Below are 57,671 nucleotides of genomic sequence, written 5' to 3'. Positions count from 1 at the left end.
ACGCCGCCAGAAGTCGTCGGTCTCCTTGAGCATCGACTCCGCCGGGACGGACACCGATGCGGTCGGCGCGGGGCGGTGCGAGGGCGCCCACACCAGGGTGAGGGCGAGCCGCCGGCCCGGCGTGACGGTGAAGTCGAGGACCGTGGAGCCGTCCTTGCCGAGGGCGCGCACGGGGCCGTCCGCACCCAGCCACACGGAGTCCGGCCCGGCGACCGCGACCGTGCAGTCGTCGGTGACCCTGACCCAGGGCACCACGCGGCCCTGGTGGAAGCGCAGGCGCAGTTCGCTGCGTACGGGCACGGCACCCGACAGGCCCTCGATGACGCGGACGATGCACGGCAGTTGGGCGCGGGGCGGCATGAAGTCGGTGACCTTGACCGCTCCCTCCGCGGTCTCCCACCAGGTGTCCAGGACCAGCGTGTCGGGCCGGTAGGCGCGGCGGGTGCAGGTAGCGGGTGCGGCAACCGGGGCGACCCGCCAGAAGCCGTTGTCCTCCGTACCCAGCAGCGCGGCCAGGCAGGCCGGCGAGTCGAAACGGGGCAGACACAGCCAGTCGATGGAACCGTTCCGGCCGACCATGGCGGCGGTTTCCAGGTCGCTGAGGAGAGCGTAGTCCTCGATGTGTGCGCTCATGATCGATGTCTCCGACTGCACACCAGCGGGCGATCTCCGTGAGCCGCGTGGCCACGACGCACTCGTCGCGCCCCTGGTCGAGCAGCCACGGAAGGGCATCGGTGAACTCCGGCTCGCCGCGCTGAGACGGCTGTACGGCCTCGTGCACGACGGGGGTGACGAGGCAGACCCCGACCGGCGCCAGGTCGCTCGTCAGGTAGGCAGCGGACGCTGTCGCCCCGGCTCAGGAGCGCTTCGCACAGGTGCGACCCGAGGAAGCCGCTTCCGCCGGATGCTACGACACGCATGGGTTTCTCCTGCCGTTCAGCCGAGCCGCGGGCGGCCCGGCGCGCGCAGTGTCCAGCCCGCCGAGCGCCAGGCCACGGGATCGAGGGTGTTGCGCGCGTCGACGATGGCGGGGGTACGCACCACCGCGGCGAGCGCGGCGGGGTCGAGCTCGCGGTACTGAGGCCATTCGGTGAGGTGCAGGACGACATCGGCCTGCTCGCACGCCTTGGCCACGTCCAGGGCGAACTGCAGCGCGGGATAGGCGGCCCGGGCGTTGTCGACCGCTTCGGGGTCGTGGACGCGGACCTGTGCTCCCCGGCGCCGGACGGCGTCCGCCACCGCGAGCGCCGGCGAGTCCCGCACGTCGTCGCTGCAGGGTTTGAAGGCGGCCCCCAGGACCGCGACGCTGCGGTCCGCGAAGCTCCCGCCGACGAGTTCCTGCGCGAGGTCGACGGTGCGGCTGCGCTGCCGCGTGTTGATCTCGTCGACCTGGCGGAGGAAGGCCACCGACTCGCCCCGGCCGAGTTCCTCGGCGCGGGCCACGAAGGCCCGGATGTCCTTGGGCAGGCAGCTGCCGCCGAAGCCGAGGCCGGGGGCCAGGAAGCGGGGGCCGATGCGGGAGTCGGCGCCCATCGCCTCGGCCAGGGTGAGGACGTCGGCGCCGGTGGCGTCGCAGATCTCGGCCATGGCGTTGATGAAGGAGATCTTGGTGGCGAGGAAGGAATTGGATGCCAGCTTGACCAGTTCGGCGGTGGCCAGGTCGGTGCGGATGAACGGTGTGCCGGCGGCCAGCAGGGGCGCGTAGACCTCCCTCAGCCGGGCCTCGGCATGCTCCGAGCGGAAGCCCGCCACGATGCGCTCCGGCCGGAGGGTGTCCTGGACCGCGCAGCCCTCACGCAGGAATTCCGGATTCCAGGCGATCTCGGCATCCGGAGCAGCCGCGTGCAGCCGGTCGGTCAGCCGGTCCGCCGTGCCGACCGGCACCGTCGAAGTGCCGACGACCAGGACCCGCTCGTACTCGCTGTCGCGCAGATGGAACGCCAAGCCGTCCACGACTGCCTCGACGTAGCGCAGATCGGCGGCGCCCGAGCGAGGATCCTGCGGGGTGCCGACGCAGACGAAGTGCGTGTCGGCGAACCGGGCGGCCTCGGCCGGCGAGGTGGTGAAGCGCAGCCGCCCCGCCTCGACCGCCCCCTTGAGCATTGCGGACAGTCCCGGTTCGAAGAACGGGGGTCGGCCGGTGGCGAGCGCGGCGATCCGCTCGGCGTCGACGTCGACGCCGAGGACCTCGTGGCCGATGTCCGCCATGCAGGCGGCGTGGACCGCTCCGACGTATCCGGTGCCGATGACTGTGAGGCGCATGTCGATCTCCGTGGTCGGGGCGCGGACGAAGGTGTTCTCCGGCGGCGCACTCCGGTTCAGGGGCTTGGGGGCGTTACAGGTGCCTGGGTCTGTTGCGGAAGGCCCAGCAGGTCGCGGTAGCAGGCGTCCACAGCCGCGCACATGGCCTGCGGTGCGAAGCCCGCGCGTACCCGGCGCCTGCCCTGCCGGCCCAGCTCGGCGGCCTCCCGCGGGTGGTCGAGCAGCCAGCAGACCGCTCGCGCCGCGCCCTCCGGGTCGGCCGGTGCCACGAGCAGACCCGTGGCGCCGTGCTCCACCAGGTCGGGCACGCCGTTCACGGCCGTCGCCACCACCGGACGCCCGGCGGCCAGCGCCTCGGTGAGGGCCCGGCCGAGACCCTCGTACAGCGAAGTGATCACGAAGACGTCCAGGCCGGCGACCAGCCAGGCGGCGTCCTGCCGGTGGCCGGTGAAGGTGACCTCGACGTCCAGCTGCGCGGCGAGCCGCCGGACCTCGTCTTCCAGCGGTCCGTCGCCGATCATGGCGAAGGCGGTGCCGGGGTGCTCGGCACGGATCGCAGCCGCCATACGGATGAAGTCCAGGGGGGCCTTCTGGGTGTCGATCCGGCCGACAGTGCCGATGAGGGCCGTACCGCGGGGCGTGCCGAGCACGCGCCGGGCAAGGGGGTCGAACCTCTCGGGAATGTGCCCCAGAGCCACCGCAGAGGGCACCACCTGGATGAGGCCGGGCGGGGCGAGACGCTCCTCGACGGCCTGCTGCGCCACGCGCGGGGCGACGGCGAGGAACCGGTGGGTGAAGCGGCGCGTCGCCCGTTCCAGGCAGCGGTAGAGCGTGCGCCTGGTGCGGGACTGGTACGGATGGAAGCTGAGGCCGTGGAAGGTGTGCACCACCACCGGTGTGCGGCACAGCCGTGCGGCGAGCCGCCCCAGGAAGCCGCCCTTGCCCGAGTGTGTGTGCACGACGGTGAACCGTTCGCGCCGCACCAGCCGCACCAGCCGCACCAGCACCAGCAGGTCGGCGGGCGTCAGTGTGTGCCGGAACCCGCGTACCTCGACCGTGCGGACCCCGTCGGCGCGGGCCCGGTCCCAGAGGTCGCCGCCCGGCACTCCGGCGATCCAGACCTCGTACCGCTCCGGGTCCATGCCCGCCGCCGACAGCAGCGTGTTGCCGCCGGCTCCCGCCTCGAACCTGGTGATGACGTGCAGGATCTTGATACGGGGCAGGGTCGGCGGCGCCGGCAGCGCCGTCGGCGGCCCCACTTGCGGGAGCGACGCGGGCCAGCCGACGGCCGTGCCGCCCTGGTGCCCCGCGCCGGGGACGAATGTCCTGCTCCGCATCATGGATCACCACCACATGGAGTTCGTATATTTACAATGTAAACGTACACCATCATCCCTCTTCGGGCATCTCTGGTCAATCTGTCGCAAGATAGGCGTACGACCAACGCCCCGGGATGGAGCGCACATGGCCCTGGCCGAATCGAAATGGATCGAGCAGCTCTTGGTGTGTCCGCGCTGCCGGTCCGCCCTGGTGGCAAAGCCCGACGGATTCAACTGCAGCGCCCCCGCCTGCCCTTGCCACGAGCCCATGGCCTTCCCGATGGCCCGGCGGTGGCCGGTCCTCGTCGACTTCGAGCGCAGCGTCGTGGACCGCGAGGACGTGGTGGCGACGGCCGACCGTACGGACGCCGCGGGGCCACGGCCCGTCGGGGGCGCCGACACCCTTCCCGCCCCGCTCCGCCGCATCCTCAAGCCGCCCAACCGTGTCGCGGCCCGGAACATCGACCTGCTGCTGCGAAGTCTTGTCGGCCCCGCTCCGACACTGCTCGTCGTCGGCGGGGCCACGGTCGGCAACGGTGTGGACGCGATCTACCGCGACCCGCGCGTTCAGGTGATCGGATTCGACATCGTCGGCAGCCCGGTCACCCAGTTCATCGCGGATGCCCATCAGATTCCGCTTCCGTCGGCGAGCGTCGACGCGGTGCTGGTCCAGGCCGTGCTGGAGCACGTACTCGATCCGGATCTGGTCGTCGCCGAGATCCACCGGGTCCTGAAGCCCGACGGACTCGTCTACGCGGAGACCCCGTTCCTGCAGCAGGTGCACGCCGGCGCCCACGACTTCACGCGCTACACCGCCAGTGGCCACCGCTATCTCTTCCGGTGGTTCGAGGAGCTCGCCGCGGGCCCCGTCGCGGGTCCGGGCACCCAACTGCTGTGGAGCATCGACCACCTGGTCCGCGGGCTGACCCGCTCCCCGCTCGCGGGCCGCGCGGTGCGGGGGCTGCTGTTCTGGATGCGCTCCGTCGACCGCCTCGTCGCGCCGGACTACGCGACGGACGACGCTTCGGCCCTGTTCTTCCTGGGGCGCAGGAGCGAACGGCAGCTGACGGCTCAGGAGATCGTCGCGTACTACCACGGGGCGCAGGTCTCCACCTGACGGCGGAACGACGCGATGTCACCGTCGTCCCGCGACCGAATGGCCTTCGGGCCTGGTTGGACGGGACGCCCGCTCGGCCCGCACCATCGCAGCGAGTCCCGTACGGATGTCGGTGACGGGCCGGAAACCGAAGGCGTCCCGCGCCACGGTGATGTCGGCCGAGGTACGCCTGGCGTCGCCGGGCCGCGCAGGCCCCCGTACCACGTTCACCGGGGCAGCCAACTGCCCGAGCAGCGCGATGGCCTGATTCATCGTCACCTCGCTGCCTCCACCGAGGTTGGCGACACCGTTCCACGAGGAGAGCGCGGCCTCGCGCATGGCGGTCACCACGTCGCCGACGTAGGTGAAGTCCCGGCTCTGCCCGCCGTCCCCGTACAGCGGGAAGGGCCGCTGCGTGCAGGCCGCCGCGACCAGCCGCGAGAAAGCCATGTCGGGCCGCTGCCGGGGGCCGTACACACTGAACAGCCGCAGCGAGGCGGCCGGGACGCCGAAGGCGGTGCGATAGGTCTCGCACAACTGCTCCGCGGCCAGTTTGGTGACGCCGTACGGGGAAACGGGCCGGGGACACACCGCTTCCGGAGTCGGATACGCCTCCGCGTCCCCGTAGACCGACGAGCTGGACGCGAAGACCAGCCGGTGCAGTCCGGTGTCCCGCGCCACCTCGAGCACGCGCTGGGTGACCAGGACGTTGCGTTCGAGGTAGACGGTGAATTCAGCACCCCAGGAACCGCGGACGCCGGGCTGGCCCGCGAGGTGGTAGACGGCGTCGGCATCGGCGAACAGGGGTTCCAGGCGGAGGTCCAGCAGATCGCCCTGCCGGAACGTGAACCCGTCCCGGTCCAGCAGCCGGCCAAGGTTCTGCCGCTTGCGCCAGGGCTCGTAGAAGTCCGTCATGGCGTCGATGCCCACGACCTCGTCCCCGCAGGACATCAGGTGCTCGCACAGGTGCGAGCCGATGAATCCGGCCGCACCGGTCACCACGGCACGCATCACGACCCGCCCCCTCGGTCCCACAGGGCGGACAGCGTGTACAGGGCCGTCCGGCCGACGAACCGTACGACGTTCCACGCCGTGGCCCGGCTGAGGAACTCCGCGTCCAGCGCGGTGCGTTGGGGCACGAGCACCGTCAGGTAGTACTCCTCCGGGTCGGTGCGGCCGTCGAGCTGCGCGGCGTACGCGCGCGACCGGAGTTGGCAGGGGCCCGTGAGCCCGGGACGGTGCCGGAACACCCACCGGTGTTCAGGTGGGTAGCGGCGGGCGAGGTCCGGGACCTCGGGGCGGGGCCCGACCAGGGTCATGTCGCCGCGCAGCACGTTCCACAGCTGCGGCAGCTCGTCCAGGCTGAGTCGACGCAGGATCCGTCCGATCTGCGTCACCCTCGCGTCCGAGCCGCCGGTGACGCCGGGGCCCGTGCTGCCCGTCCGCATGCTGCGGAACTTGTACAGCGTGAACTCACGCCCGCCGGCGCCGATCCGCCGCTGCCGGAACAGCACCGGTATGCCGCACGTGGCCGCGACCAGCAGGGCCAGCAGCATCAGCAGCGGGGCGAGCACCAGCAACAGAGGCAGGACGACGGCGATGTCCAGAATCCGGCGCGCCGGGGTGAGCCGTACGACGCTCAGGGCCGGCAGGGCCTGTGGGGGAACACGGTCAACGGTGTGCATGGAGGGGGTCCTTGGTCGAGTCGGTCGTCCGGGCGGATACGGCAGGTGCGGCCGGACCGGGGGATGCTGTCGTCGCCTCGAGAAACCTGCGTTCGAACGCATGGGTGGCGATCATGCAGAGCCAGCTCAGATATCCCCCGTATCCGCTGAGGGTCGCCCGGCATTCGGACAGGCTTCTGCGGAGCAGGGCCCTGCCGACCCTGGCCGTCAGTTCGACCGTCAGGGTCAGGGCCATCAGCAGCCAGGCATGGGGCCGGGGCCAGTGCCGGAACGCGTACAGACTGCGGCTGCACAGGGAGTAGCGCAGCCGCCTGCCGCCCAGCTGGGCGGAGCTCACCTGGCCGATGTGATGGACGCGGGCCTCGTAGAGGTAGTACGAGCGCCGGTTTCGCCGTCGGGCCCGCAGCGCGAGATCCGTCTCCTCGAAGTAGAGGAAGTAGCGCTCGTCGAAGCCGCCCAGCTCCTCGAAGAGCGAGCGGCGCAGCAGGAAGAAGGCGCCGATGACCTGGTCGACGGGGCCCGACGCGGTGGTTTCCTCGGGCAGCAGGTGGTGCGGTGGGAAGATCGCCGGCGCCAACCGGTCGAGACCTGTCATCTTGCCGAAGAAGATGCGCAGGCTGGGGAAGCGTGAGCAGGAGATCGCCGGCTCTCCTCGCTCGTCCACCATGCGCCCGCCGCAGATGCCGACGCCCTCCGCGGCCCGGGTGCCGAGGAAGTCACCGACGGCGCGCAGAGTGTCCGGATACAGCTCCGTGTCCGGGTTGAGGAAGAGCACGAAGTCGCTGTCGCCCCGGGCAGCGCCCTGATTGCAGGCCGCGCCGAAGCCACGGTTTCCGGAATTGCGCACCACGTCGAGCGGGATGCCGGATGTGGTCAGACCGTGGAGGGAGCCGTCGGTGGAGGCGTTGTCGACGACGACGATCCGTGCCACCCGCAGGCGCGACCGGTCGGCCCGGACGATCGAGCGCAGGCACTCCCCCAGATGCCGGCCGGCGTTCCAGTTCACGATCACGATGTCGGCGGCCGGGACGGTCCGCGCTCCCGGCGTCATCGGGACACCGTCCCGAGTTCCAGGGCCGCCGACCACCGGGGCAGCCATGCGTCGTACGAGTACTTTTGGCCGGTGATCTCCCGGGCGCCCGCTCCGAGCCGTCCCCGGGTGGCTGCCGAGGAAGCGATCAGGCCGAGTATCGCGGTCGTCCAGTCGTCCTGGGTCTGTGCCGCGGGCATGCCGAACTCGGACAGCAGGTCGGCGTTGACGCCCAGCGGGGTGGCCACGGCGGGCAGTCCCGCCGCGGCGTACTGGAGCAGTTTGTAACCGCACTTGCCGAGGCTGTAGGAGGTCGCCGGGAGCGGCATGAGTCCGATGTCCATGGCGGCCAGCGCTGTCCGCTGGCTGTCCGGACTCCATGCGATCCGGTCGATGAAGGACTCCAGGACTCCGAGGGACGGCGTGGTCGTGCCGACGAGCGTCAGCCGCGCACCGGTCCGCCGGTGGACCTCGGTGAGCGCGACGGCGATCAGCTCCAGGCACGCCTCGTTGTGGGGCGAGCCGATCCAGCCGAGGCGCGGCGGGTCGTGCAGCGCGTACGAGGTCTTGCCCTCGTAGTCCTCCAGAGCCACGCAGCTCGGAATCACCACCACGTCCCGCTGGAACCGGGAGGCCCAGTCCGCCAGGACGGCGTTACCCGCGATCACCCGGTCCGCGTGGTGGACGGCCACCCGCGCCTTGCCCGCCTTGGGGGCCAGCCTGCGGGCGAGTCCGCCCTCGCCGCGGTCCCACTGCAGGGCGTCGTCGAAGTCGTACACGGCGAACTCCGCGCTTCTCAGCAGCCGTCGCTCCCACCAGCCACGGCTGAGCGGCGAGGCTTCCCGATGCAGCAGCAGCCTGCGGGGCCGGGCGCTCCCGATGGCCCTCAGCCGCAGTTCCGCCCGGGTCAGGGATACCGGGTGACGCACGAGCCGGGAGGCGGAGGCGTCGGGCAACGACAGGTAGCTGCCGACGGTGAAGTCCGTGCCGATGCGGTCCAGCCACTCGAAGACGCGGACGCGGGAGCTTCCTGCTCCCCGGCCGTAAGGGGTGACCGCGAAGAAGTCCGAGCTGTGATCCACAGATCCTCACCCCCAGGGATGCGACCGTAAATTTACGACGTATACGTACATTTTAGACACATCGGCGGGTGAGGGACAACCGCACGGGCGGGAGGAGCTGTCGGATCCGGTGACGGGGGTCTTGATCCCGTGATTCAGCCCGACTCCCACGCCACCGGCATCGTGAATGCCGTTCGCCGCAATGGCGACCGCACTGGTACTGGTTGAATCACCGCGCCGAGACCGCCCGTTGGCGGGCATGTCCGGGGTGTGCGTGTCGTGGTGCCGAAGCGCGTCGGCCAGCACTTCTCCGGGACGGTCAGGGAACGGGGCCGGCGTCCCGTCAGCTACGGCCGTTCCCCGGCCGCCGCACGGCATCCCACGGGCCCGGCGCCGGGGGCCGCAGTCCGCGCATGGGCGCGCGGGCCGGGTGGAAGGCGCGGCGGCCGTCCGGCTTCGCCAGTTCGGCGGCGACCGTGTCCGGGTCGACGCCCGCCCCCACAGCGTTGAAGTACCGGTCCTCGTCCGGGGAGTGCCAGGCGCGCCGGAATCCGGTCTCGGCCACCGGATGCCCCAGGAGCTGCGCGAACAGCGGATAGCGGAGCTCGTCGTTGCCGAGGTCCGGCGGGTCGGCGGCGGCGTAGTCGTGCAGGAAGGCCCGGGGGAAGCAGGGTCCGATGCCCAGGCAGCCGTACGGGGTCCCGTCATAGCCGAAGCCGGTGCGGGCGTAGGCCAGGAGTTCGTGCCACTCCCGCGCCTCGTCCCGCCCGGCGAGCCAGCGCCAGTCCTCACCGATGACACTCAGCGGCGTCAGGGCGGTGAGGCCGACGGCGTCCGCGGGCACCGTCGCGTAGAGCCGCTCCAAAGGCTCCGCCAGCAGCAGGTCCCACTCGACGAGATGGAGGACGTCGAAGGACAGCCGGTGGCCGGCCTCGCGGTACCAGTCCAGCAGCACCAGGTCGCCGTTCTTCCAGTTCCAGTGGCCGCTGCGACGGGAGGTGTACAGGGAGTCGAGCCCGAGTGCCCGCCTGCCGGCCAGTTGGAAGGAGGCGCCGCGCATACCGCCCGCGCCGCCGAAGATTCCGTGCACGGGCACACCGGGGTTGAGCCGGCGGAGGAGTCTGACACGGGCCCGGCTTACCAGGGGGTCGCGATGAAAGCGGTACGCGACGACCCGTTCGATAGGCACGATGCAATCCTAGGCATACAGGACAGTACGTGCATATCGCCCTAGAATAGGATCATGGCTGACTCCCCTGCGTCACTACCGGGCACCGCGTTCTACACAGTCGCCGACCGGCGGTTCTTCCCGGGGCTGGTGGCGCTGCTCAACTCGCTGCGGCTGACGGGCCACGACGAACCCCTGATCGTCGTGGACATCGGCCTGTCACCCGAGCAGCGGGACCTGCTCGCGGGCCACGTCACCCTCGTGGAACCGCCGTCACCCGACATGCCCGCGGTGTTCCTCGCCCCCTACGGTCCCCAGCAGCGCCCGGCGGACGTGATGGTCCTCATCGACTCGGACATCATCGTCACCCGGCCGCTGACGGAGATCACCGAGACGGTGCGGCGAGGGCAGATCGTGGCGTTCGTCGACTGCCTGCCCAACAGCGATCGCTTCCACCCCGAGTGGGAGACCACCCTCGGCCTCGGCCCCCTGCACCGCCAGCCCTATCTGAACGCGGGATTCGTCGCCTTCCCACACGCCCTGACCGACCGGCTGCTGCCACCGTGGACCAAGGGCCAGCGGACCATCGGCATCGCGCACAGCAGATACGGCAAGGCCACCCTGGACGACCCCTTCTACTTCGCCGACCAGGACGTGCTCAACGCGGTGCTCGCCGCCCGGTTCGAGCCCGGCGAACTGGTCGTCATGGACCACCGGTTGGCTCCCCATCCGCCGTTCCCGGGGCTGACACTGGCGGACCAACAGCGTCTGACCTGCCGTTACGCCGACGGAACCGAGCCGTTCCTGCTCCATCACGTGCTGGCCAAACCGTGGCTCAAAGCGACCCGGGACACCCTCTACTCCACGCTCATGACGCGGCTGCTGCTGGCGCCCGACGTCGCCCTCCGACTGGACCCGCGGACCTTGCCGCTCCGGCTGCGCGAGGGGCCGGCCGCCGCCCTCGACCGACGCCGGGCCGACGCGGTGACCTTCGTCCACGACCACGGCCGCCGCCAGCTCGGCCGGTTCGGCATCAGGACGCGGCTGGCCCGTTGGCGTTCACGGCAAGCCGCCCACTGAAGCCCGGCATGAATGCCGGGCAGACACACGGTGAGGACGAGGACCTCTCGGACAGTGAGCTGAAGCGGCGCGCCAAAGCGGGCGTCTTCGTCGTCAGCACCCGCGGCCTGGTGATCCTCCTGCTGGGGTTCGCCGGGAACGTGGTCGTAGCCCGGCTGCTGGACCCCCACGACTTCGGCTTGGTCGCCATCGGCATGTCGTTCGTGCTGTTCGCCGGGCTGGTCTCCGACGGCGGCCTCGGCGCCGGGCTCATCCGGCGCAAGGAGCCCCCGAGCGCCGACGAACTCGGCGCCTTGAGCGCGCTCCAGCTCGGCGGGACGCTGGCGATGACGGCGATCGCCGCGGCGGTGGCGGTCCCGCTCGGCCGGGTCGGCTGGGTGACCGCCGTCATGGTCGCCTCCATGCCGTTCGTCGCCCTCCAGTTCCCGGGCCGCATCCTGCTGGAGCGGGCCCTGCTCTACCGCCGGCTCGTGGCGGTGGAGATGTCCCAGGTGCTGTGCTTCCAGGGATGGGCCATCGGCACCGTGGTGGCCGGATTCGGCGTGTGGGGGCTCGCCACTGCGACCGTGGTCCGTGCCCTGACCGGGGCGGTGGTGATGGCGTTCGTATGTCCCGCCGGCCTGGTGCGGCCACTGCCGGCGTTCGGTCTCATCAAGCCGCTCATCGGATTCGGCCTGCGGTTCCAGGCAGTCAACGCGACCTGGCTGCTGCGCGACCAGACGCTCAATCTGTGCATCGCCGCAGTCGGCGGGGTCACGCAGCTCGGCCTGTGGGCTCTCGCCAAACGGCTGATGGAGATGCCGTACCTGATTCTCCAGTCGTTGTGGCGGGTCTCGTTCCCCACGATGTCCCGGCTGTCCGCCGACGAGACACACACGAGGCGACTGGTCCAAGAGGCCGTCGACATCACCTCGGTGGGCATGGGCTTCGTCCTGACCACGCTCGCCGGCTCCGCTCCGGGGCTGGTGCCCGGTCTCTTCGGCACCCAATGGCGGGACGCCGCCATGGTCGTCCCCGGGGCGTGTCTGGGGCTGGCTGTCGGCGGGGCGGTCTCGGTGGCCACCCAGGGATACCTCTACGCGATCGGCGACGTGCAGGCCGTGCTGCGGGCGAGCCTCCTACAGGCCGTGACCTGGTTCGCCGTCACCCTGCCGCTGCTCGCACCGCTCGGCGTGGCTTCCGTCGGCCTGGGCTGGTTCGCGTCCGCGGTCGTCGAGGCCACGGTGCTCGGCCGGGCGACCACCCGCCGGCTCCCGGTCAGCCTGTTCCGCCCGCTTCTCGCCCCCGTCCTCATCGGGGTGGGCTCGTCCGCCCTCGGCTGGGCGGTGGCCGCACGCGGCGGCGGCACCTTGTGGTCGGGCATCGCCGGCGGCGGCTGTTCCGCCGTGCTCTTCGCGGTCGGCATGACCGTGGCGAACCGGCGGCTGGTGCGGCAGACGTACGGTTTCGCCGCGGGCTCGGTACGTGCCGCACTGTCGCGCCCCCGGCGGGAGGGGGAGCAGTGAGCGGCGGCGGAGCCCCCGAGGCGTTGCACGAAGCGGGGCGCCCGACGCCGAGTTCGGTGTGCCGTATCACTGCGGGCGCCCGGGAGCTTCACGGCTTGACCGCGACCCGCCCCTCGTCCATCCGCAGCAACAGCAGCCGTTCCCCGGTCCGTTCCAGGAACTCGTCCACCGCCCTGCGTGACCCCTGCCAGGTGCCGTAGTCGTCGATGAGCAGGACGCCGCCGGAAGCCAGGCGCGGATACAGGTGCTCCAGTTCGTGCCGGGTGGAGGTGTACCAGTCCGTGTCCAGGCGCAGGATCGCGATCTGCTCGGGCGCGCGCTCGGGCACGGTCTCCTCGACCAGGCCCTGCACATAGTGGATCCGCTCCTTCGAGTACGGGATCGGCGCGAAGGCCGACTTGACGTCTTCGAGGCCCGCCACGGCCCGGATCAGACTGTCCCGGTCCGAGTCCGCGAGCAGGCGGGCGGCCGGCTCCCCGTCGTGTCTGCGGTCGTACTCGGTGGGCGGCGGCATGCCCTCGAAGGTGTCGAACAGGTACAGGTCGCGGTCGGCGGCGCCGAGCGAGAGAAGGGTGTGCGCCACGGCGTGCATGCTGCCGCCCCGCCAGACCCCGCACTCCACCACCGCGCCCGGGATGCGGTGGCGCACGACGTACCGGGTCGCCAGAATGAGCGCGTTGACCCGCTCGGGAGGCGTCATGGTGTACGGCCGGACGGCCGTGATCACCGCTTTCGCCTCTTCGTCGTAGTCGGCGGGGTAGTCGGGCGCGGCGGACCGGGACACCCGCCGGACCTCGAAGCCCGTGCGTCGCCGCAGTGCCGCGTTGGCCCTTCTTTTCCATGACATGACGTCAGACGTTATGCGCGGCGGGGTGACGGGAACGCCGGTGCGCCCTCGTGTCGCGGGTCCTTCCACCGGAGGGCGGCGCGGCCGGGCGCGCCGCCGCCGTGACGTCGTTGCGTAGAACTCCGTGGAAGGGGCACCGAGCGACACCGCCGCTCACATCCACGGGGTCGAAGAGTTGTGTGCTCACGGGCGGGCGCGGCGGTGAGCGTGGCTCGGCCGTCTTGTGTCAGCTGGATCAGCGAGGACCTCCGGTGTGCCGGGGTGGGCACGATCGCCTGCCCCGGACGCGCCGGCGACGCCGAGCCGCCCGTAGAGCCTGGACCGGGAACGCACCGCCAGGAGTACCGAGGTGAGGAACTCGCCGGAGACCCCGTAGATCACGGCCGCCCGGTTCACCGCTCCCACGTGGTCACGGGCGAGCCGCCACCTGCCACGGATCGTGCGACGGAGCGTCATCGCCGCGTCGTCGCGGTCGACCGGTGAGAGCCGGCGCTCCAGCCGGGCCGGGGGTGTCCAGACCAGCCGCGTCCGTTCCGCGACGCGCGCGGCGAAGTCCACGTCCTGCGCGGGTCCGACGCCACCGAGGCTCTCGTCGAAGCGCATCCCGCCGATGATCCGGCAGCGGTAGGACATCGAGCATCCGGACAACCAGTCCACCAGCCGTTCGCTGTCCCCGGTGGCACTCGGCGCGTTGACTCCGGAGCGCATGAGGACGCCCTGCCGACGGCTGTCGAGCAGGAAGAGGCACGGGTACCAGGCCGGGTCGGGCTCCGGCAGTCTCACGTCGCGTCCACCGACGCCACCGACGTCCGGCCGGGTCTCGAACACCGCCAGTATCTCGCGCAGACAACCTGGGTCGAGAACGGTGTCGTCGTCGAAGAAGTGCACCACGTCCGTCGACGCGGCGAGGTGGTCGAGCCCCACGTTGCGTTGCAGAGCGAGACCCGGGACGGTCCGGACGTACCGCACGGCAAGGCCCGTCCCGTCGGCGAAGGCCTCGGTCACGCGGCGCGTGGCGTCCGTGTCGCTGCTGTCCACGACGATCACACCGTCGGGCAGTCCGGACTGTGCGGCGACGGAATCCAGACACCGGCGGAAGTCGTCCACTCGGTTCCTGGTGCAGATCACGAGTTCGTGCCGCAGGGCGGATCTCCCGCGGGGATGGCTTCGTTCGCGGCTGAGCTCGCCGGTGAACCCACCTGCGAGGCCGGGTGCCACGCCACGGATCGGGTGTCCGATCGGCTCGGGCTGATGCGTCTTTGCCTGGCACGTCTCGGATGCGCGGACCACCGCGGTGGCAAGACCGATGGAGAGGTAGAACAGCACGCGAAGGACCGTGCCCTCGAAGCTCGACTCGACCGCGAAGACGAAGAGCTGGGCGATGAGCGTGAAGCCGACGACCCGGGCCACCCGGCTCGTGCGCCACCGGGAGAAGAAGAAGACGGCCGTCCCGATCAACGCGACTGAGAGGCAGACACCCAGCAGGACACCGAAGAACACCATCTGCTGGAGATACGTATTGTGGACATGCGCCAGATCCCAGAACCCATCGGGCGCCGTTCCCCCGCCATAACCGAGGAACGGCCGCGCAGCGATCTTTTCGATCGCCTCGACCGCGAATTGGGAACGGATGAAAACGTTGGTCAGGCTGAACCGGCTTCCGGAGAATTCACGGGTGTCCGGATTCAGCTGATACAGCAGCACCACGGCTACGGCGACCGACGCGACGGCAGCGACGATCTTTCCGGATATCCGACTTCCGAAGCGCCGCCTTCTGACGACGCTCCCCAGGCCCGCGAGCACCGCTGCCGTCAGAAGTCCGAGAATGACCCCGCGCGAAAAGGTGCAGACGACCGCGACGAGCGCGACGCATCCGGCCCGGGTGAACCGTCGATCGTGCCGCACATGGCCCCAGTACAGCAGGAGGGGGACGAAGAAGGCCAGCACAGTGGCGAGATTGTTGGACGGCCCCAGGGCGGGGTGAGAGAGCCTGGTGTAGTACGAAAGATACCGATCGGAATCGCGGAGGAGCCCGGCCTCCTCGGGACCGAAGCCGGGAACCTTCAGCAGGAGGAAAACGGCGGGAACGATGAGCAGATAGCTGTAGCGCTTGATATACGTCATGGCCCGGCCGGGCGGGACTCCACTCAGCTCCCGCACGACGAAAAGGTAGGCGACGATGCCTTCCACATAAACGATCGTGGCACGGAGCGTCGCCTGCGGGTCCTGCGTCCACAGCATCGACATGCCGCAGATGACCGCCGGGATGCACAACAGGACGAAAAGCTTCCGATAGCCGATGTCCAGCGGCTTGAAGGCACTGTCGAGGAAAAGCGTCAGCGCAACGACACCCAGCAGAACATCCAGGACGGAGACCGACTTGATCCCCGGCACTGAACTGGCGATGCGCACCGGCATCGCGGCCGCGATCAGGACCAGCATCAGCAGGATGCGTGGACGCGGCCTGGGGCCCGCCCCGGTTCTCCGCCGAGCAGGCGCACGCATGGTCATCACGATGTGCCCTCCAGCAGGGTTTCCGGGAGGCGGAGTGTGCTGTCCCGCGAGAGGTGAAGGGACCCGTGCCCGCTGATCCCGTACTGCTCCAGGGCGTCCCGTGCGAATGAATCCCAAGGGCCGTCCGACTGACCGACGACGAGGATGCGCTTCTTCACCGGGGTTCTCCCTCCATCTCGAGCCGGGGCACGGCGCCCTATCCCGAGGACCATGCCTCCGTGTGGGACCGGCCCTGGTTTTCCAGCCGGACGCCGTGTCCGTCCACGCGGGCGGTAGGTGAGACGGTCGGCACGTACGGCCTGCTGCGCCGCCCGCGTTCTCCGCTGAGTACGGCTCCCAGGACCGTGACGCCCACCGAGCGAAGGCGCCGGACCGACTGGGTGAAGTCCGGCATCCGGGTGGCCCTCGCCTCGGCCACGGCGATCACCTGTCCCACGGCGCGGGCCACGATCGTCGCGTCGCTCTCGGCCAGCACAGGAGGGGCGACGAAGATCACGGCATCGGCCCGCACCATGAGCTGCTTGCACAGCTCGGCGACCTCCGCCTGCCGCAGCGGTGCCGCGCCGGAATCCGGATCCGTACCGCTCCCTGCGAGTACCTGGAGGGGCACATCATCGCGCCAGGTCCGAAGCGCCTCGTCGACGGAGACCCGGCCGTTCAGGACATCCGTCAGGCCCCACGGCGACGACAGACCGAGGAGGTCCGCCAGTCGTGCCCGGGAACGCTGGGCGTCGACCACGATCGTCCGCGTGCCGCTCTCGGCCAGGGCGATCGCCAGTCCCGCGGCGACAGCGGTCGTCCCGTCCCCACGGACGGCCGATGTCACCACTTGGGCCCGGGGCCCGGGACCGCGGCCGTCCGTCTCGGTCGTCAGGGCCAGCCACCGGTAGGCCTGGGTCTCTGCCGACGATCCGGGCAGTCCGAACCGGAAGTCCTTGTCACGGCGCTGCCCGCCCCGGGGCAGAACACCGAGGACGTCGACGTCCGTGCCCTGCGCCAGATCCTGAAGGTCACGGATCCGCGTGTCCGTGACCTCGCGGACGACCGCCCAGACGAGTCCGAGGACGAGGCCCGCGGCGAGGCCCAGGGCGATGTCGAAGCTCTTGTGCGGGGACACCGGGCTGTCCAGGAGCTGCACTCCGTCCAGCGTTCTGACGTTGATCACGGGTGTCTTCCCGTCGCCCTCCTGCCCGGGGTTCTCGGCGGATGAGACGATCTTCGAGAACGTCGGTCCCAGGGCTTGGGCCATCTGCTGCGCCTGCCGTGCCGAACGGTCCTTCACCGTGACGTCGATGACCGCGGTGTCGGTCGGATTGGTCGCGGTGATGTGGCTCTTCATGTGCTCGACCGAGTACGGCAGCCCCAGTTCGTCGGTCAGCTGCCTGAGCACGGACTGGCTCGTCAGCAATGTCGTATACGACTTGGCGCGCTGCTGGGAGAGGAGCGCCCCTTGATACGCCTGGCTCGAGTCCTCCCCCGGGGCCGAGACGGTCACCAGCATCTGGGCCTTGGCCGCGTAGACCGGCGGCTGCGACTGGGCCACCGCAGCACCGCCGGCCGCGCCCAGGAGCGTGAGCACAACGATCGCCACCCAGTGGAATCGGAGCAGACGGAGATAGGCTTTCAGGTCCATTTCTAGTCCTCGGGCAGATCGGGATCGCGGCTGAGCAGCTGCTCCAGCGGACGCAGAGTCTCGTCCCAGCGAAGGCGCTCGGCCTGGGCGTACGCCTCGTCGCTGGCCGCCCGCCACCGGCGCTCGTCATTCATGCCCTCCACGGCGGAGCGGAAGGTCTCCTCGGTGTAGACCACCGAGCCGCGCAGCAGGTCGAGATGGCGCCGCCAGGAGGGGACGAGCACGGGAAGCCCGTACGACAGGTACTGGACGTGTTTCGAGGAGAAGCCGTCGCGGCGCAGCGGGTCCTTGCTGCACGTCACCAGTCCGAGCTGGTAGTTCCTCAGCACGTCCAGCGAGGGCGCGTAGCCGAGGTAGTTGAGCCCGAGTGCCGGGTCCGGCGGCGGCCCGCCGAAGACGTCGATGTGTGGGTACTGCGCGGACAGGCGGGCCAGGAGCGAGGGGTCGTTGAAGCCGGCGCTCACGTTGCCGAGGTAGACGACGCGCGGCGGGCCGGCGAACTCGGCGCGCTGCTTCGCGGGAGTGCAGCCGAAGTTCAGCGGCATCAGGTTGCGCCCGCTGATCCCGTACCGCTCGACGGCGTAGCGTGCGTACGACTCCCAGTGCAGAGCCAGATGGTCGACGCTTTCGAAGATGCCGGTCTCGAGCCGGCGCAGCTTCGCGTGTTGCCGCGCGCTCAGCCTGCCGTCGAAGAACACTTCGTCCGCCCACGGGGCGGGGGCGTCGTACAGAGTCCGGGCGGAACCGGCGCAGGCCAGCACTCCGGCGTCGTAGACGGTCTCGCAGATCACCAGGTCGAAGTCGTCCAGCGGCAACGACCGCTTCAGGATGCCGCGCCGCAGCCGGTGATCGGCGACCAGCAGGTAGTACGACAAGTGCCGTCGCCCGAAGTCCCATCGCCGGGTGAGCACCGCGGACGCCGCCTCGGTCGCGTAGAGCGCGAACTTCCGCGGGCTGAGGGCGGGAAGCCTGCCGCCGAGCGGTCCCGGCGCGCGGGCCCACCGGCTGAGGTGATACGTGTCGACGAGGTGCGCGTCATGGCCCCGTTCCCTCAGGAAGCGCTCTATCTCGGCGGGCTTGACGCCGTTGGCGAAGGCGTCGAGCTGGCAGATGACGAGGACTCGCTTTCCTGCCCGTGCCTTCGTGGGTGCGGTGGTCATGAGCTTCCTCCTCGGGTCTGCGGAGCCCCGGATTCGATGGCGCGGCACTCTGCCCGCAGCTTCTCCCGGTCGAGGATCAGCGCGTACTGGCCGCGGATCGTCTCCGACCGGACGATCGGCGCGGTGGCGAAGCGGGTGTCAGAAGCGTGCAGATGCCGCAGCCCGAGCACGAGGCCGCGCAGATCGCCGTTGGACATCCGGTCGTCCACGCTCACCGTGCGGGTGATCGCGTCGAGCATCTTGTCGGTGCCGAACGGATCGGTGATGTCCACTCCGCCGCGCACCTCGCCGACGAGGCTGGTCAGGAACTGCTGCTGGTGCTTGATGCGGTCGAGTTCGCCGCCGGGCAGTCCGTGGCGCTGACGGACGTACGCCAGTGCCTCCTCACCCTTCATGGTGTGGGTGCCGGCCCTGAAGTGCCGTTGCTGTTCCGGGTCGTAGGTGTTCGCCGGGACGGTGACGGGAACGCCGCCGACGGCGTCGGTGAGGGAACGGAAGCCGTGCCAGTCGATGACGCCGAAGTGGTCGACTCGGGTGCCGGTGAGCTGCTCCACCGTCTGGATCAGGAGGGGCGGACCGCCCCAGGAGAACGCGGCGTTGATCTTCGCGGAGCCATGCCCCGGGATGGGCACCCAGCTGTCCCTGGGAATGGACATCGTGTACGCCGTGCTCTCGTCGGCGCTCAGATGCACCAGCATCAGCGTGTCGCTGCGCTGCGCCCCGTACTTCCACAGCTGTGCCGCGGCGTCTTTGCCCGTGGTCGGTCGCTTGGAGCGGCTGTCGACTCCGGCCAGCAGGAAGGTCGTACCGCCGTCGGACGAATCGGATTCGGGTGGGCGTGGGCCGTCCGGGAAGGCGTCGGGGATGCGGGTGACCTGGTCGCCGTAGTGGTCCGTGGCCCACCAGGCCCCGCCGATGCCGAGGCCCAGCAGGGTCAGCACGGTCACCAGGGTGATCGCCAGCGCTCGACGCAGGAACCGGTGGCGCGGTCGGGCGCCCGGCCCGAGACCTTGCCTCGGTGCCCACGGGGGCCACTGACGGCGCGCGGACATCAGAAGTCGTCCGGGTACGGGTCGGCCATGCCGACGTGCGATCGGGCCAACGGCGCCGCAGGGAAGCCCGGGAGGAGATCGGCCAGCACACGCCGTACCTCGTCGGGGTCGTTGCCCTCCGCTGCGGCGTACAGGTCGGGGAGCCGTTCCGGTAGCGCGGCCCAGGGCTCGTCGCCGATCGTGGGCGTCGCGGCGAGGATCTGCGGGTGGGCGGTGCGCGTATGCCGCTCATGGGCGGAGAACAGGGTCTCGTTGAGCTTCTCACCCGTCCGCAGTCCGGTGAAGCGGATGTCCACGTCCGGCACGTTCACCGAGCGGGCGAACTTGCGGACGAGGTCCACGATCCGCACGGGACTGCTCATGTCCAGGACGAACACCTCACCGCCCCGGGCCATGCGCGCGGCCTCCAGGACAAGCCCGACGGCCTCCTCGATGGTCATGAAGAACCGCGTCACTTCGGGGTGCGTGACGGTCACCGGGGAACCGGCGCCCAGCTGTTCGGCCACGACCGACAGCAACGAACCGCGGCTGCCCAGCACATTGCCGAAGCGGACGGCCGCGAAGACGGTCCCGGGCGGGGCGTTCTTCTGCCCCTCCCGCACGATGAGCTCGGCCAGCCGCTTGGTCGCACCGAGCACCGACACGGGGTCGGCCGCCTTGTCGGTGGAGATCAGCACGAACCGTTCGGTTCCGGCCTCGGTCGCGGCCCGCACCAGATTCGCGGTCCCCATCACGTTCGACTTCACGCCCTCGCAAGGGTGCCGCTCGAGGAGAGGCAGATGCTTGTGCGCGGCGGCGTGGAACACCACCTCGGGGCGCAGCTCGCGGAAGATCTGGTCGATGCGGGGACGGTCGCGGATGTCCGAGATCACTATGTCGTCGCTGACCAGTGCGTCGCCGTACAGTTCCAGCTGCAGCCGGTGCAGATTCGACTCGTCGTGGTCGAGCAGGAAGAGCCGGCTCGGGCCGAAGGCGCGCACCTGGTGGCACAGCTCGCTGCCGATCGACCCGCCGGCCCCGGTCACCAGGACCCGCCGCCCGGCGACCGTCAAGCGCGCCTCGGGGCTCACCACGTGTATCTCGTTGCGGCCGATCAGTTGGTGCACGTTCAGCGCTCGCATGTCACTGCCCATCACGTCGCGCCGGAGTGCCGCGATGAACGACGGCAGATACCGGACGCTCGCTCCCGTGGCCTCGGCCGCCCGCGCCACCTGGCGGAAGCGGTCCGGGCTCAGTCCGGGGATGGCCACGACCACCGCCTCGATCCGGTGGGTGATTGCGGTCTGTCGGGTGTCGTCCAGCTCTCCCAGTACGGGCAGGCCCCCGATGACGGCGGCACGGCGTTTGGCCGGGGCGTCGTCGAGGAAGCCGACGGGAACGAGCCCGAACTGCGGTGTCCGCGCCAGGTCCCGGGCGAGCGCCTGTCCGGCCTCCCCGGCTCCGATCACCAGGGTGCGCAGCCCGGTCTCCTCGTGCGCTGCCGGAGGTTCCGGCCGGAGGGTGCGCAGTCCGGTCTCCTGCCGCGCTACCGGAGGTTCCGGCCGTTCGGCGACGGATGACACGGGACGGGACCCTGAGGCGCGCCGGGCCAGCTCCCCGGCGACCCGGTCGACCGCCCGCTCGGTGAGGAGTGGGTACAGGGGCAGGGACAGCAGCTGGGGGAAGAGCGCATCGGCTCCCGGCAGACCACCGGGCGGAGTGATCGCGGCACGCTGGAAGTACGGCATGTGGTGCAGGGGACTGAAATGGACGGAGGTGCCGATGCCGCACTCCGCCAGCCTGTCGATCAGTTCATCGCGTCCGGTCCCGTACTCCTCCAGTACCCGCACGACGTAAAGGTGACGGGCGTGCCGCCCCGGGGTGACGACGTCCAGGGGCTCGATGCCGGGAACGGCCTCCAGCGCCGCCGTGTACCGCTCGGCCAGGGCGTGCCGCCGCCGCTGCCAGTCATCGAGGTGACGAAGCTGGGCCCGCCCGATGGCGGCCTGCACATCCGTCATGTTGGCCTTGAGGCCCGCCTCCTCGACGGTGTACCGCCAGTGGCCGCCCGGCAGGTTCCGGCGCCAGGCGTCGGCGGACATTCCGTGAAGCCTTGCTCGACGAATCCGCTCCGCGAGTTCGGGGTCGTCCGTGGTCACCATGCCGCCCTCACCGATGGGCAGGTTCTTGGTGGCGTAGAAGCTGAAGCAGGTCGCTGCCGACAGGCTCCCCACAGGCCGGTCCCCCACCGATGTGCCCAGGGCGTGCGCGGCGTCCTCGACGACCCGCGTCAGGGGCAGTCGCGCGGCTTGCGCCAGCTCGGCCACCGGCGCCGGGGCCCCGGCGTAGTGCAGGACCATCATCGCCTGGGGGCATCCGCAGGCCCTGGCCGCGCGGGCGACAGTGGCCGCAGTCGGCGTCCCGGTGCGCGGATCGACGTCCACCAGTACGGGCCGCAGTCCGGCGTGCAGGATCGCGTGAGCCGCGCCGCAGAACGTCACGGCCGGGACCAGCACCGTCCCACCGGGCGGCAGTCGCAGGGCGCGCAGCGCCAGTTCGAGCGCCGCCGTGCACGAACTCACCGCGATCGCGTGCTCGGCCTCGACACAGGCCGCGAACTCGCTCTCGAAGAGTTCCGTCTCGTGGCCGGTGGTCACCCAGCCCGAGGCGAGCACGCGCTGTGCCGCTCTCCGGGCCTCGGGGCTGATCCGGGTCACGGCGAAGGGCACGTCCGGTGCGTCCGCGTGTTCCACGGTGAGGGCGTCGGTGAGGGGCACACCGTTCAGGGCAGGCCGGGGATGACCGACGGATTCCCGCCGGGGTCGGAGACGGTGGACTGTCATTTCTCGCTCCCGGTATGGGCTCGCTCGGGGGATGACGACTCCGCCATACCTCCTGATGTCGTATATTTACGACGTATACGTACACTCTGACCCCGTTGGCGTATAGAGTCAACACAGGGGCATGGCACGGGGCGATCACGGGAGGCTGGGCATGGTCAAGGAGCAGGCGAAAGGGCGGGGGAAGGGTGCCGGAGCCGCTCCGGCGCGCCGCGCCAGCGACCGCGGCCGTTACGGACGGCTGAGCCGTGAACGCGTGCTGGCCAGCGCCCTGGAGCTGGTGGACAGGGAAGGCCTGTCCGCGCTGAGCATGCGGCGGCTCGGCGCCGAGCTCGGCGTGGAGGCGATGGCGCTCTACCGGTACGCGGAAGGCAAGGACGCCCTCCTGGACGGCCTGGTGGAGGCGCTGTACCTCGAGCTGGAGGAACGGCTGGCCGCCGAGCCGGGCACGAGCACGAGCACCGGGAAGACTGCCTGGCGCAGCGAGCTCCACCGCATCGCGAGGGCGACGTACGACGTCTGTTTCGCCCATCCCCAGGCGGTCCCGCTGCTCACCACGCGCATGCTGGCCATCCCGCTCGCCCAGCGCCCCCTCGCCGTCCTGAAGGACCACGAGAGGGTGCTCACCCTGCTCGCCGAGGCCGACCTGGACGAGGTCCGCACCTCCGCCGTGTTCCGCGCCTACACCGCGTGGCTCCTCGGCTATGTGTCCGCGGAGCTGCGGCCCATGGTGGACAACCCCGAGGAGCCGGACCCCGGCTTCCGTCTCGGACTGCACCGCATGCCGCCCCAGGAGCTGCCCAGACTCCGGGAAACCGCCCCCGCACTCGCCGCACGGGGCGGGCCGGAGGGCCTGGCGGTCGGGCTGGACGCGCTGCTCGACCGCTTCACCGAAGCGGAGTGAGGGGCGCGGAGGCGAGTCTCCAAACGGTGGCCACGGCGGCCACGGCGGCCGGCAAGGGAACCGCCGGCCCCGGCGGTCCGGGGTGTCGACGCCGGCTTCGGTCGCCCATGACGCTTGATCACTCGCGTCGACAGCCGCCGTACTCGTCGCCGATGCCGCAAGGCCGCCTCACCCGCCTCGCCCACCGCACGGGCCTCACCCGCCTCACCCTCCGGCTCAGCGGGCGAACGGCCCCTCCAGTGCCGCCCACTGCAGGAGCATGATCGTCTTCGCGTCGGCGATCTCTCCGGTGCGGATCATCTCCAGGGCCCTGCGGAAGGGCAGTTCGAGGATCTCGATGTCCTCGCCCTCCTCCTCCAGGCCGCCGCCCTCGTGGGTGCGGGTCGAGGGGCCGTAGGCGGCGGCGTAGAAGCTGACGCGTTCGGTGACCGAACCCGGGCTCATGTAGACGTCGAAGACGTGCTGGACGTCGCCGATGGTGTGCCCGGTCTCCTCGACGACCTCGCGGCGTACGGCGATCTCCGGGTGCTCGTCATCGTCGTCGAGCAGTCCGCCCGGAGTCTCGACCAGCAGGCCGTCGGGGTGACCGTTGACGTAGACCGGGAAGCGGAACTGGCGGGTGAGCAGCACGGTTTCGCGATCGGCGTCGTACAGCAGCATGGTGGCCCCGTTGCCGCGATCGTGCGTCTCGCGCTCCTGGGTGCTCCAAGTGCCGTCGGCGTGCCGGAAGTCGAAGACCGTGGTGCGTTCGACGTACCAGTGGCTGGACAGCAGGGTCACGTCCCGCACCTTGACCCGCGGGTTGCCGGTGAGATCCCGGCCGGTGCGGTCGAGCCCGGTGCGGCCCCGGCGGTCGGGGGTGTCGACGCCGGCGGTCATCGGATGTCCGCTGCGGAGGAGGGAGAGTGCAAGTTGGTCATGCCTGCTTCTACCATCCGGCGGCGCCCGGACGCTCCGGGCGCCGGTCGCCCAAATCTTCGATCATCCGGCTGGCCTGCCCGTACGCTCAATACCGTTGCTCTGCAAGGCGATTGACGGCGGCCGTGCTGCACCACGTGCCGGAGGGGCGGGTACATGACGCACGACGAGCTGATCCGGCCGCTGCCGGAGCTGCTGAAGGCGCACGCCGAGAGCCGGCCGTCACGTGTGGCGTACGCCGACGACGTGCGTGGTGTCACCTACGCCGAGTTGGAGCGGCGCACCGGCCGGCTGGCCGCGTATCTCGCCCGGGCGGGCGTCGGGCGGGGTGACCGGGTCGCGATCTGTCTGGGCAACTGCGTGGAGATGGTGGAGAGCGTTCTCGCCACCGTCCGGGCGGGGGCGGTCGGTGTGCCGCTCAATCCCCGGTCGTCCGACGCCGAGCTCGCCCATTTCCTGGAGGACAGCGGGGCCTCGGTCGTCGTCACGGACCTGGCGCACCTCGCCCGACTGCGGCGCGTGGGTCCCGGGCCCGGCCGCATGCGCATCCTGCTCACCGGCACGGGACCGGTCCCGGCGGACGCCGCCGACGGCACGGCCGGCTTCGAGGAGGCGGCCGCGGCCGAGCCCGCCGAACCGCCGCGGGACGACCTCGCGCTGGACGAGCCGGCCTGGATGCTCTACACGTCCGGGACCACCCATCGCCCCAAGGGCGTGCTGTCCACGCAGCGCGCCGCCCTGTGGTCGGTGGCGGCCTGTTACGCCCCGATCTTCGGGCTCTCGCCCGAGGACCGGCTGCTCTGGCCGCTCCCGCTGTTCCACAGCTTCGGGCACTCGCTCGCGATCCTGGGAATCACCGCCGTCGGCGCGAGCGCCCGGATCACCGGTGAACTCCTGCCGCCCGGCGGCCTGTTGCGGGAGCTGCGCACGCCTCACGAATCTCTCGGCGGCCCGTACACCGTCCTGGCGGGGGTGCCCGCCGTCTACCACCGGCTGGTGGCCTCGGCGGCCGAGGACGCCTCGCCCCTGCCGAGGCTGCGCACCTGTGTCGTGGCGGGCGCCCCGAGTGCGCCGGCCCTGCGCCGGGCGGTGGAGGACCTCCTGGGGGCGCCGCTGCTCGACGCGTACGGCAGCACCGAGACCTGCGGGATGATCGCGGTGAACCGGCCGGACGGGCCGCGGGTCGACGGGTCCTGTGGACCACCGGTCCCGGGAATGGACGTACGGCTCGTCGATCCCGGTTCTGGCAACGATGTCGCGGACGGCGACGAGGGCGAGATCTGGGTGCGCGGGCCGAGCCTGATGACCGGGTACCACCACCAGGCCGAGGCGACCGAGGCCGCGCTGCGGGGCGGCTGGTACCGCACCGGTGACCTCGGCCGACGCGTCGAACACGGCCATCTCACGCTCACCGGCCGGGTCAGCGAACTGATCATCCGCGGCGGGGAGAACATCCACCCCACGGAGGTCGAGCAGGCCCTGCTGCTCTGTCCCGGCGTGCGGGACGCGGTGGTGGTGGGCAGGCCGCACGACGTCCTCGGCGAGGTCCCGGTGGCCTACGTCGTACCGGGACCGGACGGGTTCGAGCCGCGCCGGGTACTGGCCGCGTGCCGCACACGGCTGGCCGACTACAAGCTGCCCGTCGAGATCCGTGAGATCGCGGCCGTCCCGCGTACGGCGTCCGGCAAGATCGCCCGCCACGCGGTCCTGCCCGACCTGGCCCGCGCGGCGTCCGAGGTCCGCCCGGCCCTGCCCTCCCCGACGGCGGCCGACGGAGCGCTGCGCCGGCGGCTGCTGTCGCTGACGCCTCAGGGGCGGGAACGTGCGCTGCGCGAGGCGGTGCTCGCGGAGACGGCCGCGGTCTGCGGCGACGGACCGGCCCAACGACCCGACGGCGACAGCACCCCCGCCGATCTCGACGCCGACAGCCCCTTCACCGATCTCGGACTGACCTCCGCGGGCGCCGTCACGCTGATCGAACGGCTCGGCGAGGCGACCGGCCTGCGGCTTCCCTCGACGCTGGTCTTCGACCACCCCACCCCGTCGGCCCTGGCGCAGCACGTGCACAGCACCCTCTTCACCCCGGTGCCCACCAGTCCGCCGTCCTCCGCCTCTGAAGCGAGAACGGACGATCCGGTGGTGATCGTCGCCATGGGCTGCCGCTATCCCGGTGACGTCCACTCCCCCGAGGACCTCTGGCGACTGGTGTCCAAGGGCGGGGACGCGATCTCGGACTTCCCCACCGACCGGGGCTGGGACCTGGCCGCCCTGTACGACCCCGACCCGGACCGGGTCGGCACCTCGTACACCCGCAGCGGCGGCTTCCTGCACCACGCCGCGGAGTTCGACGCGGGCCTGTTCGGGATCTCTCCGCGTGAGGCGCTGTCGATGGACCCGCAGCAACGGCTGCTGCTCGAGACCTCGTGGGAGGTCTGGGAGCGGGCGGGCATCGATCCGGCCGCGCTGCGCGAGAGCGACACGGGGGTGTTCGTCGGCGTGATGCACGGCGACTACTCCGCCCGCTTCACCCAGCACGAGCTGGAGGCCCATCTGGGCCTGGGCTCGGCCGGCAGCGTGGCCTCCGGCCGCATCTCGTACGTGTACGGCCTGCGCGGGCCGTCGATCACGGTCGACACCGCGTGCTCCTCCTCCCTGGTGGCCCTGCACTGGGCGGCGAAGGCGCTGCGCTCCGGGGAGTGCTCCCTCGCCCTGGCCGGCGGGGTCACGGTGATGGCGACGCCCAAGCCGTTCACCGCGTTCAGCCGCCAGCGCGGCCTCTCCCCCGACGGCCGCTGCAAGTCGTTCTCGGCCTCGGCGGACGGCACCGCCTGGGGCGAGGGCGCGGGACTGGTCCTGCTGGAGCGGCTGTCCGACGCCCGCCGCCACGGCCACCCGGTGCTGGCCGTGCTGCGCGGCTCCGCCGTCAACTCCGACGGCGCTTCCAACGGCCTGACGGCACCCAACGGGCAGGCCCAACAGCAGCTGATCGAGAGGGCGTTGGCCGACGCCGGGCTCCGCGCGGGCGACGTGGACGCGGTGGAGGCGCACGGCACGGGCACCACGCTCGGCGACCCCGTCGAGGCGCGGGCCCTGCTGGCCGCCTACGGCCAAGGACGGGACGAGGAGCGGCCGCCGCTGTGGCTGGGCTCGGTCAAGTCCAACCTCGGGCACACCCAGGCGGCCGCAGGAGTCGCCGGTGTCATCAAGATGGTGCAGGCCATGCGGCACGAGGAGCTCCCGCGCACCCTGCACGCACAGGCACCCAGCCCGCACGTCGACTGGTCGGCGGGCCGGGTGGAACTGCTGACCGAGGCCCGCCCGTGGCCCGCGACGGACTCCGGGCCGCGCCGGGCCGGCGTGTCGGCCTTCGGTATCGGCGGGACCAACGCCCACGTGATCCTGGAGGAACCCGAGCAGCCTCCCGGTACGGGGGCGGGTGCCGCAGAGGTGCCGGTGCCCTGGCTGCTCTCCGGCGCCGACGACGGTGCCCTGCGGGCCCAAGCCCGCCGCCTGGCGGACCACTTGGCGGCCCGGCCCGACCTGTCCGCGACCGACGTCGGCTTCTCCCTCGCCGTGTCGAGGTCGCCGCTCCCGCACCGGGCGATGGTGCCCTGCGGCGACCGGGCGCGGATGTCGGCCGCGTTGCATGCGCTCGCCGATGGCAGGGGCGCGACGCCGGCCGTGGCGGATCCCGGCCTCCGTACGGCCTTCCTGTTCACCGGCCAGGGTGCTCAACGTGTCCGTATGGGCGCCGAGTTGCGCGCCGCGTTCCCCGTCTTCGACTCGGCCTTCGACGAGGTCTGCCGGGAACTGAGCGGCCGTCTCGAGCGACCGCTGGAGACGGTGCTGTCCGCCGAGCCCGGAACACCGGAGGCCACCCTCCTCGACCGTACGGACTTCACCCAGGCCGGTCTCTTCGCCTTCGAGGTGGCGTTGTTCCGGCTGTTGGAGTCCTGGGGAGTGCACGCCGACTTCCTGACCGGCCATTCCGTGGGAGAGCTGGCGGCGGCCCATGTCGCCGGAGTGCTGGACCTGGCGGACGCGGCACAACTCGTCGCGGCCCGGGGCCGGTTGATGCATGCCCTGCCCGGGGGCGGGGCGATGGTGGCGCTGCACGCGACGGAAGAGGAAGTCCTCGCTGCACTACCGGAGTTCGGCGGCCGAAGCGACGAGGTGGCGATCGCCTCCGTCAACGGACCGCGCTCCGTGGTGATCTCCGGCGTCCGCGACTCGGTGCTCGCCGTCGCCGCCGCCTTCGAGGCACGCAACCGCAGGACCGTACGCCTGCGGGTCGGCCATGCCTTCCACTCGCCGCTGGTGGAACCGATGCTCGAAGACTTCCGCCGCGTCGCTGAAGGGCTGACCTTCCGGCCGCCGCGGATCCCGGTGGTCTCGGGCGTGTCGGGTCGCCCGGCCGAGCCCGGGGAACTGTGTTCGCCGGAGTACTGGGTACGGCACGCCCGTCTGCCGGTGCGGTTCGCCGACGCCGTGCGGTGGCTCGGGGACAACGGCGTGTCGGCGTTCCTGGAGCTCGGCCCCGGCCCCGCGCTCACCGCCGCGGCCGAGGACTGCCTGACCGGTGCGGACGACGAGGTCCCCGCCCCTGTGTTCGCCGTCGCGACCCGTGGCGGCGAGCACGAGCCCAAGACGCTCCTGTCCGCCGTGGCCCGGCTCCATGTGCGCGGGGCGCGAGTCGACTGGCCCGCGGTGTTCGCCGGCACCGGTGCGCGGCGGGTCGACCTGCCGACGTACGCGTTCCAGCGCCGGCGGTACTGGCTGGACGCTCCGCGCACCCCCGGCCCCACTGCGGACGCCCGCGAACACCCGTTGCTGGGCCCGGCGTTCGCCGTGCCGGACACCGACCGGACGGTGTTCTCCGGTCTGCTCTCCACCGCGACCCAGCCGTGGCTGGCCGACCATGTGATCGGCGGTACGGTCCTGGTCCCCGCGACGGCGTTCGTGGAGATGGCCGTACGCGCGGGTGACGAGGTCGGCTGCGGCGCGCTCGACGAACTCGTCGTCCTGGCCCCGCTCCCCCTGCCCGCGGCCACGGGCGTACGCGTCCAGGTCGTCGTGGGCACGGCGGACGAGTCGGGTCGGCGCCCGGTCGACGTCTACGCCCGGCCCTCCGCGGACGACTCCGCACGCACCTGGACCCGGCACGCCACAGGGGTGCTCAGCGGCACGGAGCCCGCTCGGCCGGAGACGGAACTCGCCGTGTGGCCGCCGCAGGGCGCGACCGAGGTCGGCCTCGCCGACGCGTACGGCGCCCTCGCGGACGGCCCCCTCGCCTACGGTCCGGCCTTCCGGGGCGTACGGGCGGTCTGGCGGCGGGACGAGGAACTGTTCGCGGAAGTCCGCCTCCCCGAAGCGGAGTCGGCGGGCCCCGACCGGTTCGGCATCCATCCGGCGCTGCTGGACGCGGCACTGCACGCCCCGCTGCTCACGGGTTCCGCACCCGAGTCCGACGCGATCCGGGTGCCGTTCGCCTGGAACGGCGTACGCCTGTACGCGGCGGGCGCGTCGGAGGTACGCGTACGGATCACGCCGGGCGGGACGGACACGGTCTCGGTGACCCTCGCCGACCCGACGGGGCGCCCGGTGGCGCGGGTGGATTCCCTGGCCACCCGGGAACTCCCGGCCGATACGGCCGTACCGGCGGCCGAGGTGGTGCGGCGGGCCCTGCTGCGCCCCGAGTGGACCGCCGTCGAGCCGCCCGGCGGTGTGCAGCATCGCGTGGACACCGGATGCTGGGAGCTCGCAGGCCCTGACCGGCTGGACCTCGGCGGGTTGCTTCCCGACGTCGTGCGCGCCGACGCGCCCGAGCCGGACACCGTGGTCGTCATGGCCGTCGGCGCACCGATGACGGATGCCGACCCTCTGCCCGCCGTACACCTGCTGACCGGCAGGGTGCTCCGTGCCCTCCAGGACTGGCAGGACGACCCACGGACGGCGGGCTCCCGCCTGGTGGTGGTGACGCGCGAGGCGACCGCACCGGAACCGGATCTGGCCGGGGCGGCCGTGTGGGGGCTGGTGCGTGCGGCCCAGGCGGAGCTGCCCGGCCGCGTCGTCCTCGTCGACGTGGACGGTCGGCCCGAGTCGCTGCGACTGCTTCCCTCCGCGGTGGCCACCGGCGAGCCCCAACTCTCCGTGCGGCAAGGGCGGTTGGCTGCACCCCGACTCGCCGGTCACAGTGAACTCTCCACCGGTGGCGGTGCCTTCGGTCCGGACGGCACGGTCCTGATCACGGGAGGTACCGGTGCGTTGGGCGCGGAGCTCGCCCGTCATCTCGTCGCCGCGTACGGCGTACGGCATCTGCTGCTCACCGGACGCCAAGGACCCCAGGCGCCGAATGCCGACGAACTGCGCGGCACGCTGGAGGAGTTGGGTGCCGAGGTACGGATCGTGGCCTGCGACGCGGGCGATCGCGACGCACTGGCCGAGGTGATCAAGGGCTGCGCGCCCGCGCCGACCGCCGTGGTGCATGCCGCCGGGGTCCTGGACGACGGCGTGCTGGCCGCGCTGACCCCCGAGCGAATGGCCACGGTACTTCGGCCGAAGGCGGACGCGGCCTGGCATCTGCACGAGTTGACCCGGGATCTGGACCTGTCGGCGTTCGTCCTGTTCTCCTCGGTGTCCGGCCTGCTGGGCCGTGCCGGTCAGGGCAACTACGCGGCGGCGAACTCCTTCCTGGACGCCCTGGCCCGCCACCGCTCCCGACTGGGCCTGCCTGCCGTGTCCTTGGCGTGGGGCCCGTGGGAGCACGGGGGTGGCATGGCCGGTGCGGACGCCCCGAGCCGAAGGTCGGGTGAGGTGCTCCGGGCGCTCTCCGTGGAGCAGGGCCTGGCTCTGTTCGACGCGGCGCTCCGCGCGGACGAACCCGTGCTGGCGCCGATGCTGCTGGACCGGGCCGGCCTCCGATCCGCCCCAGGGCCCGTGCCACCGCTCCTGCGCGGGCTGGTGCCCCCAGGCAGGCCTGCCGCCGGTACCGGGCGTGCCACCACCGACTCCCCGCCCGGTACGGAGCAGCCCTGGGAGCCGGGAGCCTGGCGCAAGGTGCTGGCCGAGCTGCCCTCCGCTCAACGGGAGGACGCGCTCGCGGAGTTGATGAGCGCCGACGTGGCGGCCGTCCTCGGGTACCCGGACGCGGACGCGCTCCCGGCCGGCAAGTCCTTCGCCGAGCTGGGCTTCGACTCGCTGATGGCGGTCCAGGTCCGCAACCGGCTGAGCATGGCCCTGCGGCTCAGGCTGTCCGCCGCCGTGGTGTTCGAGCACCCGACGGCCCAGGGGCTGGCCCGCCACGCACTGGGTCTGCTCGACGACCTGCCCGAGACCCCGACGGAACCGGAGCGCGCGCCGACGGACGACCGGCCCGCGCAGACGCTGTCCTCGCTCTACCGGCGGGTCTGCGAGGCCGGTCGGGTGGTCGCCGCGATGCACATGCTGGTCACGGCCTCCTGGGCGGTGCCGACCTTCGACGAGGCCGACAGCCGGGAGCACGCTCTCCCGCCGCTGCGGCGCGCCGAGGGCTCCGGCGAGCGTCCGGTGCTCGTCTTCTTCACCGGGTACCACCCGCCCTTCGCCGCCCCCGGTGGGGAATTCGCCCGGTTCCACGCTCACTTCCAGGGCGAACTGGACGTCCTCGAACTCCCGCACCCCGGCATCGGGGCGGGCAATGCCGTGCCGGCCGACCGGGACACGCTCGCCCGGACCCACGCGGAGACCGTGCTGCGGCACGTCGGCGACCGGCCCTTCGCCGTCGTCGGTATGTGCACCGGAGGCGCCGTCGCCCACGCCGTGACCCGGCGGCTCGAAGCCATGGGGAGGGCTCCCGTCGGTCAGGTGCTGCTCGACACGTACCTCATCAACGAGACCAACAGCGACAAGGAGTGGCTGCTGTCCCTGGCGGCCGTCATCGCACCGCGCCTGGGCGGCAACCAGTTCACCGGGGACGAGGACACCGGCGTGGCGGCGCTGGGCGCGTACACCCGCATGTTCCTCGACTGGGACCCGGAACCGGTCGACACCCCGACCCTGCTGGTACGGGCCACGCAGCCGACGCCCGAGATGGCGACGGGCGCGGAGCCGGACGAGTGGCAGACCTCGTGGCCGCTGCCGCACGCCCGCGCCGACGTTCCCGGCGACCACTTCTCGTTCATGCAGGACCACACCCCGACCACGGTGGCGGCCGTCCGCACCTGGCTCGACTCCCTCGGCCGCACGGACGCGCCGTCGGCGCCGACCACAGAAGGAGAGCAGTGAACCCCACCGGTGAGCAGTCGGAGGCCGAGGAGTTCGACGTGATCGTCGTGGGCGGCGGCCCGGCCGGGGCGACCGCCGCGTCGGCCGTCGCCCTGCGGGGCCACCGCGTCCTCCTCCTGGAGCAGCAGACGTTCCCCCGCTACCAGATCGGCGAGTCGCTGCTCCCGTCCACCGTGCACGGGGTGTGCCGCATCCTGGGCGTCGAGGAGGAGGTCGCGCGGGCGGGCTTCAAGACGAAGCGGGGCGGGACCTTCCGTTGGGGCCGGAACCCGGACCCGTGGCAGTTCTCCTTCGCGCTCTCCCCCCGGCTGGCCGACCCGACCTCCTTCGCCTACCAGGTCGAGCGGTCCCGGTTCGACGCGATCCTCCTGGACAACGCCCGCCGGGTCGGCGTGGACGTACGCGAGGGCTGCCGCGTCAAAGGAGTGCTCGCCGACGAGGAACGCGTCCGGGGCGTCGGCTGGACCGGCCCGTCCGGCGAGATCCGCGAGGCCAGGGCCCGCTACGTCGTGGACGCCTCCGGCAACGGCAGCAGGATCCACGGCGAGGTCGGCGGCAGGCGGACGTACTCCGACTTCTTCCGGAACATCGCGGTGTTCGGCTACTTCGCCGGAGGCAGGCGGCTCCCGAAACCGAACGACGGCAACATCTTCTGTGCCGCCTTCGACGAGGGCTGGCTCTGGTACATCCCGCTCCGGGACGACCTCACCAGCGTCGGAGCGGTGGTGAGCAGGGAGAACACCGCCGCGATCCAGCGGGACCCGGTGACGGCCTGGCGCCGGCTGATCGACTCGTGCCCCGAGGTCCGGGACCTCCTCCACGGGGTTCCGCAGGCCACCGAAGTGCCGTACGACCAGGTGCGGGTCCGCAAGGACTGGTCGTACTGGAAGTCCCGGCTGTGGCGGCCCGGCATGGTGCTGGTGGGCGACGCGGCCTGCTTCGTCGACCCGGTCCTGTCCTCCGGAGTGCACCTGGCCACCTACGGCGCTCTGCTCGCGGCCCGGTCCGTCAACAGCGGCCTCGCCGGGGCGCTGGACGAGGGCCGCCTCTTCGACGAGTTCGAAGCCCGCTACCGGCACGAGTACGGGCTGTTCCACGAGTTCCTGGTGTCCTTCTACGACATGCACCAGGACGAGCGGTCGTACTTCTGGAAGGCCCGCAAGGTCACCCACGTCGACACGACGGAACTGGAGGCGTTCGTGGACCTGGTGGGCGGTCTGGCCTCCGGCGACACGTCCCTCGGCGGACCCGCCGAGGCGGGCGCCCGGCTCACGGCCGCCGCCTCGGAACTCGACGAGGCCGTGGGCCGGCTCCCGGACTCCGACGGCCGGCGCAACCCGCTCTTCGAGTCCGCCACGATCCGCCAGGTCTTCCAGGAGGGCGCGGTCCTGCAGGAACGGGGCGTCTTCGGCGGCCCGTTGGAGGACGAGACACCGCTGCGCGCCGACGGCCTGGTGGCCTCGGAGGACGGGCTCACGTGGGTGGATCCCGGCCGCTGAGGTTCCAGGAACCGTCCGCGGCTTCCGCCGTCACCACGTCGACGTATTCTTCGACCGTGGCCGAGATCGAACTGATGCAACTTCCCGACATGCCGCTGCACGATCCGTTCGTCGTCGCCGACAAGAAGACCCGCACCTACCACCTCTACACATCCAACGACCCTTCCGTGTCGGGCGTGGACGGCACCGGCACGATGGTCTACCGCAGCCACGACCTGCGCGACTGGACGCGTCCCGTCGTGGTCTTCCTGACCGCCGAGCAGAACGGGATCTGGGCGACCGACGGCGGTTGGGCGCCGGAGGTGCACGAATGGGGCGGCAGGTACTACCTGTTCACCACGCTGCACAACCAGGACAAGCCGCTCCCGGTGCCACCCCCCGACCAATGGGGCGCGCCGTTCCAGATCCCGAACCACATGCGCGGCACGATCACGGCCGTTTCCGACTCGCTGCTGGGTCCCTTCACCGTCATCGACCCCTCACGCCCCACCCCGCCCGCGAACCTGATGACCCTCGACGGCACGCTCCATGTCGACCCGTCCGGGCAGCCCTGGATGGTGTACGCACACGAGTGGCTGCAGACCATCGACGGGACCATGGAAGCGATCCGGCTGACTCGGGACCTGTCCGGGACGATCGGAGATCCGGTCTTCCTGTTCAAGGCCTCGGACGCGTTCTGGATCACCGAGCAGATCCCCGGCGGCGTACCGCATCAGCTCCCGCCCTATGTCACCGACGGCCCGCAGCTGTACCGCACCCCTGACGGGTCTCTGCTCATGCTGTGGTCGACGTACGAAAAGAACACGGCCGGCCAGGACGGCACCGTGAGCGGCGGCTATGTGCAGACCTGTGCCGTCTCGAAGTCCGGCGACATCACGGGGCCCTGGCAGCAGCAACGGCCGTTGGTCCGCAGCGACAGCGGTCACGGCATGCTGTTCCGAACCTTCGACGACCGGCTGATGATGGTCCTCCACCGCCCCTTCGACAACGCGCGGGGAAAGCTGTACGAGATGGAACTCCTCGGTCACGAGCTGCGGGTGCTCCGCCGGCGCACGGACCTCGACGGTGGCGGATGACGCCGTCACGTCGCACATCCCGTCGGACGGCGACGAGTTCCACGCCGAAGCGGAGGATCCTCACACTCTGCGCCGACCGTGCTCCTCATGCTCAGACGTCGGCGGGATAATCGGCGCTGAGAGTCACGTCGCGCCACGTGGTGAAGTCGGTCCGCAGCGCGTCGAGCCTGGCCAGAGCGACGTCGAGGGCGACCTTGCCCAGGAGCAGTCGCAGCGGCGGGTTCTCGGCGTCGACGGCGGCCATGATCGCGGCGGCGGCACGTTCGGGGTCTCCCGGCTGGTGGCCGTGGGTGTCCAGGGTGCTCTTGCGCCGTGCTCCCGCGGTGGCCGCGTAGTCCTCGATGTGCGTCGCAGACCGGCGCATGGACGGCCCGGACCAGTTGGTGCGGAAGGCTGCGGGTTCGACGATGGTGACCTTGATGCCCAACGGGGTGACTTCCGCCGCGAGCGATTCGGAGAGGCCTTCGACGGCGAACTTCGTGGCGTGGTAGTAACCGGTGGCGCCGAAGGCGACGAGGCCGCCGAGGGACGAGATGTTGACGATGTGGCCGCTGCGCTGCTCGCGCATGCCCGGCAATACGGCCCGGGTGACGTCCACTAGGCCGTGGACGTTGGTGTCGAAGAGGGAGCGGACCTCGTGGTCCTCCCCCTCTTCGAGGGCGGCGAGGTATCCGTACCCGGCGTTGTTGACCAGGACGTCGATGGGGCCGAGGGCTGCGGTCGCCGCCTTGACGGCGTCGGCGATCTGGGCGCTGTCGGTCACGTCGAGGGCCAGGGCCAGGGCCCGGTCCCCGTGGCCGGAGACGAGGTCCGCCACCGTTCGCGGGTCGCGGGCGGTGACCACGGCCTTCCAGCCGCGTTCGAGCACGGCGGTGGCCAGGGCACGGCCCAGACCTGTGGAGCAGCCCGTGATGAACCAGACGGGCGTGGTGTCGGCAGACATGTGCGACATGTCCCTTCGTCGAGATGGCTGTTCGTCGAGTCGTGGCGCCGACCACCCGACCACCCGGCATACGGGCATGCGGGCATGGCCGGGCGGAGCACCGTGTGGCGCGCTCGGGGCGGGGGCGGAAATGCGGTGAGGCGGGCCGTTCAGCCGTCGTGGGCGGGGCGGTCCGCCGCTTCCGCCGCTTGCGCCTCTTCCGCCGCTTGTGCGGTTTCCCGGGTCTCTGAGGCGGTCAGGCTGCCCAGCAGGGCCAGCGCGTGTTCGGAGGGGCTGCCGGGTTCGGCCTGATAGACGACCAGTTGCTGCCCCGGCGCACTGTTGACGGTCAACGACTCGTATTCCAGGGCGAGTTCGCCGACGACCGGGTGGTGGAACCGCTTGGTCTCCCGCCTCTTCCGGCGGATGTCGTGGCGTGCCCAGAGCCTGCGGAAGGCGGCGCTCTTGAGCGACAGTTCGCCCACCACCTCGATCAGTTGGGGATCGTTGTGGTCTGTTCCCACCGCCTCGCGCAGCCCGGCCACCGTGTTGACGGCGACCCGGTCCCAGTCCGGGTAGAAGTCCCGGGCGTCGGGATCGAGGAAGACCAGGCGCATCAGATCCCCGCTGTAGGTGTGTCCGGCAAACAGTGCCTCGCCGAGCGGGTTGTGTGCCCGGACCTTCATGCAGCGGTCCAGGATCACGGCCGGGGTGTTCGGCCAGTTGTTCAGCATCCGCAGCAGGCCCGGGCCGAGCCGCGGGCTGCGCGTGCTCCGGCGCTCCCTGGCGGGCAGCGGCCGCGCCAGCTGGTGCAGGTGGACGATCGCGTCGTCATCCAGGGTCAGAGCACTCGCCAGGGCCTCGAGCACCTGAACGGAAGGGTTCCGCTCACGCCCCTGTTCGAGGCGTACGTAGTAGTCGGTGCTGAGCCCGGCCAGCATCGCCACTTCCTCCCGGCGCAGGCCCGGGACCCGGCGCCGGTCGCCGGCCGGCATGTCCAGGTCCTCGGGCCGCACCTGTCCGCGGCGGGCTCGCAGGAACTGTCCAAGGAGGTTGTCGCTGTCCATGACTCGACAGTAGACCCGGGTCCGTGGCGCAGAGTGGCCCTGATACTCCTAGGCATCCTCGGCTGATGCGGTGCGACCACCAGGCCTCCGGATACCCGGAAGGCCGCCCTCCCACGAACGAGAGAACGGCCTCCGACCTGCAACAAAGCTGGTCGGGACGACAGGATATTAGAGCGCCCTACACGGGCCGCCGGTGGCGCCTGACACCACGCGCCGCCCGCCTCTTGAGTCGCCGTGTCCATGGATGCGGATCGCGCCCTGTGTGGTGCATCGTCAGTCCGCCCTCACCGGATGCGTAAGGTTCGCTCCGGTCGCCGGGTCGAACACGTGAGCCTTGGCCATGTCGACCTGCAGCTCTACGGGTTCGCCCTCTCGGGCACGCGTGGCGGCGTCCAGACGGGCCACGATGTTATGGGTGTCGGCGCCGGTGTCGCGCAGACCCGAGTCCTTGGCGAGCTCCTCCAGTTCGGCGGTCGTCGCGGGCCCGCCCTCCGCGGTGAAGTAGACATACGCATCGGAGCCCAGTGACTCCAGTACCTCCACGATGGCGGTGTAGACCGGGCCCGTCCGGTCCCCGTCATGTGACAGGGCGACGTCCTCGAATGCCTCCGGTCGTAGCCCGACGATGACCTCGCGGGGCGCGTTCTGGCGTTCCAGCGCCTGCCTCGTACGGTCGTCGAGGGGCAGGTCGCCCAGGGACGAGCGCAGGGCAACGCCCTCCAGCGTGGCGTTCAGGAAGTTCATCGCCGGGGAGCCGATGAAGCCCGCGACGAAGATGTTCCGCGGCAAGTCGTACAGTTCGGCAGGTGTGCCGATCTGCTGGACCAGGCCCTGTCTCATGACCACGACGCGGTCGCCGAGCGTCATCGCCTCGGTCTGGTCGTGGGTGACGTACACGGTGGTCGTGCCGAGGCTCCGCTGCAGCCGGGAGATCTGAGTGCGCATCTGTACCCGGAGTTTGGCGTCCAGGTTGGACAGCGGCTCGTCCATCAGGAACGCCTTGGGATCACGGACGATCGCGCGCCCCATGGCCACCCGCTGGCGCTGACCGCCCGAGAGGTTGGCGGGCTTGCGGTCCAGGTGCTCGGTGAGGTCGAGGATCCGGGCGGCTTCCGTCACCTTGGTGTTGATGGTGTCCTTGTCCACCTTGGCCAGGCGCAGCGGGAAGCCCATGTTCTCCCGGACGTTCATGTGCGGGTACAGGGCATAGCTCTGGAACACCATGGCGACGTCGCGCTCCTTGGGAGCCAGGTCGTTGACGACTCGGTCTCCGATGCGCAGGGTGCCCTCGGTGATGTCCTCAAGTCCGGCGATCATGTTCAGAGTGGTGGACTTGCCGCATCCCGACGGACCGACCAGGATCACGAACTCGCCGTCGGCGATCTCGAGGTCCACGTCCTTCACGGCGAGGGCCCCGTCGGGAAAACGCTTGGTGACTCCCTCAAGGATGATCTCGGCCATGGATGGTGCCTCCTTGCCTTGATGCCTTCCGGCTCCGGGTACCGCGGTCGGTGTCCCGGACCGGTGGCCTGTCTGCGGCGGTCGGCCCGTTCACCCCTTGACTGCGCCGGAGGTGAGTCCGGCGACGATCCGCCGCTGGAAGAACAGGACGAAAACGATGATCGGGATGGTGATGACCACAGCGGCGGCGGCGATCGACCCCGTGGGCTGCTGGAACTGGGAGCTCCCGGTGAAGAACGCGATCGCGGCAGGCACTGTGCGCGCGGACTCGGTGGAAGTCAGCGAGATCGCGAACAGGAAGTCGTTCCAGCAGAAGATGAACACGAGAATGGCCGTGGTGAACACGCCCGGCGCGGCCAGCGGCGCGATGACCATCCGGAATGCCTGCGCGGGCGTCGCCCCGTCGACCTTTGCGGCCTTCTCCAGATCCCAGGGGATCTCCCGGAAGAAGGCCGACAGGGTGTAGATCGCGAGCGGCAGGGAGAAGGTCATGTACGGGATGATCAACCCGATCCAGGTGTCGAAGATCCCGATGATCCGCTCGATGTTGAACAGCGGTGACACCAGGGAGATCGGCGGGAACATGGCGATCAGCAGTGACATGCCGATGAGCACCCGCTTGCCGGGGAAGCGCAGCCTGGCCACCGCGTAGGCGGCCATGGTGCCCAGCGCCACCGCGATCACCGTGGCGATCAGGGCGATACCGATCGAGTTGATCAGCGCGCGGGTGAACTCGGAGGTCTCGAAGATGCCCTGGTAGTTCTCCCAGGTCCAGTCCGTGGGGATGTAGTTGCCGTCCGTCAGGGTGGTGGGGTCCTTGAACGACAGCGCGGCGATCCACCACACCGGGAACAGGGCGTACAGCACCACCACCACGTTCATGACACCCCATCGGGCGGCATGCGTCTTTCCTGCTGCGGCCATCAGCGCTTCACCTCCGCGCCCGGTGCTGCCGTGCCGAACATCTTGACGAAGGCGAAGGCGATGATCCCGACGCAGATGAAGATCAGGACCGAGATCGCCGACCCGATACCCAGGTTCAGCGCGGTGAACAGGTTGTCGTACCCGAGGATCGACACAGAGCCGGTCCCCTGGGCGCCCGCGGTCAGGATGTAGATGTTGTCGAAGATCCGGAACGCGTCCAGCGTGCGGAAGAGCAGTGCCACCAGGATGGCCGGTTTCATCAGCGGCAGCATGACCTTGGTGAACCGCTGCCAGGCGGTGGCACCGTCCACCATGGCCGCCTTCAGGGTCTCCTCGGGGACCAGCGCGAGGCCCGCGAGCAGCAGCAGGGCCATGAACGGCGTCGTCTTCCACACCTCGGCGAGGATGATCAGCCACAGGGCGGGCCACTGCTCGGTCAGCGGGGCCTCTCCGCTGGGCAACAACTCGGCGAGGTATCCGAGCTCCGGGGTCCAGGCGTACTGCCAGGAGAAGGCGGCGACCACGGTGACGATCCCGTACGGAATGAGGACCGACGTGCGGACGACGCCGCGCCAGAAGATCGTGCGGTGCATCACCAGAGCCAGCCCCATGCCGAGGACCAGCTCGATCGCCACGGACACGGCGGTGATGAACAGCGTGACCCAGAAGGCGTCCCACCAGAACGGGGAGGACAGCACCGCCCCGTAGTTGCTCAGGCCCACGAACTCGGCCCGTCCGGGAAAGCGCAGGTCGTACCGCTGGAGGGACAGATAGACGGCGTACCCGATGGGGTAGGCGGTCACGGCGATCATGACGACGACCGCGGGCGCACAGAGCAGCCAGCCGAGCCGCCGCTCCTGCCTGGCGCCCGCCGAGAGTGCCGCCCGGTCCGGCCCCGCCTGCTCCGACTGCACCTCGGGGGACGGCGGGGTTCCCGCCGGTTGCGCCCGCGTGCTCATCTCAGGCCGTCCGAGGACGAGGCCCGCGCGCTGCGGCGCCGGCTGACGGAGTGGTGCGGGAGGAGGTGGTTCACGGGATCACACCCTCGGATCGCAGGGCATCGTCGATCTGCTCCCTGATGGTGTCGACGGAGCTTTCCGGCTTGATCCCCGACGGCGGGGACAGCGTGTGGGAGACCGCGATCGACACGTTCTGATAGACCGGAGTGATCGGGCGCACGCTCGCCGACTCCAGGGCGGCAAGGACCTCCCCCGAGAAGGGGTACTCCTTCATGAACGCGGGCTCGTCGTACAGGGCGCGCAGGGTGGGCGGCAGACCGCCCTCGAGCGCGGCGGTGAGCTGGTTCTCCCGGTTGCGCAGGCACAGCGCCGCCTCGAAGGCCAGGTCGGGGTGGCGCGAGTAGGCGCTCACCGCCAGATCGATGCCGCCGATGGTGGGCCGTGCCGGGCGGTTCGCATCGACCCTTGGGTACGGCGCCCAGCGGAAGTTCTTGAACAGCTCGGGGTTGTTCGCCTTCATCGACGGATAGACGAACGGGTAGTTGAGTTCGAACGCAGCCGTCCCCGACTCCATGGCGAGGCGGTTCTGGTCCTCCATCTGGTTGGGCAGGGAGGGGTCCGCGGCCGGGGACTTCGCGAGATCCCGCATGATCCCGGCGGCCCGCACTGCAGGAGGACCGAGGGAAGGCTCGGTCGCGCTCGCGTTGAGGATGGAGCCGCCCGCACTGTTGATCAGCGTGTTGAACCAGACGGTCAGGCCCTCGTACTGGGCGCCCTGGATCTCCACGAAGTGCGGTTTGCCCTCCCGGGCGAGGGCGCCGGCCATGTCCAGCATCTCGGCCCAGGTCCTGGGCGGGGTGGGCACCAGGTCCTTGCGGTACCACAGGAGCTGGGTGTTGGTGTTGTACGGGACGGCGTACAGCTTGCCTTTCCAGGTCGAGGTCTGCAGCGGCACGCGCAGGGTGCCCTCGACAGCCTGCTGCTTCGCCGCCCCCGTCCATTCCCGGATCCACCGCGCCTCGGCGAACTCCGCCGCCCACGTGACGTCCAGGCCCAGGATGTCGAGCGAGTCGTCCTCGGCGGCGAGTCTGCGGACAAGCTGCTGGCGCTGGCCGTCCGCGGCACGCGGGAGCTTGTTGTAGCTGATTCTGTAGCGCCCGCCCGACGCCTGGCTGCACCGGTCGGCCGCCTTCTGGAGCGCACCGGAGTCGTCGGGGAAGTTGTACCAGTTGAGGGTGGGCCTACTGGAGCCCTCGTCACTGCCACAAGCGGCGAGCACCGACGCCAGCAACGGCAGTACGGCGAACGCCCGCAGCCATCGCGTCCCTCCGGGACGTCCCTTCTGACCCGAAACGGGCCGGCAGCCGCACCTCACGTGCACGCGCTCCACACCTCGCTTCCGGACGGTGACACGGGACTCGCACCTCGCAGCGCTTCCCTCCTGGCGAACACTAAAGACCATATAAGGCAAGATCAAGCACATATCGCATCTAATCGCCCAACCAGGTCTAATCGCCCAGCCCGGCCTACTGGTGGGACCGGCTCGGCGAACCTGCGGGCATGGAAGGGGGGACGATCAACTTCGGCTACTGCCTACTGCTCTCGGCAGGGTGCGCGATCCGTTCGACATGGAAGAGTCCGCCGAACCCGATCGGGGCGCCAGTTGTGCGCGGTCGGGCTCTGTCGGAGCGTTTGACGATCGCCCCGGTAAAGAAACTTGACCGAGTCAAGGTGCGTTACATGACCGCCGCATGGCGCTCGGTCCTCGTCTGGTCCCCGAGAACGACGAAGAGGCCACTTCCGGTCAACCGGAAATGACCTCCGACCTGCTACTTCGCAAGTCGGGACGACAGGATTTGAACCTGCGACCCCTTGACCCCCAGTCAAGTGCGCTACCAAGCTGCGCCACGTCCCGGTGCGCTGCCCGCGGTGACCCGCGTGATCGCGCGAAGAGCACTTTACCCCACGTCGCAGGCCTCGCCGAAGGCGGGGAGGGCGGGCTGAGGGACGGTGCGCGGGCCGGGCGCGGGACAATCGGCGTATGGGCAGTGCATCCTCAGGACGACAGGCCGACGCGCGGGACCGGGACGACGAGGGGCGGGCGCGCAACGCGCGGCCCCGGGACGGGCTCGGGCGGCCGCTGCCGTACGGCGCGGACGGTGTGGAGCGGCAGCCGGAGGGTGTCGTCCGCAGCCCGGACGAGAGCGTCGCCGAGGCGCAGGCGCTGCTGGACGCGGGGAAGCCGTTCCATGCGCACGAGGTGTTCGAGGACGCCTGGAAGTCGGGTCCCGAGGAGGAACGCGGCCTGTGGCGCGGCCTGGCGCAGCTCGCCGTGGGGCTCACGCATGCGGCCCGGGGCAATGTCACGGGCGGCGCCCGGCTGCTGCGGCGCGGCGCCGGGGCCGTGGAGGAGTGGGCGTCGGCGGCGGGGCGGGAGCGGCCGTACGGAATGGATCTGCCGGGGGTCGTGGGGTGGGCGCGGCAGCTGGCAAAGAGCGTGGAGCGGGACGAGAGGACCATCGACGCGCGGGCGCGGGCGCCGCGGCTGCGGGGCGAAAGGGCCTTCTAGCGACGGGCCGGCGGCGGGGGAAGGGGGCTTCCGGCGGCGGGGCTGTGGACGCGGTGTACGCGGTGTCAGTGGCGTGCGGCAGACTCGGGGCGTGCGAAAGATTCATGTCATCGGTATCGGCGCGGGCGACCCCGACCAGCTGACCCTGCAGGCGGTCAGGGCGCTGCGGAGCACGGACGTCTTCTTCGTCCTGGACAAGGGCGAGGTGAAGTCCGACCTCGTGCAGCTGCGCCGGGACATGCTCGACGCGCACATACCGCAGGGCACGTACCGCGTCGTCGAGGCGCGCGATCCGGAGCGCGACCGGGCGGCCGGCGGGGCCGCGTACTCCCCCGCCGTCGGTGACTGGCGCAGTGCCCGCGCGGAGATCTACGCGCGCCTGATCACCGAGGAGTTGGGCGAGGACGAGAGCGGCGCGTTCCTGGTGTGGGGGGATCCCGCGCTGTACGACAGCACGATCGGGATCCTGGACGAGATCCTCGAGCGGGGCGCGGTGGCTTTCGAGTACGACGTCGTGCCGGGCATCAGCAGTGTCTCGGCGCTCGTCGCGCGGCACCGGACGGGCCTGAACCGTGTTGCCCGCCCCGTCCAGATCACCACCGGCCGGCGGCTCGCCGAGGGCTTTCCCGAGGGCGTGGACGACGTGGTGGTGATGCTCGACGCCCACCAGGCGTTCCGGCAGTTCGCGGACCAGGACATCGACATCTACTGGGGTGCCTACATAGGCACACCGGACGAGATCCTCGCCGCCGGTCCGATCGCGGAGGCCGCACCCCGTATCGAGCGGCTGCGCGCGGAGGCCCGCGAGCGCAAGGGCTGGATCATGGACACGTATCTGCTGCGCCGTAACCCGAAGGAGCGGTAGGTCTCCGGAGGCGCCCGGTCAGACCGCTCCGGCATGGGCGGACGGCGTACGAGGGTGATCGTGACCTCGTGACAGTCGCCGGGAGGCGCGGTTTCCTCGACTGGCGTCGGAGGTCCTGCTGTCCGTCTTCGACCGCATGGTCGACGAGGGCCATCTGACCCGCGACGGCTCCCTCCTGTCCCGCACCGAGGCGGGCGCCCGCGAGGCGCGGGTCCTCGGTGCGGCCTGGACCATGTGGCTGGAGGACCTCAGCGACGGGGTGCCGCAGCAGCAGCCGGCGGAGTTGGCCTCGAGCACGGCCCGCTGAAAAAAAAGGGGGGTGCCGCGCGGGAGGGCGGTTGCCATACTCGCGGGCATGTCTCCGGCACCGACCCGCTTCCGTGATCCGCGCAGCACCAAGTACGACTTCACCGACTCGGTGCTGGTGCGATGCCCGCGCTGTACGCGGATCGCCCATGTGGAGGTGCAACGGACGGCCGAACAGGGCCCGTCCGCACGGCTGTTCGCACCCCGTCGGCTCGTCTGCCGCGCCTGCGGGCTGTCCCGGACCTGGCAGGGCCGGTCGATCGAGTTCTCCGGCGGCTCCCACATGCAGGCCCGCGACCCCTACTTCCGCCTTCCGCTCTGGCTGCAGGTCGAGACCCGGCACGGCGGGCTGTGGGCGTACAGCCTCGAACAGCTGGAGCTGCTCAGGCAGTTCGTCGGCGCCTCCCTGCGCGAGCGAGCCCCCTGGTACGACACGGGGCAGAAGATGACCTACGTCGCCCGCCTGCCCGCCTGGGTCAAGAGCGCCAAGAACCGCGACGAGGTACTGAGCGCCATCGAACGCCTTCGCGCCCTTGTCGTCACCGCGGGCTGAGGCCGAGCCAGGCCAGGACCGCCGCCACATCGGGGACCGTGGTCACGCCGTGAGGCAGTGGCGGGCGGCCCACGACCACGACGGGCAACGCCAGTTCGCGCGCGGCCGTCAGTTTGGCCGCCGTCGCCTCTCCCCCGCTGTCCTTGGTCACCAGTACGTCGATGCAGTGGTCGGTCAGCAGCGCGGACTCGTCGGTGACGGTGAACGGCCCACGGGCCAGGAGGACTTCGGTGTGCGGCGGCATCGGCGGCTCCGGCAGTTCCACGGACCGTACGACGAAGTGCAGGTCCGTCAGATGCGCGAAGGCGGCGAGGCCCAGGCGCCCGGTGGTCAGGAACACCCGTCGGCCGAGCCGCGGCAGCAGGGCCGCGGCCGTGTCCAGCGACGAGACCGTGTGCCAGCGGTCCTGCGGGCCGGGCCGCCAGGCCGGGCGGTGCAGCACCACCGCCGGAACCTCCGTCGCCGCCGCGGCCGCCGCCGCGTTCGCGGTGATGTCGGCGGCGAAGGGGTGCGTGGCGTCGACGAGCGCGTCCACGCGCTGCTCGCGCAGCCAGTCGGCGAGCCCCTCCGCTCCGCCGAAGCCCCCGATCCGTACGTCCCCCGCGATCGCCCCCGGCCGGGTCACGCGCCCGGCGAGCGAGGTGGTGACCCGGAGACCGCGGCGGGCCGCGAGCACGGCGGCCAGCTTCCGGGCCTCGGCGGTGCCACCGAGGATGAGGACGTGCGAGAACATGGCGCCGAGCCTACGAGGTCGTGGGCCTGGAGCGGGCACCAGGGAGCAGGCGCCCAGGCCGACGGGACGCGCCAGTCAACGGCTTCACATATCTGTACGCCCTGTCAGACCCACCCCTACACTGATCCGGTGGGGGGACTTTCCTGGATTCGCACACATCCATTCCGAACAGTTGGCGCATTACTCTCGGCAGTCGTCATCGCCGCTTCCAGTTGGGCTGCCCTGCCCGACATCCATGGGACCACCGAGACCGTCGAGGCCGAGTACGCCCCCGTCGAGGGGATACCGGAGGGCGTCACGTACTGGTTGTCCCATTCCCAAGGGCGAAGCGACCGTACCTCGTCTTTTTCACTGGACATCACCATGAAGGAGAGCGGGGAACTCACCGTCACCGGTGAGGAGGTCTTCCGTATGGCCAAGGCGGATCCCCTGGCCGCGCTGGTACGCGAGGGAACAGTCACCAACGACATCAACAACTTCGAAACGGCAATGGGCTGTTCCCTGTACGCCGAGGGATCCGGCTGGGTCTATCCCCGGGCGCCGCGCACCACCACCGACGAGCGCGCGAAACAGCTCGTGGCGACCTTTCCGTTGCCGACCACCACACTCGACCTGGCCGGTACCTCCCACCTCTATGTGTCGTGTTCGTACGACGGGAGCGAGCAGTACGCCCCGCCGGTCGGGGAAAGAAGCTTCGCCTTTTCCTCGAAGGGCTGTTCGTTCACCGGGGTATCCGTGCTGGAACCGTCCGCCCAGGACGCGCACACCATCAAAGCCCGAACCCGCGATTCCGGCACGGCGTTCCACATCTACCTGGACCGCGACGGCACCCTCGACAGCGGAATCGCCATGGCCGCGGACTCGGGAGAGGGAGGTTCCCACCGCAATGTGCTGGTCCTGGTCCTCGCCGCCGTTGGTCTGGGATTCCTGGCCTCGCGGTACTGGATCTCTCCCGCACGCCGGTTCGTCGCGTACGCGGTGACGCTGACCAGCGGGGCGACCGGCTATGTCCTCGCCACGTCGGACTATTCGTTCTCGGGGTACGAGAGCACGCCCGGTGCCTACCTCACCAGCGTGTCCTTCGCCTGGTGGAGCCTGTTGCTGCCCGCCCTGCTGGTCATCGCCGTCCATCGCCGACCGGGCCCCGCGGGCCGGGTGCCGCCCTCTCGCCGGCTGAAGCAGGTCACGGCGGCGCCCTTCGCCGCCCTGCCCGGCGCCGTGGCGGCCGTGTTCTTCCGCTTCGGTGATACCGGGGCGAGCAGTTTCACGCTCGCCGTCGCCGCCGCCGGAACAGTCGTCGGCCCCTGTCTGCTGACCCAGTTGGTCGGGCAGGGATGGCGTATCGGTGCGGCTTTCGGGGTGCTGCTCTTCACCGGGCTGTGGACCGCGTCGCTGATGTCGGGCGCGGTGCCGGACACCCTGACCTTCACACTCGCGATCGGCTGCTCGCTGGTGTGGGCCGCCGCACTGTCGTACACCGCCCGACGCCTGACCGGCCCGCCGACGAGCGCGCTGGTCGCCTGCGCCCTCACCGCCGCGCTGTGCCTGGTGCCCTTGAAGAAGTACCTCTCCTGGACCGGCGACGACGCGCCTTTCAGAGCGCGGATCGACGCCCTGACCACCGCCTACGGCCTGATGGGGCTGGCGGCCCTGACCGCGACGGTCATGACGATTCACCTCCTCTTCCGCCGGGGTGGCGGGTCGGAGGCGGTCCGGGACGATGCCACCCGGGTCGCCGGCGTACTTCTCGTCGGCTTGTCGATCAGTCCGCTGCTCGCCGGTTTTTCGTTCATGGCGAGTGATGTGATCGCCTGCGTGATCGGTGTGCTCGCATTCTGGCTCCTGCTGCCACAGGCCAAGGCCGACGCCGCTTTCCGCCTCTCCCGCATCTCCCCGGGGGCCTACGTCCGTCTGATGCGCCTGGAAGCCCGCAACCGCGTCTACCGGCAGGCCTGGACGCGGTACCACAAATCGGCGTCCGGTTCTCTCGGGGCCGCGGAAACGGAAGCGGCGGAGTTCGAGCAGAAGTGGAACGAGCTCGCCGAGCGAGCGATGCCCAGCAGAAAGCGGCGCCCCACCTTCACCAGTCCGGCACTTTCCAGCAGCGCGGCCCGCACCCCGCTGCGAAACGCCCTCGACGTCGGCATCCTGGGCCTGGTCTTCGCGATACCGGTCGTCATCATGGATCTGCGTTCCTGGGAATGGCTCTTTCCCGAGATGTCGCTGGCCCAACTCCTGACGGTCGTCCTGCACATGCTCCGCTGGGTGGTCTACGGCGCGTTCTACGGCTATTTCTACACGCGGCTCCCCGGCCACCTTCCGGTCGTGAAGTCGACGTTCTTCTTCCTCGCGATCCTCCTTCCCGAACTGATACTCATACCGCTCTCCACTCCCTACACGACCCGCGACGCCATCACGGTGCTGCTGCTGCGGACCGGCGCGGTGGTCGTCTTCTGTTACGGCTTGGGCCTGTCCTGGGAAATACGTCTGGCCCGGCTGGCCGGAATGCCGTGGAACGGGCTGCGCGACCTGCGCAGGCTGTCGACCGTCACCGCGCCCGCCATCACGGTGATCGTGGCCGTGGCGACCACCGTCGCGACGGCACTCGCGGGCGCGGCGACGGTCGCCATGCTGCAGTCCGGTCCCGAGACACCCGCGGCGCCCGCCACCCCACCGGCGAGCCCCACGCCCGTCACCACGCCGTCCACTCCCCCGTCCGGCACTCCGTCCGGCACTCCGTGAGGCGGTACGCGCGGCGCCGACGACCGGAGGTCGGCCTCCGGAACGCTATGGTCCCGTCATGGAGTCAGAACGTCCCGTCCTGGGCCCGGTGCGTGCCGTCCTGATCGACATCGACGGGGTCCTCACCGTCTCGTGGCGGCCGCTGCCGGGGGCGGTCGAGGCGTTGCGGGAGATCCGGCAGGCCGGTCTCCCGGTGGCTCTGGTGACCAACACGACGTCCCGGACGCGGGCCTCGATCGCCGCGGCGCTGGCGGACGCGGGATTTCCGGTGACCGCCGGGGACATCCTGACCGCGCCGGCCGTCACGGCCGCGTATCTCGCCGAGCACCGGCCCGGTGCGCGGTGTGCCCTGCTGAACAGCGGTGACATCCGAGAGGACCTGGAAGGTGTCACGGTGCTCGACACGGACGACACCGACGCCGTTGCGGATGTCGTGGTCGTCGGCGGGGCCGGTCCCGAGTTCGACTACGCGGCGCTCGACCGGGCCTTCGGCCATCTGCAGCGCGGTGCCCGGCTGGTGGCGATGCACCGCAATCTGTACTGGCGCACCGACGCCGGGCTGCGGCTCGACTCCGGTGCCTTCCTGGTCGGGCTGGAGCAGGCCGCGCGGGTCGAGGCCGAGGTCACGGGCAAGCCGTCGGAGGCCTTCTTCGCGGCGGCGCTGGCGCACCTCGGGGTCGGTGCGCGGGACGCGGTGATGATCGGGGACGACATCGAGTCCGACGTACTCGCGGCGCAACGCGCCGGTGTCACCGGGGTGCTGGTGAAGACCGGCAAGTACCTGCCGGAGACCCATGAGGCGGCGAGCGGCACGCCCGATCACGTGATCGAGTCCTTCGCGGACCTGCCCGCCCTGCTGGGGCTAGCGCAGCAGGAGCTGTAGGCCGCCCAGAACCGTCGCCCCGATCACCAGTTGCTCGAACAGTCGCTGGTTGATCCTGTTCACAGCCCATTTGCCGATGAACGCGCCGGGCACGACGAACGCGACGAGCGCCGCGTCGAGAAGCAGCGAATGGCCGTCGATCAGGCCGAGCCCGGCGCTGAAGGGCACCTTCGACACGTTGACGATCAGGAAGAAGAAGGCGGAGGTACCGAGGAAGCCGAGCTTGCGGAAGCCGGCGGAGAGCAGATACATCGACATCACCGGGCCGCCCGCGTTGGCGACCATGGTGGTGAAGCCGCCGAGGACGCCGTACGAACGGGCCTTGACGCGGCCCGATCGGGTGGTGACCGAGTCGGGTTCCTCCTCGGCGTCGGCCGTGCGGCGGCGCCACACCGTCACCCCGGCCATCAGCAGCAGGATCGCCCCGATCGACGTGCGTACGATCCCGTCGTCCGCCCACACCAGGAACAGCGTGCCGGCGACCACGCCGACCGCGACCGCCGGGAACAGTCGCCACAGCGTGGGCCAGTGGGCGTGCCGCCGGTAGGTGAGCACGGCGAGCACGTCCCCGGCGATCAGGACCGGCAGCAGCACGCCGGTGGAGGCGCGGGCGGGCAGGACGGCGGCGAAGATCGCGAGGCTGACCGTGTTGGCCCCGCTCACGGCGGTCTTCGAGAAGCCGACGAGCAGGGCGGCGAAGGCGAGGGCGGCGAACTCCCAGCCGGTGATGTGCCAGAGGGTCATCGTGTTCATGCGAAGACCGATGCTATGTGCAGGCAACCGGGGCGCGTAAGGAGCGTCTCGCCAGGTGGCCGGTGTCGGCGCGGACGTCTCCGGGAGCCGGCTCCGCCGGGGCCCCGCGTCACCGGACCGGCAGGACAGCGTCACCGGACTGTCCGATCAGCGTCAGCGGACTGTCCGGCCGGCGCACCTAGTGCCGCTCCACCAGGACCGCGCTCCCCTGCCCCACGCCCACGCACATCGTCGCCAGACCCCGCCCCGCCCCCGTCCGCCGCATCCGGTGCAGCAGCGTCGTCAGGATGCGGGCGCCCGAGCAGCCCAGCGGGTGGCCGAGGGCGATCGCGCCGCCGCTCGGGTTGACCAGGTCCGGGTCGATGCCGAGCTGGTCCACGCAGGCGAGGGCCTGCGCGGCGAACGCCTCGTTGAACTCGGCCTCCTCCAGGTCGCCGACGCTCCAGTCGGCGCGGGCCAGCGCCTTGCGGGTGGCGGGGACCGGGCCGATGCCCATCACGTCGGGGTGGACACCGGCCGAGGCGCCGGCGACGTAGCGGCCGAGCGACTCCAGGCCGAGTTCGTTCAGGGCCTCCTCGCCGACCAGGAGCAGTCCGGCGGCACCGTCGTTCATCGGCGAGGCGTTGCCCGCGGTGACCGTGCCGCCCTCCCGGAAGACGGGCTTGAGCCGCGCCAGTTTGTCCGGCGAGGTGTCCTCGCGGATGCACTCGTCGCTGTCGACGACGACGCCGTCGGGGCGCTCCACCGGCAGGAGTTCGTCGTGGAAGTGGCCGTTCTTGCGGGCGTCCGCGGCCAGCCGGTGGCTGCGCAGCGCGAACGCGTCCTGCCGCTCACGGGTCACTCCGTACCGTTCGGCGACCTCCTCCGCGGTCTCGCCCATGGCGAGCAGGCCGTGGAGTTCCTTCATCGCCGGGTTGACCAGACGCCAGCCGAGCCGGGTGTCGACGGTCTCGATCCGGTGCGGCAGGGCCTCGTCGGGGCGCGGCAGCACGAAGGGGGCGCGGCTCATCGACTCGGAGCCGCCGGCGAGCACGATGTCGGCCTCGCCCGCGGCGATGGTGCGGGCGGCGGCGGTGACGGCTTCGAGGCCGGAGGCGCACAGCCGGTTGACCGTGGCGCCGGGCACGGTCTCGGGCAGGCCTGCGAGCAGCGCGGCCATCCGGGCGACGTTGCGGTTGTCCTCGCCAGCCTGGTTGGCGGCGCCCCAGTAGACGTCGTCGATGCGCGCCGGGTCGAGTGCGGGGACGTCGGCGACGAGTGCGCGGATCACGGTCGCCGCGAGGTCGTCGGGGCGTACGGCGGACAGGGCGCCGCGCAGTCTGCCGATGGGGGTGCGGCGGGCGGCCGCGAAGTGGACGGGACGCACGACAGGACTCCTGGCCGACATCGGTCGGCATCGGGGACAGTTAATTAGCACTGCTAGTTTTTGACTATATCCCCGCCGGTGACTCCCGGGGAAGATCCCCGGCGAGGCGTTTGCACCGGTTCGCCCTGGGCACCCGCGCCGCCATGGAGTGGTTGCCGCGAGGAGGCGAAGCAGGACGCACTGCTCCGCGCCACCCAAAACGACCCGCAAGGAGAAGCACCGTATGACTGTCGTGAAGAGCACGATTCCCGAACCCGCCCGTCAGGTCACCGGGGACGCACTGCAGAGCACGCTGGTGGACCTTCTCGGGCTCTCCCTGATCGGTAAGCAGGCGCACTGGAACGTGGTGGGCCCGCGCTTCCGCTCGATCCACTTCCAGCTCGACGAAGTGGTCACGGCCGCACGCGAGTTCGCCGACACCGTCGCGGAACGCTCCTCGGCGCTCGGCCTGCCCCCCGACGGCCGGCCGGAGACCATCGCGTCGGCCTTCACACTGCCCGCCCCGAAGGACGGCTGGGTCCGTGACTCGGACGTCGTCGAGGTGATGGTCGAGGCCCTGGAGGCGGCGATCGGACGGCTGCGCGAGCGCATCGAGGCGACCGAGAAGGCCGACCCGGTCACCCAGGACCTGCTCATCACGGTCACCGCCGAGCTGGAGAAGCAGCGCTGGATGTTCGACGCGGAGAACTGGCCGAAGGACGGCTGACCCGCGCCCGAACCCAGACGTACGAAGGGGCACTTGATGACCGACGCCCTCGAACTCGACGCGCTGTGGGAGGACTTCCACCGCGCGGTGAACATGACCTCGCAGGAGCTGGCCGCGTGGCTGCGGGTCAGCGACGCCGACGAGAACGCGGAGCCGTTGCCGGAGCACGCGGGCACGCCCACGGGGCAGCATGTCCTCGCGATCCTGCAGAAGCGGCGCACGGATCTCACCGACGACGACCTCAGCGTGATGTACGAGGTCGTGGACACCGTCGCCGAAGATGCGGACGTGGAGAACGAGCCGGAGGCCGATCAGACTCGCCGTCGGCAGCGCCTGATGACGATCGGCCACGACCCGCTCCGGCCGTGAGCGGGTCGGGAAGGCCGAACCGGCCGTACCTGCCGCCGAGTCGAGTCGGGCGGCGTCGGCCGAACAGGTGGCCGAAGACCGTCTCCGCCACGCCGCATGATCGTGTCAGACTGCTCGAACAGCCTGGCGGGCATTCCGCGGGCCCTGTCGAGCAGAGGAGCACCGCGTGACCGAGCCGGCCGTCCAGCGGACCGACACGAACCGGACGGGCGCGAAGCGAATCGACACGACCAGACCCCATCCGGCGCGGGTCTACGACTGGTTCCTCGGCGGCAAGGACAACTACCCGGTCGACGAGGAACTCGGCCGGCAGATCATGGCGATCGAGACGGGCGCCCCACGAGCGGCGCGCGCCAACCGCCGGTTCATGCAGCGGGCCACCGGCCGGCTCGCCAGGGAGGCGGGAATCCGCCAGTTCCTCGACATCGGCACCGGGATACCCACCGAGCCCAACCTCCACCAGATCGCCCAGTCCGTCACCGCGGACGCCCGGGTCGTCTACGTCGACAACGACCCGATCGTCCTGGCCCACGCGGAGGCCCTGCTGCGCGGCACTCCCGAGGGCGTGACGGAGTATCTCCAGGCGGACGCGCGCGATCCGCGAGGCATCCTCGAACAGGCCCGCCGCGTCCTCGACTTCGACCGGCCCATCGCCCTGTCCCTGATCGCGCTGCTGCACTTCGTCGCGGACGAGGACGGGGCGTACGAGCTGGTGGACACCCTGGTCGAGGCCCTCGCACCGGGCAGCTGCCTGGTGCTGTCGGCGATGACGGCGGACTTCGAACCGGAGAGCGTACGGCGCGGCATTGCCGCCTATGCGGCGGGCGGGGTGACGTTGGTGGCTCGGTCGCAGGCTGAAATGAGCGGGTTTTTCAAGGACCTTGAGGTGATGGAGCCGGGGATCGTGTCGGTCGTCGACTGGCATCCGGAGCTCACCGCGGCGGGCGAGAGGCCCGACGGGGAAGGGCCGGTGTCGCTGTACGGAGCGGTCGGCGTCAAGCCCTGACACCAACCCCTCGCCCCGGCAGCCACCGGGAAAGGAAGGTCGGCCCCTCCGCCGCGAGGCGTCCTCGCGGTCGGCCCGTCGAACAGCAGGCAGGCTCCCGCCCTGCTCACCCGGGCCAGCTGCTCCCCATCACACCGGGAACGCCGCCCGCACCTCCCAGCCGTGCCCGAAGCGCGGCCCCGCGTGCAGGTCGCCTCCCAACGCCGTCACCCGCTCCTTCAGCCCGACGAGGCCGAAGCCGCCGCCGTGCGCGGCGTCCGGGAGTTGGCTGCCGCCGCGGCCGTCGTCCGTGACCGACACCTCCAGCCGGCCCCCGTCGCGGCGCAGGCGGACGGTGACCTGGGTGGCGTCGCCCGCGTGGCGTCGTACGTTGGTCAGGGCCTCCTGGACGACGCGGAAGGCCGCCGCCTGCACCTCGTGCGGGAGGTCGTCGCGGACGGTGGGGTCGCGGAGCAGGGTGACCTTCTGGTGGGGGCTGGCGAAACCGTCCGTGAGGCCGGCGATGCCCGCGAGGTCGCCCACCGGGCGGCGGTCGGCCGGTTCGGTGCCGGTGTCTCGCAGCACGCCGACCGTGCGGCGCATGGACGCCAGCGCCTGGGTGGCGGCCCGCTCGATGCCGGCGAGCACGGGGTCGAGGTCGTCCTGCCGGGAGTCGGCCATCATGCGGGCCACCTGGGTCTGGACGAGGATCCCGGTGACATGGTGGGCGACGAAGTCGTGCAGGTCGGCGGCGATGGCGAGGCGTTCGGAGCGGCGGGTCTCGCTGACGGCCACGGTACGGCGGTAGTCCATGGAGCGCAGATAGGCGGCGAACCCGGCCGTGAGGCCGATCAGGGCCAGCCCGATCAGCATGAAGCCCGTCATGGTGTCCGGTATGGAGCGCAGGGCCCGCACCGGCAGCGCCAGGACGGCACCGCCGACCAGCACGCCGCAGGCCACGACCCAGCGGCGCGGACAGTGCCGTACCGCGATGAACAGCAGGCACAGCAGGATCGTCAGCTCGCCCGGGCCGAACGGGACGTCCGCGTACTTGAGCGACACCACTGTGTAGAGGACGGACACCCCGGCGGGCACGGCGGTGCGCACCTGAGGGGTGAGCCAGGCGGGGCGCCGGTCGACAGGCCACAGCACGGCGACGGCGCCGAAGAGCAGCACGGCCGCGACCGGCCAGGGACCGGTTTCCAGGGCGGCGGCGTAGGCCAGGTCGACGGCCGCCGCACTGACGAGGGCGCCGACACCGAAGCCCCGGGCCAGGCCCCGGAGAGAGACGGACTTCATGCTGCTCACCGTATGCGGCGCGGACGGCCGCGGGATCGGCCGAACGGTCGAGGCGGCGCCGCCCGAACCCTGGCCTTATGACCGAGGCGCGCGCCCGGGCGCGCGGGCGAGGGTGGAGCCACATTCCTCCGCCCCAGCCATCAGGAGTACGTGATGCAGCGCAAGTTCCTCGTCGGTGCCGTCGGCGGTGCGGTCACCGTCGCGGCCGTCTTCGGTGCCGGCACCCATCTGCTGTCCAGAACCCAGTCGACCACCGGGCTGGACGAATCCACCACGGTGTCCGTCGGTGGACACAAGGCACTGGCCGCCAACATCGTCGAGGGCCGCACCGAGAGCATGTACCACCCGCTCCCCTGGATCGGGGCGAAGCTCACCCGCGTCACCTGCCCCACCGGCCTCAAGGCCGTCGCCGGGGCCACCGTCACCTGCGCCGGCACGAAGAGCGACGGGAAGAACGTCGACATCCCGGTCACCGTGGTCAAGGCCACGGCCGATTCCGTCACCTGGAAGTTCGAGCGCTAGAAAAGGGCCACGCCACATCATGAACACCGTTCTGGCCGGTCACGGCCTCGTGAAGAAGTACGGCTCCACCACCGCCCTGTCCGGCGTGGACGTCGCGGTCGGCGAGCGCGACTCGCTGGCGATCATGGGCCCGTCGGGGTCCGGCAAGTCCACCCTGCTGCACACCCTGGCCGGGATCGTCCGCCCGGACGGCGGCCAGGTGCTGCTGCGCGGGGAGCGCATCGACAAGCTGGGCGAGAACCGGCTCAGCGCGCTGCGCCGGAGGCGCTTCGGGTTCGTCTTCCAGTTTGGCCAGCTGCTGCCGGAACTGCCCGCCGAGGAGAACGTGGCCCTGCCGCTGATGCTGGAGGGCACCTCCCGTGGAAAGGCCGTCGAGCGGGCCCGCCGCTGGTTCGCCCCGCTCGGCCTCGACGGGCTGGAGCAGCGCCGGCCCGGCCAGCTGTCCGGCGGTCAGGCCCAGCGGGTGGCGATCGCCCGCGCCCTGGTCGTCGAACCGGACGTGGTCTTCGCGGACGAGCCGACCGGCGCCCTGGACCAGACCACCAGCACGGAGGTCGTCCGGCTGCTGACCTCGGTCACCCGCGAGCAGGGCGCCGCTCTGGTCATGGTCACGCACGACGCGGATGTCGCCGCACACTGCGACCGCATCCTGCAGGTCCGGGACGGCCGGATCAGCAACTACAGCCAGTACACGGCCGCCTGAGCCCCGCGCGCCACGAACCTCCGGAGATGCCGATGCGTTCCCCCGTCCTGCCCCTGACCTGGCATCTGGCCCGGTCCTCCGGCCGCCGCGGCCTGCAGAGCCAGCTGCTCGCGGCCGGGGCCGCCGCCGTCGGCGCGTTCGTGATGCTGGTGATGATCGCCGCCACCGTCGGCGCCGGCAGCCGCGCCGATCACACGACATGGCGCACACCCGACGCCGTACCGGCGAAGCAGGCCACGGCCGTCCAGGCGCTCGCCACGACCTACGTCCGCCACGAGCCCGTGACCGTCGTCTCGCTGGCCGAACTGCCCGGCCGCGGGACCACCCCCGCCCCGCCCGGCCTCGGCGCCTTCCCGAAGAAGGGCGAGGTGTACGTCTCCCCCGCCCTGGCCGAGCTGATGCACAAGCTCCCCGCGAGCCAACTGGCCGACCGCCTCCCGAAGGTGACGTCGTACGGCACGATCGGCACCGCCGGTCTCGCCTCGCCCGACGAGCTGGTGGCCGTGGTGGGCCGGGCGCCTGGCGACCCGGCGGTGTCCGAGGCGGCCGCGGGCGGAACCAGCTGGTTCGACGACGGTCAGGCCGCGCGTGCCGGGATCTCCGGATTCTCCGGAACGAAGAAACCCCTGCTCACCGGCGCGGACAGGGGGGCGGCGCTGTTGGGGGCGGTGCTGCTGGCGATGCCCGTGGTCGTGCTGTCCTCGGCGGCCGGGCGGCTCGGCGCGGCCCGGCGTGAGCAGCGGCTGGCCGCGCTGCGCCTGGCGGGGGCCACGCCCCGGCAGATCCTCACCATGACCGCCGTCGAGGCGGCGGTGGTCGGCGCGGCGGGCGCCCTGGCGGGCGCGCTCGCGTATGTGGCGCTGCTGCCGGTCCTGGCCGAGGTCCCGTACGGCGTCGGCGGCTGGTACACCGATCAGCTGTGGGTGGGTGTGCCGTGGTTCGCCGCCGTGGTCGCCGGGGTCACCGTGCTCCTCACCGTCAGCGCGGTTTCGATGCTGCGCCAGGTGGCGACCGCCCCGCTGGGCGTCGCCCAGCAGGCGAACCCGCGCCGCACCCGCTGGATCCGGTTCGCCCTGTTCGCGGTGGCCCTGCTCTACATCTGGCAGTCCGCGAGCAGCGGCCGCGTGTCGTCCCGGCAGGCCGTCGTCCTGCTGGGGCTGTTCTACGGCGCGTTCTGGCTGTTCGGCCCGTGGGTCGTGGACCGGCTGGGGCGGATCGTGGGCCGCTTCGCCCGCCGGCCGGCGACCCTGCTGGCCGCCCGGCGGCTCAGTGACGACCCGCGCGGTGCCTGGCGCACCGTCAGCGGCCTGGTGCTCGCCGGGTTCGTGGCCGGGTTCTTCTCCGTCAGCCAGCTGGGCATGGACGGCGTGGACTACCGGGACCAGGTCGCCGTGGTCACCCCGAGCGCCGCCGACGCCCGGCAGGCCGCCACCGAGGCCCGTACGCTGCTCGACCGGGCGGGCGTGACCGCGACCGTCAGCACCGGTGGCGCCGACGACTACGGCAACCTGCTGGGCGGCAACCCGGGGGTGATCGCCCACGTCTCGGGCGGTACGGAGCGGATCGACACCGCCGTCACGGCCCTCGCGTCCCTCGCACCGGGCACGCCCCCGTACACCGAGGACTACGCGGCTGCCTACGATCGCACGGCCATGGACCGCATCTCCGACGTCAGCACCGCCACCCTGGCCCTGAGCTTCGCCGTGGCGACCGCCTCGGCCGGCCTCACCGCGGCGGCGAACGTCCTGGACCGGCGGCGCGTCTACGGCCTGCTGCGGCTGGCCGGCACCCCGCTGCGAGTGCTGAACCGGTCCCGGGTCCGCGAGACGGTCCTCCCCTTGGTCGTCCTGGCCGGCGGCACCACCGCGATGGGCGTCTACGGCTCCTACACGCTCAACAAGATGGCCGGCGCCACGATCAACACCACCGGCGCCCTGCAGCTGGCGGCCTGCGTGGTCATCGGGGCGCTGGCGATGTTCGCCGCCATCGCCGGCAGCAGACCGCTGCTGCGGAAGGTCACGGCCGATCCGGCCCAGACCGCGGACTGACGAGCGCCGGGAGGGCCCGCCGCACCGGCCGGGGGCCCTCCCACCC

At 71.1% G+C, this 57,671-nt stretch carries 45 protein-coding genes and 1 tRNA gene (1 of these 46 running past the window's edge); 19 read left to right on the top strand and 27 right to left on the bottom strand.

Going from position 1 to position 57,671, the window contains the following annotated elements:
- From ADK57_RS29630 to ADK57_RS29620, 3 genes are all read right to left on the bottom strand, one after another.
- Positions 1-633, bottom strand: partial view of a glycoside hydrolase family 15 protein gene (locus ADK57_RS29630; RefSeq protein ID WP_053752692.1) — the start only. It extends 1,194 nt beyond the left edge of the window; only the first 633 of its 1,827 coding nucleotides appear in the window; its start codon is at positions 631-633; its stop codon lies beyond the left edge, outside the window.
- A 303-nt stretch (positions 634-936) separates the two neighbouring features.
- Complete coding sequence (locus ADK57_RS29625) at positions 937-2,262, bottom strand: UDP-glucose dehydrogenase family protein (protein ID WP_053752679.1); 1,326 nt, start codon at positions 2,260-2,262, stop codon at positions 937-939.
- Between the two features lie 56 nt (positions 2,263-2,318).
- Positions 2,319-3,602: a glycosyltransferase gene (locus ADK57_RS29620; protein ID WP_053752678.1), complete on the bottom strand. Its 1,284-nt coding sequence runs from the start codon at positions 3,600-3,602 to the stop codon at positions 2,319-2,321.
- A 124-nt stretch (positions 3,603-3,726) separates the two neighbouring features.
- Between ADK57_RS29620 and ADK57_RS29615 the strand changes: the two genes are divergently transcribed.
- Positions 3,727-4,698 carry a class I SAM-dependent methyltransferase gene (locus ADK57_RS29615; protein ID WP_063786032.1) on the top strand — a complete coding sequence of 324 codons (972 nt, stop codon included), beginning with the start codon at positions 3,727-3,729 and terminating at the stop codon, positions 4,696-4,698.
- Positions 4,699-4,716: 18 nt separating this feature from the next.
- Here ADK57_RS29615 and ADK57_RS29610 read toward each other — a convergent pair whose 3' ends face one another.
- The 5 genes from ADK57_RS29610 to ADK57_RS29590 all read right to left on the bottom strand — a co-directional run bounded on the left by ADK57_RS29610 (position 4,717) and on the right by ADK57_RS29590 (position 9,642).
- Complete coding sequence (locus ADK57_RS29610) at positions 4,717-5,688, bottom strand: NAD-dependent epimerase/dehydratase family protein (protein ID WP_053752676.1); 972 nt, start codon at positions 5,686-5,688, stop codon at positions 4,717-4,719.
- Positions 5,688-6,362 (bottom strand): sugar transferase, encoded by a 675-nt coding sequence (locus ADK57_RS29605; protein ID WP_053752675.1) that lies wholly within the window; start codon positions 6,360-6,362, stop codon positions 5,688-5,690. Before ADK57_RS29605 ends, ADK57_RS29610 begins: the two co-directional genes overlap by 1 nt.
- The gene (locus ADK57_RS29600; protein WP_053752674.1) at positions 6,349-7,413 is read right to left on the bottom strand and encodes a glycosyltransferase family 2 protein; all 1,065 of its coding nucleotides are present in this window, start codon (positions 7,411-7,413) and stop codon (positions 6,349-6,351) included. Before ADK57_RS29600 ends, ADK57_RS29605 begins: the two co-directional genes overlap by 14 nt.
- A complete protein-coding gene (locus tag ADK57_RS29595) occupies positions 7,410-8,474 on the bottom strand; it encodes a glycosyltransferase (protein WP_053752673.1) in 1,065 nt (354 codons plus the stop codon). The genes ADK57_RS29600 and ADK57_RS29595 overlap by 4 nt, the downstream gene beginning before the upstream one ends.
- A gap of 322 nt (positions 8,475-8,796) precedes the next feature.
- Positions 8,797-9,642 (bottom strand): hypothetical protein, encoded by an 846-nt coding sequence (locus tag ADK57_RS29590; protein WP_159050170.1) that lies wholly within the window; start codon positions 9,640-9,642, stop codon positions 8,797-8,799.
- 54 nt (positions 9,643-9,696) lie between these two features.
- On the opposite strand from ADK57_RS29590, the gene ADK57_RS29585 reads away from it, so the two are divergent.
- Together ADK57_RS29585 and ADK57_RS29580 are read left to right on the top strand one after the other, a co-directional pair.
- Positions 9,697-10,701, top strand: a complete 1,005-nt coding sequence (locus ADK57_RS29585) for a hypothetical protein (protein ID WP_053752671.1) — start codon at positions 9,697-9,699, stop codon at positions 10,699-10,701.
- A gap of 8 nt (positions 10,702-10,709) precedes the next feature.
- Positions 10,710-12,206, top strand: a complete 1,497-nt coding sequence (locus tag ADK57_RS29580) for an oligosaccharide flippase family protein (protein ID WP_053752670.1) — start codon at positions 10,710-10,712, stop codon at positions 12,204-12,206.
- An 88-nt stretch (positions 12,207-12,294) separates the two neighbouring features.
- Here the strand turns inward: ADK57_RS29580 and ADK57_RS29575 are convergent, their stop codons facing one another.
- The 7 genes from ADK57_RS29575 to ADK57_RS47950 all read right to left on the bottom strand — a co-directional run bounded on the left by ADK57_RS29575 (position 12,295) and on the right by ADK57_RS47950 (position 22,168).
- A complete protein-coding gene (locus ADK57_RS29575; protein ID WP_053752669.1) occupies positions 12,295-13,053 on the bottom strand; it encodes a TylF/MycF/NovP-related O-methyltransferase in 759 nt (252 codons plus the stop codon).
- 183 nt (positions 13,054-13,236) lie between these two features.
- On the bottom strand, positions 13,237-15,495 hold the full coding sequence (locus ADK57_RS52290; protein WP_053752668.1) for a glycosyltransferase: 2,259 nt from the start codon (positions 15,493-15,495) through the stop codon (positions 13,237-13,239).
- Between the two features lie 68 nt (positions 15,496-15,563).
- A complete protein-coding gene (locus ADK57_RS50110; protein ID WP_159050168.1) occupies positions 15,564-15,725 on the bottom strand; it encodes a hypothetical protein in 162 nt (53 codons plus the stop codon).
- 38 nt (positions 15,726-15,763) lie between these two features.
- On the bottom strand, positions 15,764-17,200 hold the full coding sequence (locus ADK57_RS29565) for a polysaccharide biosynthesis tyrosine autokinase (RefSeq protein ID WP_053752667.1): 1,437 nt from the start codon (positions 17,198-17,200) through the stop codon (positions 15,764-15,766).
- 2 nt (positions 17,201-17,202) lie between these two features.
- Positions 17,203-18,360, bottom strand: coding sequence for a hypothetical protein (locus ADK57_RS29560; RefSeq protein WP_053752666.1), 1,158 nt, complete (start codon positions 18,358-18,360; stop codon positions 17,203-17,205).
- Positions 18,357-19,307 (bottom strand): LCP family protein, encoded by a 951-nt coding sequence (locus tag ADK57_RS29555; protein ID WP_234390459.1) that lies wholly within the window; start codon positions 19,305-19,307, stop codon positions 18,357-18,359. The genes ADK57_RS29560 and ADK57_RS29555 overlap by 4 nt, the downstream gene beginning before the upstream one ends.
- Before the next feature lie 104 nt (positions 19,308-19,411).
- Positions 19,412-22,168, bottom strand: coding sequence for a DegT/DnrJ/EryC1/StrS family aminotransferase (locus tag ADK57_RS47950; RefSeq protein WP_234390458.1), 2,757 nt, complete (start codon positions 22,166-22,168; stop codon positions 19,412-19,414).
- A 217-nt stretch (positions 22,169-22,385) separates the two neighbouring features.
- Here ADK57_RS47950 and ADK57_RS29540 point away from each other — a divergent pair, with 217 nt between their 5' ends.
- On the top strand, positions 22,386-23,135 hold the full coding sequence (locus tag ADK57_RS29540) for a TetR/AcrR family transcriptional regulator (protein WP_053752665.1): 750 nt from the start codon (positions 22,386-22,388) through the stop codon (positions 23,133-23,135).
- A 216-nt stretch (positions 23,136-23,351) separates the two neighbouring features.
- Here the strand turns inward: ADK57_RS29540 and ADK57_RS29535 are convergent, their stop codons facing one another.
- Positions 23,352-24,014, bottom strand: coding sequence for an NUDIX domain-containing protein (locus ADK57_RS29535; RefSeq protein WP_053752664.1), 663 nt, complete (start codon positions 24,012-24,014; stop codon positions 23,352-23,354).
- Positions 24,015-24,209: 195 nt separating this feature from the next.
- Here ADK57_RS29535 and ADK57_RS29530 point away from each other — a divergent pair, with 195 nt between their 5' ends.
- The 3 genes from ADK57_RS29530 (at position 24,210) to ADK57_RS29520 (ending at position 34,890) form a co-directional block, all read left to right on the top strand.
- Complete coding sequence (locus ADK57_RS29530; protein WP_053752663.1) at positions 24,210-32,315, top strand: type I polyketide synthase; 8,106 nt, start codon at positions 24,210-24,212, stop codon at positions 32,313-32,315.
- Positions 32,312-33,814 (top strand): tryptophan 7-halogenase, encoded by a 1,503-nt coding sequence (locus ADK57_RS29525; RefSeq protein ID WP_053752662.1) that lies wholly within the window; start codon positions 32,312-32,314, stop codon positions 33,812-33,814. Before ADK57_RS29530 ends, ADK57_RS29525 begins: the two co-directional genes overlap by 4 nt.
- Positions 33,815-33,888: 74 nt before the next feature.
- The gene (locus ADK57_RS29520) at positions 33,889-34,890 is read left to right on the top strand and encodes a glycoside hydrolase family 43 protein (RefSeq protein WP_078973411.1); all 1,002 of its coding nucleotides are present in this window, start codon (positions 33,889-33,891) and stop codon (positions 34,888-34,890) included.
- Between the two features lie 91 nt (positions 34,891-34,981).
- Here ADK57_RS29520 and ADK57_RS29515 read toward each other — a convergent pair whose 3' ends face one another.
- From ADK57_RS29515 to ADK57_RS29485, 7 genes are all read right to left on the bottom strand, one after another.
- Positions 34,982-35,833, bottom strand: coding sequence for an oxidoreductase (locus tag ADK57_RS29515; RefSeq protein ID WP_107091676.1), 852 nt, complete (start codon positions 35,831-35,833; stop codon positions 34,982-34,984).
- A gap of 149 nt (positions 35,834-35,982) precedes the next feature.
- On the bottom strand, positions 35,983-36,879 hold the full coding sequence (locus ADK57_RS29510; protein ID WP_053752660.1) for a helix-turn-helix domain-containing protein: 897 nt from the start codon (positions 36,877-36,879) through the stop codon (positions 35,983-35,985).
- Between the two features lie 273 nt (positions 36,880-37,152).
- Entirely contained in the window at positions 37,153-38,340 is a 1,188-nt protein-coding gene (locus ADK57_RS29505) for an ABC transporter ATP-binding protein (RefSeq protein ID WP_053752659.1), read from the bottom strand.
- A 90-nt stretch (positions 38,341-38,430) separates the two neighbouring features.
- Complete coding sequence (locus tag ADK57_RS29500; RefSeq protein ID WP_053752658.1) at positions 38,431-39,264, bottom strand: carbohydrate ABC transporter permease; 834 nt, start codon at positions 39,262-39,264, stop codon at positions 38,431-38,433.
- Positions 39,264-40,223 (bottom strand): carbohydrate ABC transporter permease, encoded by a 960-nt coding sequence (locus ADK57_RS29495; protein ID WP_053752657.1) that lies wholly within the window; start codon positions 40,221-40,223, stop codon positions 39,264-39,266. The genes ADK57_RS29500 and ADK57_RS29495 overlap by 1 nt, the downstream gene beginning before the upstream one ends.
- A 70-nt stretch (positions 40,224-40,293) precedes the next feature.
- Positions 40,294-41,604 (bottom strand): ABC transporter substrate-binding protein, encoded by a 1,311-nt coding sequence (locus tag ADK57_RS29490; RefSeq protein ID WP_234390457.1) that lies wholly within the window; start codon positions 41,602-41,604, stop codon positions 40,294-40,296.
- A gap of 460 nt (positions 41,605-42,064) precedes the next feature.
- A tRNA-Pro gene (locus tag ADK57_RS29485) sits at positions 42,065-42,138 on the bottom strand.
- A 126-nt stretch (positions 42,139-42,264) separates the two neighbouring features.
- Between ADK57_RS29485 and ADK57_RS29480 the strand changes: the two genes are divergently transcribed.
- The 4 genes from ADK57_RS29480 (at position 42,265) to ADK57_RS29470 (ending at position 44,516) form a co-directional block, all read left to right on the top strand.
- Positions 42,265-42,792 carry a DUF309 domain-containing protein gene (locus ADK57_RS29480; RefSeq protein WP_053752656.1) on the top strand — a complete coding sequence of 176 codons (528 nt, stop codon included), beginning with the start codon at positions 42,265-42,267 and terminating at the stop codon, positions 42,790-42,792.
- 91 nt (positions 42,793-42,883) lie between these two features.
- Positions 42,884-43,657, top strand: coding sequence for a precorrin-6A synthase (deacetylating) (gene cobF / locus ADK57_RS29475; RefSeq protein ID WP_053752655.1), 774 nt, complete (start codon positions 42,884-42,886; stop codon positions 43,655-43,657).
- Positions 43,658-43,793: 136 nt separating this feature from the next.
- Positions 43,794-43,964, top strand: a complete 171-nt coding sequence (locus tag ADK57_RS49305; protein ID WP_234390456.1) for a hypothetical protein — start codon at positions 43,794-43,796, stop codon at positions 43,962-43,964.
- Between the two features lie 48 nt (positions 43,965-44,012).
- On the top strand, positions 44,013-44,516 hold the full coding sequence (locus ADK57_RS29470) for a hypothetical protein (protein ID WP_053752654.1): 504 nt from the start codon (positions 44,013-44,015) through the stop codon (positions 44,514-44,516).
- Here ADK57_RS29470 and ADK57_RS29465 read toward each other — a convergent pair.
- The gene (locus tag ADK57_RS29465; RefSeq protein ID WP_053752653.1) at positions 44,503-45,249 is read right to left on the bottom strand and encodes a cobalt-precorrin-6A reductase; all 747 of its coding nucleotides are present in this window, start codon (positions 45,247-45,249) and stop codon (positions 44,503-44,505) included. The two genes, ADK57_RS29470 and ADK57_RS29465, sit on opposite strands and share 14 nt — an antisense overlap.
- Positions 45,250-45,612: 363 nt before the next feature.
- Here ADK57_RS29465 and ADK57_RS29460 point away from each other — a divergent pair, with 363 nt between their 5' ends.
- Positions 45,613-47,991, top strand: coding sequence for a DMT family transporter (locus ADK57_RS29460; protein ID WP_053752652.1), 2,379 nt, complete (start codon positions 45,613-45,615; stop codon positions 47,989-47,991).
- 58 nt (positions 47,992-48,049) lie between these two features.
- A complete protein-coding gene (locus ADK57_RS29455; RefSeq protein ID WP_420711912.1) occupies positions 48,050-48,874 on the top strand; it encodes an HAD-IIA family hydrolase in 825 nt (274 codons plus the stop codon).
- On the opposite strand, the gene ADK57_RS29450 is transcribed toward ADK57_RS29455, so the two are convergent.
- A complete protein-coding gene (locus ADK57_RS29450; RefSeq protein ID WP_053752651.1) occupies positions 48,854-49,627 on the bottom strand; it encodes a sulfite exporter TauE/SafE family protein in 774 nt (257 codons plus the stop codon). The two genes, ADK57_RS29455 and ADK57_RS29450, sit on opposite strands and share 21 nt — an antisense overlap.
- Positions 49,628-49,805: 178 nt before the next feature.
- Positions 49,806-50,993: a thiolase family protein gene (locus tag ADK57_RS29445; RefSeq protein WP_053752650.1), complete on the bottom strand. Its 1,188-nt coding sequence runs from the start codon at positions 50,991-50,993 to the stop codon at positions 49,806-49,808.
- A gap of 223 nt (positions 50,994-51,216) precedes the next feature.
- Between ADK57_RS29445 and ADK57_RS29440 the strand changes: the two genes are divergently transcribed.
- The 3 genes from ADK57_RS29440 (at position 51,217) to ADK57_RS29430 (ending at position 53,074) form a co-directional block, all read left to right on the top strand.
- On the top strand, positions 51,217-51,699 hold the full coding sequence (locus tag ADK57_RS29440) for a Dps family protein (protein ID WP_053752649.1): 483 nt from the start codon (positions 51,217-51,219) through the stop codon (positions 51,697-51,699).
- Between the two features lie 36 nt (positions 51,700-51,735).
- Positions 51,736-52,068, top strand: coding sequence for a DUF3140 domain-containing protein (locus tag ADK57_RS29435; protein ID WP_053752648.1), 333 nt, complete (start codon positions 51,736-51,738; stop codon positions 52,066-52,068).
- 166 nt (positions 52,069-52,234) lie between these two features.
- Positions 52,235-53,074: an SAM-dependent methyltransferase gene (locus tag ADK57_RS29430; RefSeq protein WP_053752647.1), complete on the top strand. Its 840-nt coding sequence runs from the start codon at positions 52,235-52,237 to the stop codon at positions 53,072-53,074.
- A 129-nt stretch (positions 53,075-53,203) separates the two neighbouring features.
- On the opposite strand, the gene ADK57_RS29425 is transcribed toward ADK57_RS29430, so the two are convergent.
- Positions 53,204-54,352: a sensor histidine kinase gene (locus ADK57_RS29425; RefSeq protein WP_053752646.1), complete on the bottom strand. Its 1,149-nt coding sequence runs from the start codon at positions 54,350-54,352 to the stop codon at positions 53,204-53,206.
- Between the two features lie 153 nt (positions 54,353-54,505).
- Here ADK57_RS29425 and ADK57_RS29420 point away from each other — a divergent pair, with 153 nt between their 5' ends.
- The 3 genes from ADK57_RS29420 to ADK57_RS29410 are packed head-to-tail and all read left to right on the top strand — an operon-like array spanning position 54,506 to position 57,625.
- Positions 54,506-54,874: a DUF4333 domain-containing protein gene (locus ADK57_RS29420; RefSeq protein ID WP_053752645.1), complete on the top strand. Its 369-nt coding sequence runs from the start codon at positions 54,506-54,508 to the stop codon at positions 54,872-54,874.
- Between the two features lie 19 nt (positions 54,875-54,893).
- A complete protein-coding gene (locus tag ADK57_RS29415) occupies positions 54,894-55,577 on the top strand; it encodes an ABC transporter ATP-binding protein (RefSeq protein WP_053752644.1) in 684 nt (227 codons plus the stop codon).
- A gap of 32 nt (positions 55,578-55,609) precedes the next feature.
- Entirely contained in the window at positions 55,610-57,625 is a 2,016-nt protein-coding gene (locus ADK57_RS29410; protein ID WP_053752643.1) for an FtsX-like permease family protein, read from the top strand.
- Positions 57,626-57,671: the final 46 nt, after the last annotated feature.

Source organism: Streptomyces sp. MMG1533 (assembly GCF_001279775.1).
Classification (GTDB): domain Bacteria; phylum Actinomycetota; class Actinomycetes; order Streptomycetales; family Streptomycetaceae; genus Streptomyces.
The sequence above is the reverse complement of the archived record's forward strand: the minus strand, read 5'-3'. Positions and strand labels throughout refer to the sequence as shown.

Bases quoted from the DNA above. Each gene is read 5' to 3' on its own strand.
- ADK57_RS29585 (WP_053752671.1), top strand. From the start codon at position 9,697: ATGGCTGACTCCCCTGCGTCACTACCGGGCACCGCGTTCTACACAGTC.
- ADK57_RS29560 (WP_053752666.1), bottom strand. From the start codon at position 18,360: ATGACCACCGCACCCACGAAGGCACGGGCAGGAAAGCGAGTCCTCGTC.
- ADK57_RS29520 (WP_078973411.1), top strand. From the start codon at position 33,889: ATGCAACTTCCCGACATGCCGCTGCACGATCCGTTCGTCGTCGCCGAC.
- ADK57_RS29535 (WP_053752664.1), bottom strand. From the start codon at position 24,014: ATGACCGCCGGCGTCGACACCCCCGACCGCCGGGGCCGCACCGGGCTC.
- ADK57_RS29460 (WP_053752652.1), top strand. From the start codon at position 45,613: ATGAAGGAGAGCGGGGAACTCACCGTCACCGGTGAGGAGGTCTTCCGT.
- ADK57_RS29480 (WP_053752656.1), top strand. From the start codon at position 42,265: ATGGGCAGTGCATCCTCAGGACGACAGGCCGACGCGCGGGACCGGGAC.
- ADK57_RS29425 (WP_053752646.1), bottom strand. From the start codon at position 54,352: ATGAAGTCCGTCTCTCTCCGGGGCCTGGCCCGGGGCTTCGGTGTCGGC.
- ADK57_RS29470 (WP_053752654.1), top strand. From the start codon at position 44,013: ATGTCTCCGGCACCGACCCGCTTCCGTGATCCGCGCAGCACCAAGTAC.
- ADK57_RS29625 (WP_053752679.1), bottom strand. From the start codon at position 2,262: ATGCGCCTCACAGTCATCGGCACCGGATACGTCGGAGCGGTCCACGCC.
- ADK57_RS29540 (WP_053752665.1), top strand. From the start codon at position 22,386: ATGGTCAAGGAGCAGGCGAAAGGGCGGGGGAAGGGTGCCGGAGCCGCT.
- ADK57_RS29410 (WP_053752643.1), top strand. From the start codon at position 55,610: ATGCGTTCCCCCGTCCTGCCCCTGACCTGGCATCTGGCCCGGTCCTCC.
- ADK57_RS29505 (WP_053752659.1), bottom strand. From the start codon at position 38,340: ATGGCCGAGATCATCCTTGAGGGAGTCACCAAGCGTTTTCCCGACGGG.
- ADK57_RS29600 (WP_053752674.1), bottom strand. From the start codon at position 7,413: ATGACGCCGGGAGCGCGGACCGTCCCGGCCGCCGACATCGTGATCGTG.
- ADK57_RS29565 (WP_053752667.1), bottom strand. From the start codon at position 17,200: ATGGACCTGAAAGCCTATCTCCGTCTGCTCCGATTCCACTGGGTGGCG.
- ADK57_RS29515 (WP_107091676.1), bottom strand. From the start codon at position 35,833: ATGTCTGCCGACACCACGCCCGTCTGGTTCATCACGGGCTGCTCCACA.
- ADK57_RS29415 (WP_053752644.1), top strand. From the start codon at position 54,894: ATGAACACCGTTCTGGCCGGTCACGGCCTCGTGAAGAAGTACGGCTCC.
- ADK57_RS29620 (WP_053752678.1), bottom strand. From the start codon at position 3,602: ATGATGCGGAGCAGGACATTCGTCCCCGGCGCGGGGCACCAGGGCGGC.
- ADK57_RS49305 (WP_234390456.1), top strand. From the start codon at position 43,794: ATGGTCGACGAGGGCCATCTGACCCGCGACGGCTCCCTCCTGTCCCGC.
- ADK57_RS29420 (WP_053752645.1), top strand. From the start codon at position 54,506: ATGCAGCGCAAGTTCCTCGTCGGTGCCGTCGGCGGTGCGGTCACCGTC.
- ADK57_RS29615 (WP_063786032.1), top strand. From the start codon at position 3,727: ATGGCCCTGGCCGAATCGAAATGGATCGAGCAGCTCTTGGTGTGTCCG.
- ADK57_RS29610 (WP_053752676.1), bottom strand. From the start codon at position 5,688: ATGCGTGCCGTGGTGACCGGTGCGGCCGGATTCATCGGCTCGCACCTG.
- ADK57_RS52290 (WP_053752668.1), bottom strand. From the start codon at position 15,495: ATGCTGGTCCTGATCGCGGCCGCGATGCCGGTGCGCATCGCCAGTTCA.
- ADK57_RS29580 (WP_053752670.1), top strand. From the start codon at position 10,710: ATGAATGCCGGGCAGACACACGGTGAGGACGAGGACCTCTCGGACAGT.
- ADK57_RS29455 (WP_420711912.1), top strand. From the start codon at position 48,050: ATGGAGTCAGAACGTCCCGTCCTGGGCCCGGTGCGTGCCGTCCTGATC.
- ADK57_RS29465 (WP_053752653.1), bottom strand. From the start codon at position 45,249: ATGTTCTCGCACGTCCTCATCCTCGGTGGCACCGCCGAGGCCCGGAAG.
- ADK57_RS29435 (WP_053752648.1), top strand. From the start codon at position 51,736: ATGACCGACGCCCTCGAACTCGACGCGCTGTGGGAGGACTTCCACCGC.
- ADK57_RS29510 (WP_053752660.1), bottom strand. From the start codon at position 36,879: ATGGACAGCGACAACCTCCTTGGACAGTTCCTGCGAGCCCGCCGCGGA.
- ADK57_RS29495 (WP_053752657.1), bottom strand. From the start codon at position 40,223: ATGAGCACGCGGGCGCAACCGGCGGGAACCCCGCCGTCCCCCGAGGTG.
- ADK57_RS29605 (WP_053752675.1), bottom strand. From the start codon at position 6,362: ATGCACACCGTTGACCGTGTTCCCCCACAGGCCCTGCCGGCCCTGAGC.
- ADK57_RS29575 (WP_053752669.1), bottom strand. From the start codon at position 13,053: ATGTCATGGAAAAGAAGGGCCAACGCGGCACTGCGGCGACGCACGGGC.
- ADK57_RS29440 (WP_053752649.1), top strand. From the start codon at position 51,217: ATGACTGTCGTGAAGAGCACGATTCCCGAACCCGCCCGTCAGGTCACC.
- ADK57_RS29500 (WP_053752658.1), bottom strand. From the start codon at position 39,264: ATGGCCGCAGCAGGAAAGACGCATGCCGCCCGATGGGGTGTCATGAAC.
- ADK57_RS29450 (WP_053752651.1), bottom strand. From the start codon at position 49,627: ATGAACACGATGACCCTCTGGCACATCACCGGCTGGGAGTTCGCCGCC.
- ADK57_RS29530 (WP_053752663.1), top strand. From the start codon at position 24,210: ATGACGCACGACGAGCTGATCCGGCCGCTGCCGGAGCTGCTGAAGGCG.